The organism is Aeromonas enteropelogenes (assembly GCF_020097295.1).
Classification (GTDB): domain Bacteria; phylum Pseudomonadota; class Gammaproteobacteria; order Enterobacterales; family Aeromonadaceae; genus Aeromonas; species Aeromonas enteropelogenes.
Map to the genome: position 1 here is coordinate 1,835,001 of NZ_CP083625.1, position 57,523 is coordinate 1,892,523.

The 57,523-nt window shown below is 60.6% G+C and carries 44 protein-coding genes, 7 tRNA genes, 2 rRNA genes, 1 pseudogene and 1 riboswitch (2 of these 55 only partly in view); of the genes and pseudogenes, 29 read left to right on the forward strand and 25 right to left on the reverse strand.

All coding sequences use genetic code 11. The annotated features are described in order from the left end of the window. The 3 genes from LA321_RS08635 to LA321_RS08645 form a co-directional block, all read left to right on the forward strand. Window positions 1-937, forward strand: a 23S ribosomal RNA gene (locus LA321_RS08635); it begins 1,952 nt to the left of the window's first position. Between the two features lie 124 nt (window positions 938-1,061). Next, window positions 1,062-1,176, forward strand: a 5S ribosomal RNA gene (gene rrf / locus LA321_RS08640). Between the two features lie 98 nt (window positions 1,177-1,274). Continuing rightward, window positions 1,275-1,351, forward strand: a tRNA-Asp gene (locus tag LA321_RS08645). Between the two features lie 438 nt (window positions 1,352-1,789). Here LA321_RS08645 and LA321_RS08650 read toward each other — a convergent pair. Further along, window positions 1,790-1,877: transfer RNA gene (locus LA321_RS08650), tRNA-Ser, on the reverse strand. Window positions 1,878-2,073: 196 nt separating this feature from the next. Here LA321_RS08650 and LA321_RS08655 point away from each other — a divergent pair. Further along, window positions 2,074-2,823, forward strand: a complete 750-nt coding sequence (locus LA321_RS08655) for a DsbA family protein (protein WP_042070538.1) — start codon at window positions 2,074-2,076, stop codon at window positions 2,821-2,823. A 287-nt stretch (window positions 2,824-3,110) separates the two neighbouring features. Further along, entirely contained in the window at window positions 3,111-4,010 is a 900-nt protein-coding gene (locus tag LA321_RS08660) for a sulfite exporter TauE/SafE family protein (protein ID WP_042070536.1), read from the forward strand. On the opposite strand, the gene LA321_RS08665 is transcribed toward LA321_RS08660, so the two are convergent. Both LA321_RS08665 and hemL read right to left on the reverse strand, forming a co-directional pair. Continuing rightward, window positions 3,928-4,740 (reverse strand): hypothetical protein, encoded by an 813-nt coding sequence (locus LA321_RS08665; protein WP_042070535.1) that lies wholly within the window; start codon window positions 4,738-4,740, stop codon window positions 3,928-3,930. The two genes, LA321_RS08660 and LA321_RS08665, sit on opposite strands and share 83 nt — an antisense overlap. Before the next feature lie 181 nt (window positions 4,741-4,921). Next, a complete protein-coding gene (gene hemL / locus LA321_RS08670) occupies window positions 4,922-6,208 on the reverse strand; it encodes a glutamate-1-semialdehyde 2,1-aminomutase (RefSeq protein ID WP_042070533.1) in 1,287 nt (428 codons plus the stop codon). Between the two features lie 241 nt (window positions 6,209-6,449). Here hemL and clcA point away from each other — a divergent pair, with 241 nt between their 5' ends. The 3 genes from clcA to erpA all read left to right on the forward strand — a co-directional run bounded on the left by clcA (window position 6,450) and on the right by erpA (window position 9,065). Beyond that, a complete protein-coding gene (gene clcA / locus LA321_RS08675) occupies window positions 6,450-7,841 on the forward strand; it encodes a H(+)/Cl(-) exchange transporter ClcA (protein WP_042070532.1) in 1,392 nt (463 codons plus the stop codon). 87 nt (window positions 7,842-7,928) lie between these two features. After that, window positions 7,929-8,630, forward strand: a complete 702-nt coding sequence (locus LA321_RS08680; protein ID WP_026456437.1) for a DUF6776 family protein — start codon at window positions 7,929-7,931, stop codon at window positions 8,628-8,630. Window positions 8,631-8,714: 84 nt separating this feature from the next. Then, window positions 8,715-9,065 (forward strand): iron-sulfur cluster insertion protein ErpA, encoded by a 351-nt coding sequence (erpA, locus tag LA321_RS08685; RefSeq protein WP_026456436.1) that lies wholly within the window; start codon window positions 8,715-8,717, stop codon window positions 9,063-9,065. Window positions 9,066-9,180: 115 nt separating this feature from the next. Here the strand turns inward: erpA and nhaC are convergent, their stop codons facing one another. Beyond that, window positions 9,181-10,590, reverse strand: a complete 1,410-nt coding sequence (nhaC, locus tag LA321_RS08690; RefSeq protein ID WP_026456435.1) for a Na+/H+ antiporter NhaC — start codon at window positions 10,588-10,590, stop codon at window positions 9,181-9,183. A 300-nt stretch (window positions 10,591-10,890) separates the two neighbouring features. Here nhaC and LA321_RS08695 point away from each other — a divergent pair, with 300 nt between their 5' ends. Next, entirely contained in the window at window positions 10,891-11,100 is a 210-nt protein-coding gene (locus LA321_RS08695) for a hypothetical protein (protein ID WP_042070531.1), read from the forward strand. Here the strand turns inward: LA321_RS08695 and LA321_RS08700 are convergent. The 9 genes from LA321_RS08700 to rsmC form a co-directional block, all read right to left on the reverse strand. After that, window positions 11,095-11,367 carry a late competence development ComFB family protein gene (locus tag LA321_RS08700; RefSeq protein ID WP_042070529.1) on the reverse strand — a complete coding sequence of 91 codons (273 nt, stop codon included), beginning with the start codon at window positions 11,365-11,367 and terminating at the stop codon, window positions 11,095-11,097. The genes LA321_RS08695 and LA321_RS08700 overlap by 6 nt on opposite strands. Before the next feature lie 109 nt (window positions 11,368-11,476). Continuing rightward, window positions 11,477-11,562: transfer RNA gene (locus LA321_RS08705), tRNA-Leu, on the reverse strand. A 71-nt stretch (window positions 11,563-11,633) separates the two neighbouring features. Further along, window positions 11,634-11,719, reverse strand: a tRNA-Leu gene (locus LA321_RS08710). Window positions 11,720-11,764: 45 nt separating this feature from the next. After that, window positions 11,765-11,850: transfer RNA gene (locus LA321_RS08715), tRNA-Leu, on the reverse strand. A gap of 45 nt (window positions 11,851-11,895) precedes the next feature. Beyond that, window positions 11,896-11,981: transfer RNA gene (locus LA321_RS08720), tRNA-Leu, on the reverse strand. Between the two features lie 55 nt (window positions 11,982-12,036). Beyond that, window positions 12,037-12,122, reverse strand: a tRNA-Leu gene (locus tag LA321_RS08725). Window positions 12,123-12,250: 128 nt separating this feature from the next. Further along, entirely contained in the window at window positions 12,251-13,711 is a 1,461-nt protein-coding gene (glgA, locus tag LA321_RS08730) for a glycogen synthase GlgA (protein ID WP_042070527.1), read from the reverse strand. Next, the gene (gene glgC / locus LA321_RS08735; protein ID WP_026457173.1) at window positions 13,701-14,918 is read right to left on the reverse strand and encodes a glucose-1-phosphate adenylyltransferase; all 1,218 of its coding nucleotides are present in this window, start codon (window positions 14,916-14,918) and stop codon (window positions 13,701-13,703) included. The genes glgA and glgC overlap by 11 nt, the downstream gene beginning before the upstream one ends. A gap of 151 nt (window positions 14,919-15,069) precedes the next feature. After that, window positions 15,070-16,098 carry a 16S rRNA (guanine(1207)-N(2))-methyltransferase RsmC gene (gene rsmC, locus LA321_RS08740; protein WP_407929453.1) on the reverse strand — a complete coding sequence of 343 codons (1,029 nt, stop codon included), beginning with the start codon at window positions 16,096-16,098 and terminating at the stop codon, window positions 15,070-15,072. Between the two features lie 301 nt (window positions 16,099-16,399). Here rsmC and dapA point away from each other — a divergent pair, with 301 nt between their 5' ends. Beyond that, a complete protein-coding gene (dapA, locus tag LA321_RS08745) occupies window positions 16,400-17,272 on the forward strand; it encodes a 4-hydroxy-tetrahydrodipicolinate synthase (protein WP_042026733.1) in 873 nt (290 codons plus the stop codon). A gap of 74 nt (window positions 17,273-17,346) precedes the next feature. Here dapA and LA321_RS08750 read toward each other — a convergent pair whose 3' ends face one another. Beyond that, window positions 17,347-18,312, reverse strand: coding sequence for a CYTH domain-containing protein (locus tag LA321_RS08750; protein ID WP_042070524.1), 966 nt, complete (start codon window positions 18,310-18,312; stop codon window positions 17,347-17,349). A gap of 169 nt (window positions 18,313-18,481) precedes the next feature. Here LA321_RS08750 and LA321_RS08755 point away from each other — a divergent pair, with 169 nt between their 5' ends. Next, window positions 18,482-19,162: a TIGR00153 family protein gene (locus LA321_RS08755; protein WP_026458279.1), complete on the forward strand. Its 681-nt coding sequence runs from the start codon at window positions 18,482-18,484 to the stop codon at window positions 19,160-19,162. Between the two features lie 25 nt (window positions 19,163-19,187). After that, a complete protein-coding gene (locus tag LA321_RS08760; RefSeq protein WP_042026730.1) occupies window positions 19,188-20,453 on the forward strand; it encodes an inorganic phosphate transporter in 1,266 nt (421 codons plus the stop codon). A 79-nt stretch (window positions 20,454-20,532) separates the two neighbouring features. On the opposite strand, the gene LA321_RS08765 is transcribed toward LA321_RS08760, so the two are convergent. Both LA321_RS08765 and metB read right to left on the reverse strand, forming a co-directional pair. Next, entirely contained in the window at window positions 20,533-23,001 is a 2,469-nt protein-coding gene (locus tag LA321_RS08765) for a bifunctional aspartate kinase/homoserine dehydrogenase II (protein WP_042070522.1), read from the reverse strand. After that, a complete protein-coding gene (metB, locus tag LA321_RS08770) occupies window positions 23,001-24,164 on the reverse strand; it encodes a cystathionine gamma-synthase (protein ID WP_042070521.1) in 1,164 nt (387 codons plus the stop codon). Before metB ends, LA321_RS08765 begins: the two co-directional genes overlap by 1 nt. Before the next feature lie 205 nt (window positions 24,165-24,369). On the opposite strand from metB, the gene metJ reads away from it, so the two are divergent. Then, window positions 24,370-24,693, forward strand: a complete 324-nt coding sequence (gene metJ, locus LA321_RS08775; protein WP_026457225.1) for a met regulon transcriptional regulator MetJ — start codon at window positions 24,370-24,372, stop codon at window positions 24,691-24,693. A 243-nt stretch (window positions 24,694-24,936) separates the two neighbouring features. After that, window positions 24,937-25,275 carry a tRNA-binding protein gene (locus LA321_RS08780; protein WP_042070520.1) on the forward strand — a complete coding sequence of 113 codons (339 nt, stop codon included), beginning with the start codon at window positions 24,937-24,939 and terminating at the stop codon, window positions 25,273-25,275. A gap of 62 nt (window positions 25,276-25,337) precedes the next feature. Here LA321_RS08780 and LA321_RS08785 read toward each other — a convergent pair whose 3' ends face one another. The 3 genes from LA321_RS08785 to nudE all read right to left on the reverse strand — a co-directional run bounded on the left by LA321_RS08785 (window position 25,338) and on the right by nudE (window position 28,483). After that, window positions 25,338-26,609 carry an aromatic amino acid transport family protein gene (locus LA321_RS08785; RefSeq protein WP_042070518.1) on the reverse strand — a complete coding sequence of 424 codons (1,272 nt, stop codon included), beginning with the start codon at window positions 26,607-26,609 and terminating at the stop codon, window positions 25,338-25,340. A gap of 402 nt (window positions 26,610-27,011) precedes the next feature. Further along, a complete protein-coding gene (gene cysQ, locus LA321_RS08790) occupies window positions 27,012-27,833 on the reverse strand; it encodes a 3'(2'),5'-bisphosphate nucleotidase CysQ (RefSeq protein WP_042070517.1) in 822 nt (273 codons plus the stop codon). 41 nt (window positions 27,834-27,874) lie between these two features. Beyond that, entirely contained in the window at window positions 27,875-28,483 is a 609-nt protein-coding gene (nudE, locus tag LA321_RS08795) for an ADP compounds hydrolase NudE (RefSeq protein WP_026457221.1), read from the reverse strand. 146 nt (window positions 28,484-28,629) lie between these two features. On the opposite strand from nudE, the gene yrfG reads away from it, so the two are divergent. Continuing rightward, complete coding sequence (gene yrfG, locus LA321_RS08800; protein WP_042070515.1) at window positions 28,630-29,298, forward strand: GMP/IMP nucleotidase; 669 nt, start codon at window positions 28,630-28,632, stop codon at window positions 29,296-29,298. 82 nt (window positions 29,299-29,380) lie between these two features. Here yrfG and LA321_RS08805 read toward each other — a convergent pair whose 3' ends face one another. The 4 genes from LA321_RS08805 to LA321_RS08820 form a co-directional block, all read right to left on the reverse strand. Further along, complete coding sequence (locus tag LA321_RS08805; RefSeq protein ID WP_026458093.1) at window positions 29,381-29,593, reverse strand: hypothetical protein; 213 nt, start codon at window positions 29,591-29,593, stop codon at window positions 29,381-29,383. Window positions 29,594-29,715: 122 nt separating this feature from the next. After that, a complete protein-coding gene (locus tag LA321_RS08810; RefSeq protein WP_026458094.1) occupies window positions 29,716-30,051 on the reverse strand; it encodes a DUF1294 domain-containing protein in 336 nt (111 codons plus the stop codon). Then, on the reverse strand, window positions 30,048-30,638 hold the full coding sequence (locus tag LA321_RS08815; protein ID WP_042070513.1) for a sugar O-acetyltransferase: 591 nt from the start codon (window positions 30,636-30,638) through the stop codon (window positions 30,048-30,050). Before LA321_RS08815 ends, LA321_RS08810 begins: the two co-directional genes overlap by 4 nt. Window positions 30,639-30,715: 77 nt before the next feature. After that, the gene (locus tag LA321_RS08820; RefSeq protein WP_042070512.1) at window positions 30,716-31,978 is read right to left on the reverse strand and encodes an MgtC/SapB family protein; all 1,263 of its coding nucleotides are present in this window, start codon (window positions 31,976-31,978) and stop codon (window positions 30,716-30,718) included. A 208-nt stretch (window positions 31,979-32,186) separates the two neighbouring features. Here LA321_RS08820 and LA321_RS08825 point away from each other — a divergent pair, with 208 nt between their 5' ends. The 6 genes from LA321_RS08825 (at window position 32,187) to cbl (ending at window position 37,929) form a co-directional block, all read left to right on the forward strand. Then, complete coding sequence (locus tag LA321_RS08825) at window positions 32,187-33,185, forward strand: sulfate ABC transporter substrate-binding protein (protein ID WP_042070510.1); 999 nt, start codon at window positions 32,187-32,189, stop codon at window positions 33,183-33,185. Between the two features lie 55 nt (window positions 33,186-33,240). After that, the gene (locus LA321_RS08830; RefSeq protein WP_042070509.1) at window positions 33,241-33,816 is read left to right on the forward strand and encodes an RBBP9/YdeN family alpha/beta hydrolase; all 576 of its coding nucleotides are present in this window, start codon (window positions 33,241-33,243) and stop codon (window positions 33,814-33,816) included. A gap of 261 nt (window positions 33,817-34,077) precedes the next feature. After that, window positions 34,078-34,917 carry a sulfate ABC transporter permease subunit CysT gene (gene cysT / locus LA321_RS08835; RefSeq protein WP_042070508.1) on the forward strand — a complete coding sequence of 280 codons (840 nt, stop codon included), beginning with the start codon at window positions 34,078-34,080 and terminating at the stop codon, window positions 34,915-34,917. Then, window positions 34,914-35,804, forward strand: coding sequence for a sulfate ABC transporter permease subunit CysW (cysW, locus tag LA321_RS08840; protein ID WP_042070506.1), 891 nt, complete (start codon window positions 34,914-34,916; stop codon window positions 35,802-35,804). The genes cysT and cysW overlap by 4 nt, the downstream gene beginning before the upstream one ends. Before the next feature lie 22 nt (window positions 35,805-35,826). Next, window positions 35,827-36,885, forward strand: a complete 1,059-nt coding sequence (locus LA321_RS08845) for a sulfate/molybdate ABC transporter ATP-binding protein (protein WP_042070505.1) — start codon at window positions 35,827-35,829, stop codon at window positions 36,883-36,885. A 96-nt stretch (window positions 36,886-36,981) separates the two neighbouring features. After that, window positions 36,982-37,929, forward strand: coding sequence for an HTH-type transcriptional regulator Cbl (cbl, locus tag LA321_RS08850; protein WP_042070503.1), 948 nt, complete (start codon window positions 36,982-36,984; stop codon window positions 37,927-37,929). A 61-nt stretch (window positions 37,930-37,990) separates the two neighbouring features. Here the strand turns inward: cbl and gbpA are convergent, their stop codons facing one another. Further along, a complete protein-coding gene (gbpA, locus tag LA321_RS08855) occupies window positions 37,991-39,415 on the reverse strand; it encodes an N-acetylglucosamine-binding protein GbpA (RefSeq protein WP_042070502.1) in 1,425 nt (474 codons plus the stop codon). Between the two features lie 64 nt (window positions 39,416-39,479). After that, window positions 39,480-39,564: riboswitch (cyclic di-GMP riboswitch) on the reverse strand. A 265-nt stretch (window positions 39,565-39,829) separates the two neighbouring features. After that, the gene (locus tag LA321_RS08860; RefSeq protein ID WP_042070501.1) at window positions 39,830-41,518 is read right to left on the reverse strand and encodes a methyl-accepting chemotaxis protein; all 1,689 of its coding nucleotides are present in this window, start codon (window positions 41,516-41,518) and stop codon (window positions 39,830-39,832) included. Window positions 41,519-41,799: 281 nt separating this feature from the next. Between LA321_RS08860 and LA321_RS08865 the strand changes: the two genes are divergently transcribed. From LA321_RS08865 to pgaC, 8 genes and pseudogenes are all read left to right on the forward strand, one after another. Beyond that, a complete protein-coding gene (locus tag LA321_RS08865; RefSeq protein WP_042070499.1) occupies window positions 41,800-43,650 on the forward strand; it encodes a M3 family metallopeptidase in 1,851 nt (616 codons plus the stop codon). A 658-nt stretch (window positions 43,651-44,308) separates the two neighbouring features. After that, window positions 44,309-45,376, forward strand: a pseudogene (gene wecB, locus LA321_RS08870) (non-hydrolyzing UDP-N-acetylglucosamine 2-epimerase). Between the two features lie 5 nt (window positions 45,377-45,381). Beyond that, complete coding sequence (nfrB, locus tag LA321_RS08875; RefSeq protein WP_042070498.1) at window positions 45,382-47,625, forward strand: cyclic di-3',5'-guanylate-activated glycosyltransferase NfrB; 2,244 nt, start codon at window positions 45,382-45,384, stop codon at window positions 47,623-47,625. Beyond that, on the forward strand, window positions 47,625-50,564 hold the full coding sequence (locus LA321_RS08880) for an NfrA family protein (protein ID WP_042070497.1): 2,940 nt from the start codon (window positions 47,625-47,627) through the stop codon (window positions 50,562-50,564). The genes nfrB and LA321_RS08880 overlap by 1 nt, the downstream gene beginning before the upstream one ends. After that, a complete protein-coding gene (locus LA321_RS08885; protein ID WP_052445722.1) occupies window positions 50,564-51,469 on the forward strand; it encodes a DUF4434 domain-containing protein in 906 nt (301 codons plus the stop codon). Before LA321_RS08880 ends, LA321_RS08885 begins: the two co-directional genes overlap by 1 nt. A gap of 764 nt (window positions 51,470-52,233) precedes the next feature. Next, complete coding sequence (gene pgaA, locus LA321_RS08890) at window positions 52,234-54,618, forward strand: poly-beta-1,6 N-acetyl-D-glucosamine export porin PgaA (RefSeq protein WP_224212253.1); 2,385 nt, start codon at window positions 52,234-52,236, stop codon at window positions 54,616-54,618. Beyond that, window positions 54,618-56,576, forward strand: a complete 1,959-nt coding sequence (gene pgaB / locus LA321_RS08895) for a poly-beta-1,6-N-acetyl-D-glucosamine N-deacetylase PgaB (protein ID WP_052445721.1) — start codon at window positions 54,618-54,620, stop codon at window positions 56,574-56,576. Before pgaA ends, pgaB begins: the two co-directional genes overlap by 1 nt. After that, on the forward strand, window positions 56,573-57,523 hold the 5' portion of the coding sequence (gene pgaC / locus LA321_RS08900; RefSeq protein ID WP_082037520.1) for a poly-beta-1,6-N-acetyl-D-glucosamine synthase. The gene runs 300 nt beyond the window's last position; the window shows 951 of its 1,251 coding nt (coding positions 1-951); the start codon lies at window positions 56,573-56,575; its stop codon lies beyond the right edge, outside the window. The genes pgaB and pgaC overlap by 4 nt, the downstream gene beginning before the upstream one ends.

Here is a 57,523-nt window from a genome sequence, read left to right on the forward strand (position 1 = left end):
AATGGTGTAACCATGGCCATGCTGTCTCCACCCGAGACTCAGTGAAATCGAATTCGCCGTGAAGATGCGGTGTACCCGCGGCTAGACGGAAAGACCCCGTGAACCTTTACTACAGCTTGGCACTGAACATTGAACCTACATGTGTAGGATAGGTGGGAGGCTTTGAAGGCGTGACGCCAGTTGCGCTGGAGCCGTCCTTGAAATACCACCCTTGTATGTTTGATGTTCTAACGCAGGCCCCTGAATCGGGGTCGCGGACAGTGCCTGGTGGGTAGTTTGACTGGGGCGGTCTCCTCCCAAAGAGTAACGGAGGAGCACGAAGGTTGGCTAATCCTGGTCGGACATCAGGAGGTTAGTGCAATGGCATAAGCCAGCTTAACTGCGAGACGGACAGGTCGAGCAGGTACGAAAGTAGGTCATAGTGATCCGGTGGTTCTGAATGGAAGGGCCATCGCTCAACGGATAAAAGGTACTCCGGGGATAACAGGCTGATACCGCCCAAGAGTTCATATCGACGGCGGTGTTTGGCACCTCGATGTCGGCTCATCACATCCTGGGGCTGAAGTCGGTCCCAAGGGTATGGCTGTTCGCCATTTAAAGTGGTACGCGAGCTGGGTTCAGAACGTCGTGAGACAGTTCGGTCCCTATCTGCCGTGGGCGTTGGATGATTGAAGGGAGTTGCTCCTAGTACGAGAGGACCGGAGTGAACGAACCTCTGGTGTTCGGGTTGTCACGCCAGTGGCACTGCCCGGTAGCTAAGTTCGGAATCGATAACCGCTGAAAGCATCTAAGCGGGAAGCGAGCCCTGAGATGAGTCATCCCTGACCCCTTGAGGGTCCTGAAGGGCCGTTGGAGACCACAACGTTGATAGGCGGGGTGTGTAAGTGCAGCGATGCATTGAGCTAACCCGTACTAATTACCCGTGAGGCTTAACCATACAACACCCAAGAAGTGTTTCTGGCCTTGTAGCAAGTGCATGAACTACTTATAAATTCAGTGATAATGACAAAGCAAACTAGCTAGGTCGTTATTCACGTCAGCTTTCTGGATTGAAGAATTTGCCTGGCGGCCATAGCGTCGTGGAACCACCTGATCCCATGCCGAACTCAGAAGTGAAACGCGGTAGCGCCGATGGTAGTGTGGCATTCGCCATGCGAGAGTAGGACACTGCCAGGCACCCAATTAAACAGTGATGTGCAAAATCACGTTACTGGCTGCGAGGATGACACCTCATCAAGAAGCAGCAAAAGATTTAGCGAAAGCTAACCGAATGCGGAGCGGTAGTTCAGTCGGTTAGAATACCGGCCTGTCACGCCGGGGGTCGCGGGTTCGAGTCCCGTCCGCTCCGCCACTAACAAGAAGCCCAGTCGACAGACTGGGCTTTTTTTCGTTTTTAAGGCCTTCCCAAATGGGGGGAGGCCTTTTTCTTTTCTGGCTCTTAGGGTCATATTCAGCATTGCCTTTGGCAGTTTTTCTCCTATCAATTTATCTTCTCCCGTTGCGGATCTATTTCTCCAGTCTGGAACCGTCACGCTCGTGAGTGGTCTTTTCTCTTGCTGGGTGAGGTGAACAAAGCTTCTTCTCAGTGCTTTATCTACGTCAATGTCGCAGTGTATCTGGGCAACGGTAATGGATTATTCGGAAGAGGATATGTGGTGGGCATCAATGATGGGATATGCAGCCTGCTGCGTTTGGTGTTGCTGAGGCAAGGGGAAATAGATGAGAGAGGGAGCGTATCAGCATATACAAAAAAGCCCACACAACCAAAGTTGCATGGGCTTCGAATTGATGGCGGAGGAGGTGGGATTTGAACCCACGGATGGTCGCCCATCGCCGGTTTTCAAGACCGGTGCATTCAGCCGCTCTGCCACCCCTCCGCAGCAGTGCGGCGAATATTACCATGCTGTTTCTGCTTGTAAATCCCTGGCTTGCCTGATCGCTGGTTAATTGCACGAAATCACGACAAAAGGGATGAAAAGGGTAGGGTTATCGCATTTTTAGCCAGATAACTTGACTTGAATACAGACTCAACCACTATAGTGGCCACCATCATATCCTCTGCAAGATAATGTTATGACTATTAAAAATGCCCTGTTTTGCGCCCTGGCGGGCGTAACCCTGCTGGCGGCTCCGGCCCAGGCAAGCGAGTTGACCAAGACCGATGTCGAGCAAATCGTGCGTGACTATCTGGTCAAGAATCCGGAAATACTGGTTGAGATGTCCAATGCCCTGCGCGCCAAGCAGGAGCAGCAGCAAGCCGAAAGTGACAAGGCGCTTATCAAGGCTCATGCCAAGCAGCTCTATGGTAACAATGACCCCGAGATGGGTAATCCGAAAGGCTCGCTGACAGTGGTCGAGTTCTTCGACTATAACTGTGGCTACTGCAAGCGCGCCCACCCGCTGGTCAAACAGCTGATGGCGGAAGACAAGGATATCCGTTACATCTACAAGCAGTTCCCGATCCTGAGCGAAACCTCCTATTTTGCCGCACGCGCTGCACTGGCAGTCCAGTTGGGACAGCCAGACAAGTACCAGGCCTTCCATGAGAAGCTCTATGCGCACAAGGGTCCATTGACCGATGAGTCACAGGTCAAACAGGTGGCTGAGGCGGCAGGCGTGAACTGGAGCAAGGTTGAGGCCAAGCTCAAGGATGGCAGCATCGATCAGAATCTGGGTACCAACCGGGCACTGGCGGAAGCGCTTGCCATTTCGGGCACCCCTGCCTTTATTATCGGTGATCAGATCCTGCGTGGCGCACCACGGGATCTCGCGAGTCTGAAAGGCTTCATCAAAGATGTGCGTGAAGGCAAGAGCATTCAGTAAGCTCTGTTTGCACCTTCAGCCGTGATAGAAATAGAAAAAGAGGGCCGGTATTGCTACCGGTCCTCTTTTTATTATGCCCATCGGAACAGGTGGTCGTCGCGAAAGGACCATAACAGCGTCCGACGGGATGGGCCTCTCGCCCCAGTAACAAGTATTAGCAGAGTCGTTCGACGTCTATCCGGGAATATTTGCTCCCACTGCCGCGTATTTGGGGGATTGCTTAATTCCAGTCAAGATTTTTCCTGCTGCCTGCCTTAGAATCGCCGCCCGTGGCAGGAGAAACCCATATGTTAGTTGAAATTTTACGGTTAATTTTTATAGTCGGCGGTCTCGCATACGTCGTCATGTTGGCGCAGGCATGTTGGCAAATGAAGCGTAACGGGACGATTGAGCCTACCCCTTTCTGGCCTGTGGCGGCGATCGGGGGGATTGCCAACTTCCTCGATACTTTGGGAATTGGCAGCTTCGCGGTGAAGACGGCTTGCTACAAGCAGTTCAAGCTGATCGACGATCGTCTGTTGCCCGGCACCCTCAACAGTCAGTGTGTATTGCCTGCGGTGACCCAATCACTCATCTTCATCGGTGCAGTGGCCGTCGATCCCCTTACCTTGCTCAGCATGATGGTCGCCGCTGCGGCAGGCGCCGCCTGGGGCGCACGGCGGGTTGCCTCGTTTGATCGGCAAACCGTGCGGCTGGTGATGGCTATCTCTCTTCTGGTGGTCGCCGGATTCATCTTCGCCGGTCTGCTGGGCCTTTTCCCCGTGGGGGGAGAGGCGATGGGGTTGAGCGGCTACAAGCTGGTGATCGCTCTGCTCGGCAATTTCCTCTTCGGAGTACTGATGAATGTCGGTATCGGTCTGTTTGCACCCTGCATGACTCTCGTCTACCTGCTTGGCATGAATCCGCTGGCAGCGTTTCCCATCATGATGGGCTCTACCGCCGTACTGAGCGTCTTCTCGGCGGGTACCTTTATCCGCAAGGGGGCCTTTGATGCCAAGGCCGTGCTGGCGGTTGCCATCTTTGGCCCCATCGGGGTGGTGCTGGCGGCCATGCTGGTCAAGTCGATGGATGTGGAGATGCTGAAGTGGCTGGTCGCCTTCATCGTCATCTATACCTCCTGGACCATGTACGCCTCCTGGCGGGCGGGTCGTCAACCTTCCCCACAACTGGTTGCGGACGCAAGCTAGCCTGCACCAGGGCGGCCTCGGCTCTGGCCCCGAGAAAAACATAAAGCCCGAGTGCCAGCAGCAGACCTACGGCACATCCCATCACGCCGACCGCAGGCCAGAGCAGCTCGCTCTGGCCCAGCGAGCCCTTGAACAGCAGCAGTAGTCCCTCGATGGAGACCGCGATCAGGATGGCGGCGATGAAGCGGGTAATGGTGCGGCGAATGGCGCTGTGGCGAAAGATGTCCTTATGCAGCAGCACCTCCTCTTCCAGTATGGTTTTGCCGAGATCGAACACCGCCAGCGCCAGGGTCAGGAAGATGATGGCGCTGAAGGCGCCAAGCCGATTCTGCCGGGTGCCGCACAACAGCAGATAAAGCTGCTCCAATCCGTGCCAGATGAGGGTGGCGACGATCAGGAACAGGGCCGCACTCAATACCACGTAGACACCCTTGAACCAGGGAATGGCGCGCCGCCGCCCACCATCGCCCATCAACCAGGCGATAAGCTGGTGCAGGCAGACGGTGACTGCCCGTCCCTGACCACGGATGACCAGATGCAGCCGGTCCGATTCGGCAGGCGTGGGGGGCAAGATCCCGGCAGCCCCCTGCCACTGTTCGATGCTGACGATGAAGGAGTAGCGTTTGAGCGAGGCGAGCGGGGCTTCGAGCAATCCCTGCAACAGAGGATGCAGTTCGTCGCCAAACTCCTGATAGCGTCGCAACACGTCGATGGGGCTCATCTCTGCCATGAGAACCTCGTTTGCATGGGGCCTGAGCTGGATGTGCAAATTGTGGGCCTGCTTTATGACAGGGATAGGAGAGGGAATTGCACCAGAAGGCGGCAGGAGAGGGGCGGGTCAGGAAGGATTGCACCGCCAAGGTGAAGAATAAAAAAGGGCCCTCGTGGGCCCTTTTTGTATCGGCAGGGGATTAACCGGCCAGCTTGGCGAAGCAGCGATCGGCGGCTGCCAGGGTGTGTGCTATCTCCTTGTCGCCATGAGCCAGGGAGAGGAAACCAGCCTCGTAAGCGCTCGGCGCCAGATAGACGCCTTCTTCAAGCATGAGATGGTAGAAGCGCTTGAAGCGCTCCATGTCGCAGCGGGTTACCTGCTCGTAGCGGGTGATCTCGGGCTCGTCGGTGAAGAAGAAGCCGAACATGCCGCCGACATAGTTGATGGCGAGCGGGATGCCGTGTTTGGCAGCTGCGGCTTTGAGCCCCTCGGCCACCTGGGCGGTTTTGGCGCTCAGCTGATCATACAGACCCGGCTCCAGCAGCAGATCCAGCATGGCCAGGCCGGCGGCCATGGCCACCGGGTTGCCGGAGAGGGTGCCCGCCTGATAGACGGGGCCGGTCGGGGCGATGTGCTGCATCACCTTCTTCTTGCCGCCGAAGGCCCCCACCGGCATGCCGGCACCGATGATCTTGCCGAGGGTGGTCAGATCCGGATCAATGTTGTAGTGCCCCTGGGCGCCGCGCAGGGAGACGCGAAAACCGGTCATCACCTCGTCCAGGATCAGCAGGGCGCCGAATTCGTCACAGATGGCGCGCAGCCCTTCCAGGAAGCCGGGGACCGGCGGAATGCAGTTCATGTTGCCGGCCACCGGCTCGACGATGATGCAGGCGATCTCGCTGCCGTACTGGGTGAAGGCCTCGCGCACCGAGTCCAGATCGTTATAGACACAGGTGAGAGTGTGCTTGGCGAAGTCGGCCGGCACTCCCGGGCTGTTGGGCTGGCCCAGGGTCAGGGCGCCGGAGCCGGCCTTGACCAGCAGGGAGTCGGCGTGGCCGTGGTAGCAGCCTTCGAATTTGACGATCTTGTCGCGGCCGGTGTAGCCGCGGGCGAGGCGAATGGCGCTCATGGTGGCCTCGGTGCCGGAGTTGACCATCCGCACCTGCTCCATGGAGGGGACGATCCGGCGTACCTTCTCGGCCATCAGCACTTCGATCTCGGTGGGGGCACCGTAACTCAGACCCTTTTCCACCGCCTTGATGACGGCAGCCTTGATGACCGGATGATTGTGACCGAGCAGCATGGGGCCCCAGGAGCCGATATAGTCTACATAGGCCTGACCGTCGACGTCATAGAGGTAGGCGCCATCGGCGTGATCGATGAAGCGGGGTGTGCCGCCGACCCCATTGAAGGCGCGGACCGGTGAGTTGACGCCGCCCGGAATGGTCTGGCGGGCCTGTTCAAACAGCTGATCTGATTTTGACATGGATCATCCTTAATGGGATTTTGGTCGTCACACAGGGGAAAGCAGCCAATTGAGACTCGGCAGGTTGTGGCATGAGGAGTATGCTTTGCGCTCTCGCCACCCGGACTCTCGGTCTGCACCCGTGACAAAATTAACGGGCCGACTATAGCAGAAAGCCCCAGCCCTGGGCAGCCGAGCAATGCGCCGGGTGATCCTGATCTCAGCTCGCTGACGATGTCGTTTTTCAAGTTGGTGTAACAAGATGGCGCAACAAGCTCTCTCCTCTTCTGAACCGGATGCAGCTCCTCGGGGAGCCGTCTCTCGAATCATCCGGCAAGACAAGATCCCCTTGCTGGTATTGCTGCTTGCAGCCTTGGTCGGCACCTTGGCGGGACTGGTATGCGGCCTTTTTGAATCTGGGGTGCATTGGCTGGTCGGGCAACGCCTGGATCTGCTGGCCGATCGCCCATGGTGGCAGCTGGGGCTGCTTGGATTCGGGTTCAGCGCCCTGCTGGGTCTGGTCGGTTACTTTCTTACCCATGCCTTTGCTCCCGAGGCGGGCGGCTCCGGCATTCCCGAAATCGAAGGGGCGATGGACGATCTGCGCCCGGTGCGCTGGTGGCGGGTGTTGCCGGTCAAGTTCTTCGGCGGCATCTGTACCCTGAGCTCCGGTATGGTGCTGGGACGTGAGGGGCCGTCGGTCCAGATTGGCGGCAACCTCGGCAAGATGGTGGCGGATATCTTTCGGCTGCCCAAGGAGCATGGCCATGCTCTGCTGGCCGCCGGGGCGGCTGGCGGCCTTGCCGCCGCCTTCAATGCGCCGCTGGCTGGGATCCTGTTCGTGATGGAGGAGATGCGGCCGCAGTTTCGCTACTCCTTCCTGGCCATCAAGGCGGTGGGGATCTCTGCCATCATGGCCACCCTGATGCTGCAGAACATGAAGGGGCAAGCTCCCGTCATCAGTCTACCGCACTATGATGCCCCGGCACTGAAGGCACTCTGGCTGTTCCTCTTCATGGGGGGCATGTTCGGGGTGCTCGGCTTTGTCTTCAATAAGCTGGTGCTGGCCTGTCAGGATGGTTATCTGGCGCTGCACCAGAACAAACGTCACCGCTTTGTCGCCATCGGCATGCTGGTGGCTGGCACCTTTGGCGTCTTGTCGCTGTTTGCGCCGTCTGTCACGGGGGGCGGTACCGAACTGATCCCCCACCTGATGGGAGGGGAATATGCGATGGCTACCCTGTTCCTCATCTTCTCGGTGCGACTGGTGGCGACCCTGATCTGCTTCTGCTCCGGCGCTCCTGGTGGGGTATTTGCCCCTACCCTGGCCCTCGGCACTCTGTTTGGCGTGGTGTTCGGCCATCTTTTTCACTCCGCGTTTCCGGATCTGGGCATCGAGCCCGGCGCTTTCGCCATCGCGGGCATGGGGGCGTTGTTTGCCGCCACAGTGCGTGCACCCATCACCGGCATAGTGCTGGTGACGGAGATGACCGACAACTATCAGCTGATCCTGCCCATGATGATCACGACCGTCGGCGCGACCCTGGTGGCGCAGGGATTGGGTGGTCGCCCCATCTATTCCCAGATCCTGGAGCGAACTTTACGGCTCGCCGCGCGTCAAAAGCGGGGAGAGAGCGGCGCCACCACCAGTTAACTCCTTGTATATCATCGCGGTTCAGCTTGGGTCGCGTATAGTGAAGGGAAGGTGGCTGCCGTATGGCGTGGTAACAGAAGAGGCCCTATGTCCCAGATATTGAAGTTGTTGGCGGTGCTGATCGTGGGGGCGCTCATCGGATACTTTGTCGGTAACCGACAAGAGTTGGCACAGAGCAGTCTGCTGGTGGTGCAGCAGGAGACGCTGGATCGCCAAGGCAAGGCCATCGGTCAGCTCAAGACCGAGCTAGGCGTGAAGGATACCCAGCTGGCGACCCAGAAGGCAGCCTTCGAGCAGTTGCAGACCACCCTGAAGAGCCAGGAGGCTCAAGTACAGGAGCTCAAGCGCCAGTTGGCGTTCTTCGAGCGGATCATGCGCCCCACCGGTGAACAGGTCGGGGTGGTGATCGATAACCTCACCCTGCAGGAGACCAGCATTCCCGGTCGTTATCACTATCGTCTGGCCCTGACGCAGCCTGCCAAGAAGCGCGAGCTGTTTCGCGGTCAGGTGCAGATCCGGGTCGAAGGCAGCCAGGGTGACAAGCCCAGAGTGCTGACCGGACGGGATCTGGGGATGAAGGTGAGCGAATGGCGCTATGCCCTGCGTTATTTCCAGCTGCTTGAGGGGAATTGGCAGTTGCCCGAAGGGTTCGTGCCGGACCGGATCCGGGTCACCATCAACAAGGATGGCCGGCAGCCGGCACAGGAGTTGCTGGTGGAGTGGGGCGAGGTGATCAAGCCGCTGGTCGCGGCGCCACCGGCTCCCGTGCCCGCCACCGGACAAGAGTAGTGGTGAATACTTGAACTGAATGGTCGGGTATTGGATAATTTCGCGGTTTCCATGTTTGTGGATCTAATGGTTGTGAGGTCAGTGATGAGTGCAGTAGCAGAAGCCCCGTTGCCAATCCAGATGACGGATGCGGCAGCCAACAAGGTGAAGACCCTGATCACCGAAGAAGAAAATCCGGAGCTCAAGCTGCGGGTATACATCACGGGTGGGGGCTGCTCTGGTTTCCAGTATGGTTTTACCTTTGATGAGAAGATCAACGATGGCGACACCGTGGTCGAGAAGAACGGCGTTACCATGGTGATCGATCCCATGAGCCTGCAATATCTGGTGGGCGGCAGTGTGGATTACACCGAGGGTCTGGAAGGTTCGCGTTTCACCGTGACCAACCCCAACGCCACGACGACCTGTGGCTGTGGTTCCAGCTTCTCCATCTGACCACGAATCCGGTTCGATGCAACGGCTCTCGGCAACGAGGGCCGTTTTTGTTGGTTGAGTGGTAATAACGATAAAGGCGCCGCAAGGGCGCCTTTATCCTGTTCAAAGTGCTGGGTTAGCGGGAGCTGGCCGCCTCGACCAGCGGTACCCGATTCACAGCCTTGCCCAGATAGGCGAGGGTGATAGTCACTATGATGCAGGTGAAGCTGAGCCACATGTAGGGCAGGTAATCGAGGGTAGCCACCCCCAGTACCCCGGCCATGAAGATGCCGTTGTCGCTCCAGGGCACCATGCCGCAGGTGAGGGTGCCGCCAAACTCGGCGTTGCGGGAGAGGTTCTTGCGCGCCAGTCCCAGCCGGTCGTAGTTCTTGGCCATGATCTTGGGGGTCAGGATCAGCGACACATACATGGCGGAGCCGAACACGTTGGCCAGGAAGGCGGTGCCTATGGTGTGGGTAGTCAGGCTGCCGGCACCGTTGATGCGCTTCTCGAAGGCGCTGGCGATCACTTCCAGAATGCCGACCTTCTCCAGCAGGCCACCGAAACCCAGACCGAAGATGATGACGGCCACCGAGCCCAGCATGGATTCCATACCGCCACGGCCCAGGATGTTGTCGATGAAGTCGACACCGGAGGTGATGGCAAACGGGCTGTAGGCGGAGTGCATCGCCTTGACCGGATCCATGTCCTGGAAAACGATGGCCCACACCAGGCCCAACAGGGCGCCGAAGCTGATCACCGGGAAGGCGGGCTTGCGGTTGGCCAGGAGGCCCAGCACCAGCACCACCGGAATGATGGCCAGCGGGGTGATGTTGAACTGCTTGTCGAGCGCTTCCATCACCAGGTTGACCTGCTCCAGGCTCACATTGCCCGAGTACTGCATGCCGACCACGGTAAACAAGGCGGCGGTGATGATGTAGGAGAAGAGGCTGATGGGCAGCATCCCCTTGATGTGTTCCATCACGTCGACGTTGGACATGGTGGAGGCCAGTACCACGGAGTCGGAGAGCGGGGAGAGCTTGTCACCGAAGTAGACGCCGGAGAGCACGGCACCGGCCACCAGAGGTGCCGGAACACCCAGGCTGTGGCCTATGCCCATCATGGCAATACCGGCGGTGGCGGCGGAGCCCCAGGATGTGCCGGTGGCCAGCGAGGTGAGGGAGCAGATGATCAGGGTCGCCAGCAGGAAGATGGAGGGGTGTATCACCTTGAGGCCGAAGTAGATGATGCTGGGCACTATGCCACCTGCGATCCAGGTGCCGACCAGGGCACCGACGGAAACCAGGATTAGAATGGCCCCCATCCCCTTGGAGACGCCGTCGACGGCAGCCTGTTCCAGGGATTTGTAATCATGGCCGAGCTTGATGCCCAGCCCCATGATGACGAACCAGGCGATGAACAGGGCCAGCTGGATCGGCAGGTCGAGCACGCTGGTAAAGGAGAAGGCCAGGGCCAGGAAAATGGCCAGGCAGGCAAATACTTGCAGCATGCTCGGCAGTCGGATTTGGTTGTGTTGGTTTTGCATAGATACTTCCTAAACTCTTGCTCGCCAAGGTCGGTCCCTCTCGTCCTGTGGATATTTGTATCCCGAGGGGCCAACCCAAAAAGAGGCCGCAATCTATCACAATCCGGGGGGAGAAAATCCCAACTGAATTGGCAAAAACACAAGATTGATTGAAAAAATCACAATTTAGTTGATCTCATAACCCATTTTTGAGCGCCCTGTTGGCATGGTGAGTGACATTCGAAGCTCGTTTGAAATGGCTTGCGCCATCAATAGATGAAGGTGATAATTATTATCAATTATGGGGCAAGGAGAGAAGAGATGCGCTGGGGGTTGAGAGGGGTCCTGTTACTGGCCGCGTTGGCTGTGCTTTATTGGGGGTACGGGAAGGAGTATGGCTTCTGGAGTCTTGGTTTTGTGCTGGCGGCCTGGGTGATGCTCGAACCCAGGTTGAAGCCTGCGTTGATCTTGCTGCCAGTGGCCGGGGCGGTGGGGGCCGTCACCCTGCTCTGGCAGCAGCCATGGCTATGATTGCTTGGTGGGGGCCTGCTTGATGGTCTGCTGGGCCAGCTTGAGGGACTCGATGACCTGTTTCTCCATCTCGGCCCGCTTGGCGTCAGTCAGGAAGTAGATCATATCGACATCGTGGCGAATGTAGTGGGCAGGCAGCTGGTTGAGGGTGAGGCAGCAGAGATCGGCCATCTGATCGTTGCTCAGGGTCTGTTGCAGTCCCTGCTTCTCAATCTCCTTGAGCATCAGGTGTTCGTAGAAATTGTGAATATCGGTATCCAGTATCATAACGGTTCCTTGGCATGGCGATAGGCGGGGAATCGTCAAAAGCATAGTCATAACAAGGAGTAAAAACAAAAGGCCCGTCACTTTCGTGATGGGCCTTTTGCGTAATGAATGGTGCGAAGAGAGGGACTCGAACCCTCACATCCGTGGGACACTAACACCTGAAGCTAGCGCGTCTACCAATTCCGCCACCTTCGCACACTGATTTTTTCCAGCTGTTTTTTACATGCGGATGGAGCGCATCGTTCTGTTTTTACATGTCAGAGTCATGGTGCGAAGAGAGGGACTCGAACCCTCACACCCGGGGGGCACTAACACCTGAAGCTAGCGCGTCTACCAATTCCGCCACCTTCGCACATCGGGTTATCAGTCTGGATTTACATGCTGTCTGATAAAAGCATGGTGCGAAGAGAGGGACTCGAACCCTCACACCCGGGGGGCACTAACACCTGAAGCTAGCGCGTCTACCAATTCCGCCACCTTCGCACGTCGGGTTATCAGTCTGGATTTACATGCTGTCTGATAAAAGCATGGTGCGAAGAGAGGGACTCGAACCCTCACACCCGGGGGGCACTAACACCTGAAGCTAGCGCGTCTACCAATTCCGCCACCTTCGCACATCGGGTTATCAGTCTGAATTTACATGCCGTCTGATAAGAGCATGTTGCAGTATGGTGCGAAGAGAGGGACTCGAACCCTCACATCCGTGGGACACTAACACCTGAAGCTAGCGCGTCTACCAATTCCGCCACCTTCGCATCACTGCGGAGGGGGATTCTATAGAGTTTTGGGGGAGCGTCAACAGCCAGAGGGGACTTTTTTCACTGTTGACGCTCAAAGCCATGCCAAAGGGACAAAACTTCAGCAATTCGCCGACGCCGATGGCTCAGTGGCGTCCAAGGGCACTCTGGTACATCTGTTCATACTGGGTCACCGAGTCGGCCCAGTTGAAGCGGGTGCTCATGGCATTGCGCTGCACTTTGGCGAAACGTGCCTTGTCCTGCAGGAAGTAGAGCAGGCTGCGGCGCATGGTATCGAGCAGGATGGCCGCCGTAGGATCGTTGAAGCAAAAGCCGGTGGCATGCTCGGGATTGCCATCCCAGTCCACCACAGTATCTTTCAGGCCACCCACGGCACGTACCAGCGGCAGGGTGCCATAGGCCAGGCTGTACATCTGGTTGAGGCCGCAGGGTTCGAACAGGGAGGGCATCAGGAAGAAGTCGGCACCCGCTTCCACCAGATGGGCCAGCCTGTCGTCATAGGCGTTGATGAAGGCCAGCTTGTCCGCATGCTGTTGGGCCATGGTTTGCAACTGGGCCGCGAGCACGGGATCGCCGGAGCCCACGATCACCACCTGTACCTGATGGTGGAGGAACTTCTCCAGCGCCGGGATCAGCAGTGGCACACCCTTTTGTTCGGTCAGGCGACACACCATGCCATAGATGGGCAAGTCCGAGACGGGCAGGCCCACCTCCTGTTGCAGGCGCTGCTTGCAGATCCCTTTGCCGGCGAGATTGTCGATGCTGTATGTAGCAGGCAACAGCTCGTCGAATTCGGGATCCCAATCCTTGTAATCACAGCCGTTGAGGATGCCGCACAGATCGGCTGCTCGTTGCTGGAAGATGTGGGCCATGCCGTGGGCCCCCAGATGGGTGAGCAGCTCCTGGGCATAGTTGGGGCTGACCGCATTGATCTTGTCGGCGTAGAGCACCCCGCATTTGAGCAGGTTGACGTGGCCATAGTCGTAGTTGATGCGGCGTTCGTAATCGGCAATCTCGGGGATAGCCCAGAACTGCTCGCGACCGAAACCTCCCTGAAACGCCGCATTGTGAATGCTGATCACGCTGCGGGTATGCTGGAAGAAGGGGTTGTGGGCATGCCGGGTCTTCAGCAGCAGCGGCAGCAAACCTGTGTGCCAGTCGTTACAGTGCGCGATATCGGGGGCAAAACCTATTTGTTCACAGGCATGCAGGGCGGCCGCAGACAAAAAAGCAAAACGTTCGCCATTGTCGCCATAGGCCTGATTGTTTTCGGCGTAGAGCTGGGGGCGATCGAAGTACTGCGGGCAGTCGAGCAGATAGACACAGACACCGTCCAGATCCATCTGGTAGATGCGATAGCCGATATCCGGCAGACCCGGATGGGTTGGCAGCCAGCGGGATGCCAGCAGTCTGGCCTCATCCCGCCGTTTTATGGTCTTGTAGAAGGGCAGCATGATCCGGACATCGTGCCCCTTCTGGGCCAGGTACATGGGCAGGGCTCTGGCGACATCGGCCAGGCCCCCGGTCTTGACCAGCCCCTCAACTTCCGAGGCAACAAACAGGATTTTCAGCGGGTTAATAGCCAACTCTTGCTCCCTTAGGTACCACGACGATACCGCCTTCGGATACGGTGAATCGCTCTCTGTCGTGGTCGAGATTTTCACCGATAACGGTGCCGGGTGCAATTTCAACGTTTTTGTCGATGATGGCGCGCCGGATGGAGCAACCTTCCCCTATCTTCACATCCCCCAGCAGGACGGATTCACTGATATGGCTGCAGGGGCCTATGTTGCAACGAAATCCCAGGATGGAGCGCTGGATCTGGCTGCCCTGAATGAAGCAACCAGCGGAGATCAGTGAGTTGGCGATCTTGACCTTGCACTCTTCGCTGTCGATGAAGGTGGCGGGCGGCAGGGCCGGATAGTGGGTATGCAGCGGCCACTTGCGGTTATAGAGGGAGAAGGGGGGATTGTCAGCCACCAAGTCCATGTGTGCTTGCCAGTAGGAGTCGAGAGTTCCCACGTCACGCCAGTAGACATCCGGCTTCTCGCCCGGGATGAGATTGGTGCTGTAGTCGTAGACATAGACTGGGGCGCGCGGGTAAAGACTGGGGATCACATCCTTGCCAAAATCATGGCTGGAGTTCTCTTCAGTGGCATCCCGTTTGAGCTCGCGGCAGAGGGTCTCGGTCTCGAAGATATAGTTGCCCATGGAGACCAGCGCCTGGGTGGGGTCGCCAGGAATGGGTTTGGGATGCTTGGGCTTTTCCTGAAAACCTATCATGCGTCCCTCGGTATCCACCTCGATCACCCCGAAGGCGCTGGCCTCCTCAATGGGCATACGCAGGGCGGCGACCGTCATGGCGGCGGCTTTTTGCTTGTGGAAAGCCACCATCTGGCTCACATCCATCTTGTAGATGTGATCGGATCCGAAGATGCAGACGTGGTCCGGTTCGGCGCGCTCGATAAACCCCAGGTTCTGGTAGATGGCATCGGCGGTACCGTCGTACCAGCGTTTGCCCATGCGCATCTGGGCTGGAATGGGGTCGATGAAACGGTCGGTGATACCGACGATGTTCCAGCCTTTCTTCATGTGCAAGTAGAGGGATTGGGACTTGAACTGGGTCAGGACGTAGATGCGCAGGAAATCGGCATTGACGAAGTTGTTGAGGACAAAGTCGATTAGCCGGTAACTCCCGCCAAACGGGACTGCGGGCTTGCTGCGGGTGGTGGTGAGGGGCTGCAGGCGGGTTCCTTCGCCTCCAGCCAGGATCATGGTCAAAATGCCGGCCATCGTATGTCTCTCCCTGAATAAACAAGATGAAAAGGTTTTCAATTCGTTTCAAAAAAACACCCCTTAAGGGGTGTTTTTTGTTTCCATTCAAGTACCTTATCAGATCCCGTGCGACGCTCTCTAGCGCTTTCGGGACAAGACTTACACTTATTTACACTTTGCTCAGATAGACCTTGAATTTGGCATCACTACGCACTGTTTCGGTCTGCTTGAAGTGCGTATCCAGTATAGGCTGGTATCGCAGGAAGGCGTTGGCCACTATGGTCAGGCTGCCATGAGGGCGCAGATATTCTGGCGCCTTGGCGAGAAACGTCTCTGTAGCGGCGTAGAAGGTCTTGAGCCCGGCATGAAACGGGGGGTTTGAGACGATCCGGTCAAACTTGCCGCTGATGTCGGAGTAGACATCGGAAGCATGCACCTTGCCCTGCAGGCCGTTGATGGCCAGGGTACGGCGGCTCGATTCCAGTGCCAAGGCATTGATGTCAACCATGGTGACCTCAAGGCCGGGATTGCGCTTGGCCAGCACCGAGCCTATCACCCCGGCACCGCAGCCAAAATCGAGCAGCTCGCCGCCCATGGGGGGCAGGGCCGCCAGCAGCATCTGGCTGCCCAGATCCAGTCCGTCCGCACTGAATACCCCAGGCAGCGCCATCACAGTCAATTCGGTGTCACCCGCCTTGCACTCATAGCGGCTGAACCAGGCATCCAGTTCGAACGGGGCAACCGGCTTGCTGAGCTCTCCGTGATAGAGGGAACAGCGACGGGCCGAATCGCGCTTGATCGGCTTCTCGCCATAGGGAGCCAGCAGTTTGTCGGCACCATTGATGCCGCCGCGGTTCTCGCCGGCGAGAAACAGGTCGGCACCGGCCTCCAGCAGCGGTGTCATCATGGCTAGCAGATACTGGGCCTCGGCCTTGGCCTTGGGCATCAGCAGCAGCAGGGCATCGAAGCGGGGAGCGCCGCCCAGCTGGTGGTCGAACAGGATGGCATCCTTGAGCGCGCTTTGCTGGTTGCGGTAGTAGTAGTAATCCGTGGTGAAGACGGTCAGGGAGTCGGCCAGAGTGGCCAGCTGGCGGGGATAGTCATCCTCCAGGGCGCCGCACACCAGCAGCCGCTTGCCGACAAAGAGGGCTTGGTTTCGTTCCAGCATCTGGCTGACGGCACTATTTTTATGGCTGATGGCTCCAGCAGGGCTGCTCATCGGGTCTCTCCACGCAATTTTGGGCGGCCATTATACATAGCCGGTTTCGCCTTGACATTTTTGCCGTGTTCCCGAAATATGCCCAGACACCATTTTTTGACCAGAGATGATGAAATGCGGTTCAACGAGTTGAAACGAAAGCATAAAAAAAGCCTGAAATCCGGGCCTGCCGACGTTCGCGCGTAACCTCTCATCCCTGAGAACATTCAAACCCCGGTTGCGCACATCGTACCGGGGTTTTTTATTGCCATATGCGTGCCATTTAGGAGAAGGAGATCCCATGTTTCAAGGTTCAATCGTTGCCCTGATTACCCCGTTTCGACAGGGCAAGCTGGATGAAGAGGCGCTGCTGCGTCTGGTGGAGTGGCATGTCGAGCAGGGTACCCATGGCATAGTGCCGGTCGGGACCACAGGCGAGAGTCCGACCCTGACTCACGACGAACACTGCCGGGTAGTGGAGCTGGTGGTCAAGCAGGTGGCGGGGCGCATTCCGGTGATCGCCGGGGCCGGCTCCAACAACCCGGTCGAAGCGATCGAATACACCCTCCATGCTGAGCGGGTTGGGGCCGATGCCACCCTGCATGTGGCCGGTTATTACAACCGTCCCAATCAGGAAGGACTCTACCATCACTTCAAGGCAGTACATGATGCCACCGCCAAGCCCATCATCGTCTATAACATTCCGCCCCGCGCCATCGTCGATGTGCAACCGGCGACTCTGGCTCGCCTGGCCGAACTGCCGCGCATCGCCGGGGTGAAGGATGCCACCGGCGATCTGGCCCGCCCATGGGTCGAGCGTCAGCTGATCAAAAAGCCCTTTGCCTGGCTCTCCGGTGAAGATGCTACCGCGGTAGCCTACAACATAGGTGGCGGTCAGGGCTGTATCTCGGTAACTGCCAACGTGGCGCCCAAGCTGGTGGCCGAGGTGCAGAATCTGGCGCTGGCCGGCAAGTGGCAGGAGGCGCGCGAGCTGCAGGACAGGCTGATCCCGCTTCATCAGGCCATGTTTGCCGAGCCTAGCCCAGCCGGTGCCAAGTACGCCGCTTCCCTGCTCGGTTTTTGCAGCGAAGAGTGCCGCTTGCCGGTGATGCCGCTCTCTGAGGCCACTCGTGAGCGCATTCGCAGTGCCATGCAGCAGCTGAACCTGCTGTAAGTTATCGCAAACAGTCAGAACAAAACGGGTGAGCCTTGGCTCACCCGTTTTGTTTACAGGGCCTCAAGAGAAAGTCAGCGGGCTGTTTGATGCAACCAGGCCGCAATGGCCAGTTGCAGCGCCACATAATCCGGATGAAGGAAGAGGGCTGACAAGTCGGCGGGCCAGTGGTCGTTTTGCCGCTCATTTCTAGCAAGGTGTGCCTGAAGGCTTATGAGTTGGGGTTGCCATGGTGCCGTCACGCCGGTGGTGCGGCGCTCAATAAAGGCCACGCCTTCACACAAGGCGGTGAAGGCTTGCTGCTGCACCTCGTCATTTCCCCGGCTTTCCAGCCAGAGTTGCTCGTGATGTTGCCAGTGGCGCAGCCCTTCGCCGATGGCGGCAGAGTCACTCATGGCTTTGTCGTCTGTCAGAGCTTGCCGTGCCAGCGGCTTGCCAAGCCCCGCCAGCTGATAGCCACGCTGCGCCTTGGACTGGGCGCCGAGGCGTACGCCGCCGAGCTTGGCAAGACGCCCGGCCAGAGCAAACAGCGCGGCCGTGTCGCCGGATTTCAATTCCAGTTCCAGCTCGTCGATGCGGCTGCTACCCAGGCTGCCGGCGATTTCCCCCTGATCCCAGGCCAGCTCGATCTCGGCCCCGTCGAAGGCGATCAGCCAGTGGCGGCGCAGGAAATCGGTACGGAATTGGGCGAGCAACTGCTGCTGGATACGGTCACGCTCGGCCAGGGTGGGCCAGATGTCGTCGGGAAAGGCGTTGAGGGTGGGCAGATCGCCGTCGATGGGAGCGTTGTATTCGGGTCTGGCGTGCAGTCCGCCCACGACCTGGCCGCGGCACTTGATGGTTTGTTCGGCAAATTCATCGCAGCGGCGGATCCGCAATCCCATCTCGAGGCGGCGCAGGGCCAGATCTGGGGTATCGAAATAGACGTTGCCAAGGCGCTGCTGCGATGCCTCTTTAATATCCAATGAATTCATAAGGTTGGATAAGGCGGGCGCGACGTCATTGGCGACGAAAAACTTTATCTCGATCTCAGTTTGCATAGTCATTCCAGGCTGGGAGGCAACTTTGGGGGGCAGGAATCGGGTCGCGAGGATATAATGCCCGCGAGACAACTAGATTAATTCGCGGTTTTATTGAGGGCGCAGTTCGGTTAACATGCGCGCCTCATAAAATCGTATCGAGTGTTTTTTCACCGACACAGGTTTGGCCATGCCAGTAAATACTATTTTGGGGCTTTTTGCCAAGTCCCCCATCAAGCCGCTGCAGAAGCATATCGTCAAGGTTCACGTGTGCTGCGAGCAGCTCATTCCCTTCTTTGACGCCGTAGCCGAAGACCGTTGGGAAGATGCCGAGAAGATCCGGCAGCAGATCTCCCAGCTGGAAAAAGAGGCGGATATCCTCAAGCGTGAAATCCGTCTGAAACTGCCGCGCGGCCTGTTCCTGCCGGTTGCACGTACCGACCTGCTGGAACTGTTGACTCAGCAAGACAAGATTGCCAACCGTGCCAAGGACATCTCCGGCCGCATGCTTGGTCGTCGCATGGAATTCCCGGCCGAAATGCGGACGGATTTCATGGCCTATCTCAAACGTTGTATTGATGCGACCGCTCAGGCCGAGAAAGCGATCGGGGAGCTCGACGAGCTGCTCGAGACCGGCTTCAAGGGACGGGAAGTTGAAATGGTTGCCGAGATGATCCATCAGCTGGATCTGATCGAGGACGATACAGACACCATGCAGATCGGTCTGCGCCAACAGCTGCAAGCAGTTGAGCAGAACTACAATCCGATCGATGTGATGTTCCTTTACAAGATCCTCGAATGGGTAGGTGACCTGGCAGATCAGGCCGAGCGTGTAGGCGCCCGTCTGGAATTGATGCTGGCTCGTTCGTAATCCACTGACTGAGTAAACACAACTAATGGACATTATCGCGAATTACGGCACCACTCTGGTGCTCGTGGCGGCCTTGTTCGGCTTCTTGATGGCCTGGGGCATTGGTGCGAACGACGTGGCCAATGCCATGGGGACATCGGTTGGTACCAAATCCCTGACCATTCGTCAGGCGATCATCATCGCCATGATCTTCGAATTTGCCGGTGCCTATCTGGCCGGTGGTGAAGTGACCGCCACCATCCGCAACGGCATCATCGACAGCAATGCCTTTGCCGATAGCCCGGATCTGCTGGTGCTTGGCATGATCGCCTCCCTGCTGGCGGCGGGCGCCTGGCTGATCCTGGCCTCCTACTTCGGCTGGCCCGTCTCCACCACCCACTCCATCATCGGTGCCATCGTCGGCTTCGCCGTGGTGAGCATTGGCCCGGAGGCGGTACAGTGGAGCAAGTTTGGTGGCATTGTCGGCTCCTGGGTCGTAACCCCGGCCCTCTCCGGCGTCATCGCCTACTTCATGTTCATCAGCGTGCAGAAGCTTATCTTCAACACCGATGATCCCCTGAACAACGCCAAGCGCTATGTGCCGTTTTACATGTTCCTGACCTCCCTGGTGATCTGCCTGGTGACCATCAAGAAGGGCTTGACCCACGTCGGTCTGCACCTGACCAATGGGGAAGGGGTGCTGCTTTCAGTGGTCATCTCCATTGCGGTAGCGATCGCGGGCTGGGTCTACATTCGCGGCCAGAAATACAACCCGCAGGATGACAGCAAGATGCACTTCGCCAACGTGGAGAAGGTATTCGGCATCCTGATGGTGATCACCGCCTGTGCCATGGCCTTTGCCCACGGCTCCAACGACGTGGCCAACGCCATCGGCCCCTTGTCTGCGGTGGCGTCCATCGTGGCTTCCGGTGGCGAAATCGCCAGCCAGGCCTCCATCGCCTGGTGGATCCTGCCGCTCGGCGGCATCGGTATCGTGATCGGTCTGGCGACCATGGGCGAGAAGGTGATGGCGACTGTCGGTACCGGCATCACTCACCTGACCCCGAGCCGTGGTTTCGCCGCCCAGCTGGCGACCGCCGCGACCGTGGTGATCGCCTCCGGTACCGGTCTGCCCATCTCCACCACCCAGACTCTGGTGGGTGCCGTCATGGGTGTGGGTCTGGCGCGCGGTATCGCGGCGCTGAACCTGGGCGTACTGCGCAACATCGTGGTCTCCTGGGTCATCACCCTGCCGGCAGGTGCCATCCTGGCCATCGCCATCTTCTACGTGCTGCAAGCCTTCTTCTCTTAAGGAGCAGACTGCCAGCAAAAAGCCCGAGTCATCGACTCGGGCTTTTTTATTGCGCCATGGCTGGCTTGCATCTAGCGGTTCAGAGCGCCGCGCAGATCTGCCACAGATCGTACTGGATGGCGGCGGCCGTCACCTCGCGCCCCGCCCCCGGCCCCTGGATCACCAGCGGGTTGGTGCGGTAACTGTCGCTCTCGATGGCGAACACGTTGTCGCAGGGCAACAGGTTGGCGAACGGATGATGGGGTTCGAGGCTCTCGAGGCCAACTCGTGCCTTGCCGTCATGCTCGAAGCGGGCCACGTAACGCAGCACCTTGCCAAGGCGCCTGGCACCCTCGAAGGCGCTCTGGATCGGGCTGTCCAGCTCTTTCAGCCTGTCCATGAACTGATCCGTGCTCACCTTGCGCAGGGAGACGGGCACCAGGTTCTCCAGCTCGATGTCGGCGGAGTCGAGCTCGAAACCCGCCTCCCGCGCCAGAATAAGCAACTTGCGGCGCACATCCTGGCCGGAGAGATCCTCGCGGGGATCCGGCTCGGTCAGGCCGTGCTGCCATGCCTCGTCCACCAGCTCGGAGAAGGGGCGACTGCCGTCATACTGCTGGAACAGCCAGGAGAGGGTGCCGGAGAAGATGCCGGAGACCCCCTGGATGCGGTCGCCGCTCTGGCGCAGCATCTGGATGCTGGACTGGATCGGCAGCCCGGCGCCGACGGTGGCGTTGTAGCGCCACTGCACCTGATGATCGCGGCAGGTCTGCTTGATGCGCTGGTAGAACTCGCTGTCGGCGGCGCCGGCAAACTTGTTGGCGGCGATGATGTGAATGCCGAGCTGGGCAAAGTCCGGGTAGTAGCGGCTCACCGTCTCGCTGGCGGTCATGTCCAGCGCGATCAGGGTATCGAAGCCGTGCTGCTCCAGCTGGGCCAGCAGCTCGGGCCAGATCAGCGGCTTGGGATTGAAGTTGTCCTGCACCTTGAGGGGATCCAGCCCCTCTTCATCCAGCAGGCCCCCTTCCGAGCTGAACACCCCGTAGAGGGTGAGCGCCAGGTTCAGTTCATGCTCGAGCCGCGCCTTCTCGCGGGCATAGAGGTTGAGCCAGTGACCGCCGATGTTGCCCTTGCCGAACACCACCAGGCCGACCCGGTTCGGGCGGCTGAACAGGGCGCTGTGCAGGGCGATCAGCAGTGGCTCCAGCACCACCTGGCGCAGCACGGCCACCAGGCTCAGGCCATCTTTGGCCACCTGCACGAACTCCAGCGGCTGATCCGCCAGCAGCTGGTAGAAGCGGTGGCACTGTTCGGCGTTATCGGTGACGCCAGCCCCCACCAGCGCCACCAGGCTGTAGCCTTCGCGCTGGATGAGACCGGTGAAGCTGCCCTGCAGCTGGAAGTCGCGCAGCAGCTCGAACGCCCCCTGCGCCACCTCGAGGGTGTAGGCGAGGCGCAGGATCCGGCGATCCGGCTGGCGCTGCAGGGTGAGCGGGTTGAGGCGATGGCGGGCCAGATAAGCCTCGATGGTTGCCACTGTCTGCTCAAAATCAGTCTGCGGCAGCACCTTCAGCTCAATGAGAGCGATCTGATCCACCGAGGAGACGATGCGGGCGCCGCCGGAGCGCGGCGCCCGGCGCAGGATGTGGGTGCAGCCCTCGTCCGGGTTGTAGCTGCAGCGCAGAGTGAGCCGCTGGCGGCTGTCGGCCACCGGCTGCAGGGTGCGCGAATGCAGCACCGAGGAGCCGAGGCGGGCCAGCTCGTTGGCTTCGGCGAGGCTCAGGCGCTCCAGCAGGCGCGCCTCCTTGACCCGGCGCGGGTCGGCGCTGTAGACCCCGGCCACGTCGCTCCAGATGGTGGTGGATTCGCCGTCCGCCAGCAGGGCCAGCAGGCTGGCGCTGTAGTCGGAGCCGTTGCGACCGAGCAGCAGGGAACGTCCCTCCATGTCGGCGGCGATAAAGCCGGTCACCACGATGCGCCCGGCGTGTTCCGCCAGCCGCGCCTTGAGCAGTTCGCTGGACAGCGCGGTATCCACCTTGACCAGGGCACCATCCTCGGCGCGCAGGAAACTGCGGGCATCGAGCCAGATGGCCTTGTCGCCGCGACTGGTGAGCAGGGCCGCCAGCAGGCGCGCCGACCACACCTCGCCAAAGGCGAGCAGGCCGTTGCGCTCGAAGCGGTCAAACTGCCCCTCCAGGGTCTTGGCGATGAGCTGCATGTCGTCGGCCAGCTGCTGGCTCAGCTCGAGGTGCAATTCCCCCTCCAGCAGGCCGTCGATCAGGCTCTGCTGGTAGGCCTGCAGGGCCGAGATGGCCTCGCCGGCCGCTTCATCCCCGGCTTCGGCCAGCTCCACCAGCTGGATCAGCCGGTTGGTGGTCTTGCCGGCGGCGGAGACCACCACCAGCTCTCGCCCGCCCCCCTGCTGCTCGGCTTGTTGTTCGAGAATGCTGGCGACCCGGCGGTAACAGACCGGATCCGCCAGGCTGCTGCCACCGAATTTGTGGACGTGACGTCGCTTCAAGCCTGCTTCTGTTGCCACCGCGATCTCTCCTTGTTGCTGCTGTTCCATTACTTCGCCACCTGCTGTGCTTGTGCAAACGCCTGGGCCAGATCGGCCACCAGATCCTCACCGTGTTCGATACCGACCGACAGGCGCAGCAGCTGGCTGCTGATGCCTGCCGCCTGCTGGGCGGCCGGGGTCATGGCCCTGTGGGTCATGCTGGCCGGATGGGCCACCAGACTCTCCACCCCGCCGAGGGATTCGGCCACCGAGAAGAGGGTGAGGGCCGCCAGAAAGGCGCGAATGCCCGCCTCGCCGCAATCGAGCTCAAAACTTAGCATGGCGCCGAAACCGGACTGTTGACGGCGCGCAATATCGTGGCCCGGATGGCTCGGCAGGCTGGGGTGATAGATGCGTTTGACCAGCGGTTGCTGCTGCAGAAAGGCGAGGATGCGGTCGGTGTTCTCCTGATGGGCGCGCAACCTGGGGGCCAGGGTGCGCAGGCCGCGCAGGGTGAGGTAGGAGTCGAACGCCCCGGAGGTGAGCCCCAGACAGTTGGCCCACCACACCAGCGACTCGGCCAGCTCGGGCTCCTTGGCGATCGCCACCCCGCCCACCACGTCGGAGTGGCCGTTGATGTACTTGGTGGTGGAGTGCACCACCAGATCGGCCCCCAGCGCCAGCGGCTGTTGCAGCAGCGGCGAGAGGAAGGTGTTGTCCACCGCCACCTTGGCGCCCGCCGCGTGGGACGCCTCGGCGATGGCGGCGATGTCCACCACCCGCAGCAGCGGGTTGGAGGGAGTCTCCACCCATACCAGCGCAGGTTTTTGCGAGAGCGCCTCGGTCAGCGCCGTCTCGTCCCCCTGGTCGACGAACAGCACCTTGTAGTGACCCTTGGCCGCCAGGTACTCGAACAGGCGCCAGGTACCGCCGTAACAGTCGTGGGGGGCGATCAGCAGATCTCCTGCCTTGAGCAGGGCTGTGGTGACCAGGTGGACGGCACCCATGCCGGTGCCGGTGACCACGGCGCCGGCGCCCCCTTCCAGCGCCGCCAGCGCATCCGCCAGATTGGTGCGGGTCGGGTTGCCGGAGCGGGCATAATCGTATTGACGAGGCTCGCCGAAGTCGGCAAAGGTGTAGTTGCTGGAGAGGTAGATGGGTGGCACCACGGCACCGTGCTGCTGGTCTGTCTCAATCCCGGTGCGTACCGCCAGGGTGGCCTTGTGGGTCATATCACTCTCCTTGATGTCTCTTCGAACGCAGGCATCTTGCTGTTACGCGTTATCCCGCCATTGCTGGCCTATGGTGATTCACACTACGCGAGCAAGAAAAAGCCGTCAATAGCTCTAGACGTCTAAATGGCTTTGCTGTTGGATTGCCATTGATTTCCTTAAGGGTTAAAATCCGCCCTCACGGCCAAATGAGAACAGGTGAGTCATGGGAACAGAGTGGAACGGCGACTACGTCAGCCCCTACGCGGAACACGGTAAGAAGAGCGAACAGGTCAAGAAGATTACCGTCTCGATCCCGCTCAAGGTGCTGAAAGTACTGACCGATGAGCGCACCCGCCGTCAGGTGAACAACCTGCGTCATGCGACCAACAGCGAGCTGCTCTGTGAAGCTTTCCTGCATGCCTTCACCGGTCAGCCGCTGCCCTGCGACGACGATCTTCGCAAGGATCATCCGGACAGCGTGCCTGCCGAAGCGCGTGCCATCATGGAGGCGCTGGGCAAGGAAATCGAAGATTTCGACAAGGAATAACTCCTTTCAATGACGCGGCTGATGGCCGCGTCATTGCTATCTGCCATCCCCCATTGCCGCCTTCGCCGTTACCCGCGCACATTGGCTCTCGCCGCCACTCTTGTTGTCGCCTGACCGGCGCTCTCCTCTCTTGTGTTGCCCGGTGACCGACAGCCGTCACGAAGCGGCCGTTCGCCGAAGACAAGGGCTGGTGTTTCGGGGCATGCTGAGTCTCATGAGACATTGGCGGGACGAGGAGCCGGAATGCAGACCATAAGCTGGCAGGATTTCGAGATAGTGGAGTTGCGGGTGGGCACCCTGGTGCGGGTCGAACCCTTTCCCGAGGCGCGCAAGCCCGCCTACAAGGTGTGGGCGGATTTTGGTCCCGAGCTCGGCGTGCGCAAGAGCAGTGCCCAGATAACGGATCTCTACCAGCCAAAGGAACTGGTTGGCCGTCAGATCATCGCCGTGGTGAACTTCCCGACCAAACAGATTGGCCCCTTCCAGTCCGAATTTCTGCTGACCGGTTTCTACCGGGCGGATGGCGCCGTGGTGATGGCCATCCCGGAGCAGGCGGTGGAGAACGATGCCAGGCTGGGGTAAACCGGTGCGACACAGAGACAAAAGAGGCGACCCCGGGGTCGCCTCTTTCTCTTTGCATCCTGTTACTTCAGCAGGCTGAAGAGCAGTGCAGAAACCGCCAGGGAGCCGGTCAGCAGGATGAAGCCGTTGGTCCAAGGGTGACGGAAGCGTGCCAGCGACTTCACCTTGTAGATGGCCACTACCGGCATGATGAACAGGATCATGGCGATGACGGGGCCGGAGAGGGTCTCCATCAGGCCGAGGATACCCGGGTTGACCACGGCCGCACCCCAGATGGAGAAGAACATCAGGGCGATGCCCAGCTTGTCGGCCTTGGCCAGCGACAGGCCGGTGGGCTTGGCGATCAGGGTCTTGAGGCTCTCTCGCGCTCCCAGGAAGTGGCCGAGGAAGGAGGAGCTGATGGCGATGAAGGCGATGAGCGGCCCCAGGGTCACGATCACCGGGTTGTCGGTGATGTTGGCGAGATAGGAGAGCACGGAGACATTCTGGGCCTTGGCCTGCGCCAGCTGGGCCGGGGTGAGGCTCAGCACGCAGGAGAAGACGAAGAAGAGTACGAAGCTCACCAGCATGACGGTGGTGTTGCGCAGGATCTGGCCGCTCTTGGCCTCGGCCTGCTCGCCATATTCCCGGCGCTGCACGTTGGCAAAGCCCGAGATGGCGGCGGCATGACTGAAGGCGAATACGGTCACTGGCAGCGCCAGCCAGACGGTGTTGAGGAAGCTGCCGCCCTCAAACGCACTCATCTGTGGCCACTGCCACTGGGGGATCAGGTAGCAGGAGAGGGCTGCCAGTATGGCTGCCAGCGGGTAGACCATGAAGGCGAAGGCTCGCAGCATTGCCTTCTCCCCCGCCAGCATCACGGCGATCATGGCAAACACCAGCATGCCGGAGAGCATCACCCGATCCGGGGAGGCCATGCCGAGCTGGTTGACCATAAAGCTCTCCACCGTGTTGGTCAGTCCCACGCCGTAAATGAGCAGGATCGGGAAGATGGAGAGGAAGTAGAGCGTCGAGATGAGGCGGCCGGCCATCTTGCCGAAGTGCTCCTCGGCCACATCGGTGAAATCGGCGTGGGGGCGGGAAGAGGACAGCACGAAGCGCGCCAGCCCGCGGTGGGCCAGGAAGGTCATGGGGCCGGCCAGCACGGCGACTATGATCAGGGGCCAGATACCGCCCAGACCCAGGTTGATGGGCAGGAACAGGATGCCGGCACCGACGGCGGTACCAAACAGGCTGATGACCCAGTGGGTGTCGTGGCGGCGCCAGCTGCCGACGGTGACAGGAGTTGAGTGGGAACCGGAGAGCTCCCGGGATACCTCTGCAGATAAACTCATTGATAATTCACTTTTTGTTAGTGTTTTAATCTGAGCTTATTGTGGTTTATCGGGATTTAATTCTCAAAGAGCAGGGGTGAAACATATCACTACCATAATGGGCGAAAGCCAGTGAAATTGGGAATAGAATCGGGTTCGCGAAATTGAGTAAAACTGGAAATGTAAAAAATATCGGTATATAAACCCGATTTTTCATTCATAATTAATTTTTTGTCTCGGCTAACTGAGTGTTTTCAGAATTACATGAAAATCATGCCGATACTCCGGATTCGGTTGTGATGATTCACTATCATTCTCACCATTTACCAGAGGATATCCCTACCCATTGTCGATATAGTCAGCGGATCACACCAAGCAAAGAGGCGGCCTGGTAGCCGCCTTTTTGCGCTGTCCGATGACATATCAACCAGGCTGCTGAACCAGGATCTTGTTCCAGGCGAGATCCGGATCCCCCATCACGATGAAGTCAGGGTTCTCCAGCGACTCCGTCTCGTTGTAACTGAGCGGTTGCAGCGTCAGGCTGAGGATGCGGCCACCGGCCGCCTCGACGATGCACTGGGCAGCAGCAGTATCCCACTCGCCGGTGGGACCGAGCCGCACGTAGCAATCGGCCGCCCCCTCCGCCACCAGGCAGGATTTGAGGGAGCTGGAGCCGAGCGGGATCAACTCGTAGTTGATGGCCGGGTTGAGGCGACGGGTCAGGTTTTCCAGTCTCTGGCGACGGCTGATGGCCACCACCAGCGAGTCGGGCTGATTGTGCTCGTGGTGCATGGCGCTGATGGGATGTACTTCGCCATTAACCTCCTTGAAGGCGCCATGGCCGCGTATCGCCCAGTAGAGCACGTCGGACTCGGGGGCATAGATGACGCCGAGCACGGGCACATTATCCCGTACCAGGGCGATCAAGGTGGCGAAGTCGCCGCTACCGGCGATGAACTCGCCGGTGCCGTCGAGGGGATCCACCAGCCAGTATTGCCGCCAGTTGGATCTCAGGCTGAAGGGGATGTCGGCGGCCTCCTCGGTCAGCACAGGCACATGGGGAGTGAGCGCCGACAGCGCCTGTTTGAGGTAGGCATCGGCAGCAAGGTCGGCACTGGTGACCGGGGTCGCATCCTCCTTCAGCTGACGCTCGAACTGACCGCCGTGATAGATTTCGTGAAGGATCCGCCCCGCTTCGCGGGCGATCTCCTTGACCCCTGGCACCCAGGCCAACAACTCCTGCATTTCGTTATCCTCTGTCTTTATTGCCGATGCCCGCGAGCGGGCTAGTTTTCCTGCTCCGCCAGCCACTTGCGGGCCAGCAGCAGGGCGCAGATGCTGCGCGACTCGGTAAAGTCGGGGCGCGCCAGCAAATCGTCGATCCGGTTCAGCGGCCAGGGGATCACCTCGAGAGGCTCGGGCTCATCGCCGATCCTCTGCTCGGGGAAGAGATCCCGGGCCAGCAGTATCTCCATCCGGCTGGAGAAGTAGCCCGGTGCCAGCGACACCTGTTTGAGGGGGATCAGGGTGCGGGCACCAAAGCCAGCCTCCTCCATCAATTCGCGGTTGCCCGCCTCCAGGGCGTCTTCGCCGGGGTCGATCAACCCCTTGGGAAAGCCGAGCTCGTAAGAGTGAGTGCCCGCCGCGTATTCGCGCACCAGCAGCAGGGTGTGGGCATCGAACAAGGGCACCACCATGACGGCACCCCGGTTGCCGCCGCGCATCCGCTCGTAGATCCGTTCTTCGCCATTGGTGAATTTCAGGTGCAGGGACTCCACCTTGAACAGGCGACTCTCGGCCACCAGCTCGGCCTTGAGGATCTCCGGCTTGGGTTTGTCGTGGTCCAGGATCTCGACACGGATGTGTTCGGGTTTGTTCTTGTGGTGGTTGCTCATCGACCGCGGGCTGCTCGTTAAAAAATCGTGCTTCAAGAGTAAACGACTCCCACCCCGAACACCACGGGACAAGGGCGCGAAAGGGGATGGAAAAATCGTTATACTGCCCCCCGGTTTTTTTCATGACGCTTGCTTCAGGAGACCCCATGCCGACCCGACTGCCCTGGCACCAGATAGATACCGTTCTGCTCGATATGGATGGCACCCTGATCGATCTGCATTTCGACAACCACCTGTGGCAGCAGCTGGTCCCCGAGCGCTACGCCGAGCAGCACGGCTTGCCGCTGGCCGAGGCCAGGGCGCGGATAGACGCGCACTACCACGCCGTCAACGGCACTCTCAATTGGTACTGTGTCGATTACTGGAGCCAGACCCTGGGGCTGGATATTCGCGCCCTCAAGCAGGAGATCCTGGAGAAGATCCAGTGGCGGCCCCACGCCATCCCCTTTCTGGCCGAGCTGCGGGCGGCGGGCAAAAAGCTGGTGCTGTTTACCAACGCCCATCCGGCCAGCCTGTCGGTCAAGGATGCGCGGCTCGGATTGGGGGAACATCTGGATCAGCTGGTGAGCACCCATGAGCTGGGCTGGTCGAAGGAGAGTCAGCACTGCTGGCAGGCGCTGGCGCAGCGGCTGGCGTTCGATCCGGCCCGCACTCTGTTTGTCGATGACAGCGAGCGGATCCTGCGCGCCGCCGCCGACTACGGTATCGGTTTTCAGCTCGCCATCCAGAATCCGGACAGCCGCCAGCCCGAACAGCAGATCACCGCTTTCCCGGCGATCCGGGATTACGCCGAGCTGTTGCCTCTGGCAGTCTGAGCGGACTAAACCGCTGGCTTAAAACGACAGAGGGCTGCATGGTGCAGCCCTCTGTGTTTGGGAGACGGATGGGGAGAGTGTTTCACAGCTCCTTGAACGGGCGGCGCTTCTCCTCTTCGATGACGATGGCCTCCAGGTTGGCCACCCGCTCCTGCAGCTCCCTGATGACCTGATCCTGCTTGCCGAGGCGATCCGTGATGCGGGCATCCCCCATCTGGTAGCGGGCCCGCTTGCCGAGATAGCCAAACAGCACGCTGATAAACACGATCAGGACTATGCCTGTCCACATGGTCATGTCACGACTCCTTGTCGTCATTAACGGCGATCACTGAATGGGATCACTCCGTTTTCTCACAGTCACCGGTCCGTCGCAACGGGGCGCAGAGTTCCTTTGTGATGGCGGTTGCAATAGATGCGTTATTGCCAAAGTGGCCTGCCGATCCATAGCCCCCACAGGGTGATGTGCAGCAGCACGATAAACCAGAACACCAGCCGGTAGCTGCGCTTTTGGGTCTTGTGACGCAGCCACTGGCGGGCCACCAGGGCACCGGGCCAGCCACCGCACAGCTCCAGCAGATGGAGGCGGGATTCGGGAATGCGCCACTCGCCGCGCACCGCCTGGCGCTTGTCCCAGGCGTAAGCGGCCACGGTCAGCATACTCATTACCAGCAGCACCGCCAGCGGCCACCACTGTTGGCCGTCGAGACCGAGCCACAGGGCCGAGCCGAGCGGCAGCAGGGCCAGCGCCATCATTGGGTCAGCTCCCGGTAGCGATCTTCGTCCTGCTCGAGGGAGCGGATCACCCGGGCCGGGTTGCCCACGGCCACCGAGTCGGCCGGAATGTCGCGGGTCACCACGGCGCCGGCCCCTATGATGGAGCGGGGTCCTATGGTGACGCCGGGGCAGATGATGGCACCGCCACCGATCCAGCAGTCATCGCCAATGTGTACCGGCTTGTTGTAGGCGGTCCAGTTGCGCCGCTCCAGGTAGTTCATGGTGTGGGTGGCGGTGTAGATCTGCACGTTGGGGGCCAGCAGCACATGGCTGCCGATATGCACTTCACCCACGTCGAGTATGGTGACGTTGAAATTGAAGAAGGTCTTTTCGCCGATGTGGATATTGCGGCCGAATTCACAGGTGAAGGGAGTGCTGATCCAGCAGGAGTCGGGGCAGTGACCGAACAGCTCGCGGCACAATCGCTGTCGCAGGGCCTCGTCGCCGGCCGAAGAGGCGTTGAGCTCGGCCAGCAGCGCCTGACCACGGATCCGGTCGTTCGCTATCTCCTGGCTCTGGCTGTCGAGGGCGCCCCCCGCCAGAACCTTGTCCCAGTCGCTTGCCATGTTTACCTCCACAATATGCAAGAGAGGCCAGTATACGTGACCGGCGCTGGGGCGTCAGGCTGTCACTTGCTGCAAGATCAGGTGCCGGGCCAGATGAGCGGCAGGACCAGCAGGGCCGAAATGAAGTAGGGGAGCAGCACCCGCAGTCCCAGCCTGCGACCGCCGATGCCAAGTGCCAGCAGCCCCTTTACCAGCGAGTTGACCAGCCCGGCGAGCAGGATGCCGCGGGCTGCCACCTCCAGCGCCAGCTCCTTGTGGGAGAGCTGGGAGAGGGAGAGGGTGATGGCGTCCACGTCGGTGATCCCCGAGACCAGTGCCAACAGATAGACCCCGGAGTTGCCCACCTTGCTCTGCAGGAAAGTAGCCATGAAGCCGATGAGCGCCAGCAGCAGGCCGAACTTGATGGCGGTGGCGAGATCCAGCGGGTTGCTGGTCTGGGGCTGCACCGGGCCGTCGGTCAGCTCTTCGCGCTGGCGCCAGAACCAGAACGCAAAGCCGTAGACGGTGACCGCCAGCAGCAGCAAGGGGGCGGCGAGGCGCATCGCCAGCTCGTTGTGGATCAGCAGCACCAGCACCAGCAACCGCAGCCACATGGTGGCCCCCGCCAGCAAAATGCCGGTAGCCAGCAGCCGCTCCAGCCCGCCCTGCTCCTTGTTGAGGCGGGCAAACTGCAGGGTGAGGGCGGTGGAGGAGGCGAGCCCTGCCAGCATGCTGGTGAGCACCAGCCCGGCGCGGGTACCGAGCAGGCGCACCGCGAAGTGGCCGCAAAACGAGATGCCCGCGATGATCACCACCATCAGCCAGATCTTGAAGGGGTTGAATGCATCGAGCGGCCCTATCTCCTCGTTGGGCAGCACCGGCAGCAGTACCAGGGTGATGAGCAAAAAGCGCAGGGTGGCGTGAAATTCGGTCTCGCTCAAAAACAGCATGCCCTGCTGGATCTTGCCCTTGAGCCCCATCAGCAGGGCCGCCAGTACGGCGCAGGCCACCGCCTCGCTCGGGCTCAGCAGCACCGACATCAGCCCCAGCAGATAGGTGAGCAGCATGGCTGCCGAGCTGGTGAGGCCGAACTCTCCCTGCCAGCGCTGGGCCAGCCAGACCGAGAGGCCGCAGCCAATCACCACCGCCAGCAGGCCAAGCAGCGGCAGCCAGGGGCCAAGGGTCGGCAGCAGCAGGGCACAGACCCCGCCGAGCAGGCCGATGAGGCCGTAGGTCCGCATCCCGGCGATGCGCTGGTTGTCCCCCAGCTGGCGCACCTGCCAGCCGCGCTCCAGCCCGATGATAAGACCGATGGCCAGCGACACCAGGGCGCCATTGACCGGTTCTGCATTGATCCACATAACGACCTCCTTTTCGCCCTGTGTCTGCCTTGCTCCCATGATGGCACAGCCGGCTGACGGGCAGAGGGGTCTGGCTCACAGAGTGTACGAATGACGCCCTTTGGGGGATTTATATGAGTAAAAGAGATAAGCAAAGCGTTATTTCTTTCTTCTTGGCATAACTGCTTCGCGGCATGCTGCCCTTAACCCAACGATAAGGAGCATCACCATGACACTGCGAACGACCGCCCTGACAATCTTCTCTCTGCTGGCCTTCCAGGCGGGGGCCGCCGAGATCCGCCTGCTCAACGTTTCCTACGATCCGACCCGCGAGCTGTTTCAGGAGTACAACGCCGCCTTCGCCAAAGAGTGGAAGGCGAAAACCGGTGACGACGTGGTGGTGAGTCAGTCCCACGGTGGTTCCGGCAAGCAGGCCCGCGCCGTGGTGGACGGACTGGAAGCGGACGTCGTCTCGCTGGCACTGGCCTATGACGTCGATGCCATTGCCAAGACGGGGCTGATCGCCACCGACTGGCAGAGCCGCCTGGCCAACAACGCCGCCCCCTACACCTCCACCATCGTCTTCCTGGTGCGCAAGGGCAATCCCAAGCAGATCAAGGATTGGGGGGATCTGGTGCGCAAGGATGTGGCCATCGTCACCCCCAATCCCAAGACTTCCGGCGGGGCGCGCTGGAACTATCTGGCCGCCTGGGGCTATGCCCTGAAGCAGAGCGGCAGTGAAGAGGGGGCCAGGCAGTTCGTCGGCGATCTCTTCAAAAATGTGAAAGTGCTGGACTCCGGCGCCCGTGGCGCTACCACCAGCTTTATCGAACGGGGTCTTGGCGACGTGCTGCTGGCGTGGGAGAACGAAGCCCTGCTGGTGCTCGGCCAGGCCGGCAACCGCGACAAGTTCGAGCTGGTGGTGCCGTCGGTCTCCATCCTGGCCGAGCCACCGGTGGCGGTGGTGGACAAGGTGGCCAAGAAGCACGGCACAGAGGCGGTGGCCAAGGGCTACCTGAAGTACCTCTACTCCGACGAGGGGCAGCGGATCATCGCCAAGTATCACTATCGCCCCAGCAATCCGGCGATCCTCAAGGAGACGGCTGCCCAGTTCCCGAAACTGACCCTGTTTACCGTCAAGGAGCTGGAAGGGGATTGGAACAAGGCCCAGCAGAAGCACTTCGCCCAGGGTGGCCTGTTCGACCAGATCTACCAGCCGGGCCGCTGAGCTGCGCGTCCCCCATCACTCACTGGCCAGCGCGCCAACGGATAGGAGTAACAAGATGGACAAGATCCTCCTGGTTCCCGGTTTGCACGATAGCGGGCCGGATCACTGGCAGAGCCGCTGGCACCTGCACTTTCCCCACTGGCAGCGCATGAGGGGGTTGCCGTGGGACAAGCCGAACCTGACGGTCTGGAGCGCCAAGCTGGCGAGCAAGCTCAAAAGCCGTCGCGGCCGGGTGCACCTGGTGGCCCACTCCTTCGGCGCCCTGACCGCCATTGCCGCCGCCCGGCTGCAACCCCACAAGATCGCCTCCATCCTGCTGGTGGCGCCGGCCGATCCGACCCGTTTCGGCATTGCAGACGAGCGACTGGCCGGCCCCCTGCTGGTGTCGGCCCAGATGGTGGCCAGCCGCAATGATCCCTGGATGAGTTTCGAACGGGCCGAACACTGGAGCCGGCAGTGGCAGGTGCCGCTGTTTGATGCCGGTGAGGCGGGTCATATCAACGCTCAGTCCGGTCACGGGGAGTGGCATCAGGGACTGCATCTGCTCGGCAACCTTCACCGTCGGGCCGAGATGGTGATCGAACCAGCTCCGGTGGCGTGGAAAGGGTGCCCGGTACTGGGGTTTCGCTGATGGTTGGATGACAACGGGGGAGGGATGCCGACTGAGATGATAACTGTCTGATTTTGTTCACTGGCTCAATTGTACAAGGCTCCGTTTTTCAGGTCTTTTGTTGATATGAAAGACCTTTTTTATCTGGGTTGCCCGCAACGCCCTGTTTTCACGCTGTTAGACAAAAAAGTGATTAGCAAAGGTGTTATTGGTGTTTGTGACGGGGAATGAGAGCCAGCAGAATCACTATGTCGAAATTAATTTATAACACATGGATTTGTTATGCGATTTGGTTCTTATTCTGTTCTGCCTGGCTTTGGCCAGACCCTCGGCTTCAGTCTGCTCTATCTGGGGTTGCTGGTACTGCTGCCCCTCTCGGCACTGGTGCTGTTTGCGCTGAATAACCTGACTGCTGCCGAGTTCTGGCAGGTGATAGGGTCGCCCCGGGTGCTGGCCTCCTTTCGCCTGAGTTTCGGGGCGGCGTTTGTCGCGGCGCTGCTCAACAGCCTGTTTGGCCTGATCCTGGCCTGGGTGCTGGTGCGCTACACCTTCCCCGGCCGCCGTCTGGTGGATGCGCTGATCGACCTGCCATTCGCCATGCCCACCGCCGTCTCCGGCATCGCCCTGTGTGCCATCTTCGCTCCCAATGGCTGGATCGGTCAGTGGGTTGCCCCGCTTGGCATCGAGCTTGCCTACAACCCGATTGGAGTGGTCATCGCTCTCACCTTTATCGGGCTGCCGTTCGTAGTGCGCACACTGCAACCCGTGCTGCGGGAGGCCGAAGCCGAACAGGAGGAGGCGGCCGCCAGCCTGGGGGCCGATCGCTGGCAGACCTTCCAGCGTGTGCTGTGGCCGACTCTGGTGCCGGCCCTGCTCACCGGCTTTGCGCTGGCGTTTGCCCGTGGCGTGGGGGAGTACGGCTCCGTCATCTTTATCGCCGGCAACCTGCCCATGGTCTCTGAAATCGCGCCCCTGATGATCATGAGCCACCTGGAAGAGTACGACTACGCCGGCGCCTCCGCCATCGCCGTGGTCATGCTGCTGATCTCTTTTGTTTTATTGCTGTTTATCAACAAGTTGCAGGCCTGGAGCTGGGCCCGTATCGGAGGGAGCCGGATATGAATGCATCGACCATCGCCATGGATGTCGTCCCCGTGGTGACAGAGACCCAGCGCAAGGCGCCGCCGGTGATCCGCGAGCCGCAGTGGGTCAAGTGGCTGCTCATCACCCTGGGGTTGGGCTGGTTTGCCGCCCTGTTGCTGCTGCCGCTGGTGACCGTTTTTATCCAGGCGCTGAGCCCTGGCCTGGCATTTTTCTGGCAGGCCATTAGCGAGCCGGATGCCCTGAGCGCCCTTGGGCTGACCGCCCTGGTGACCCTGTTCGCCGTGCCTCTCAACCTGTTGTTCGGCCTCGCGGCCGCCTGGGCCATAGCCCGTTTCCGCTTCCCGGGCCGGCAGTTGCTCGTCACCCTCATCGATCTGCCGTTTTCGGTCTCGCCGGTGATTGCGGGCCTGATGCTGGTGCTGCTGTTTGGCAGCCACGGCTGGTTTGGCGACTGGCTCAGTGTGCACGACATCAAGATCATCTTCGCCACCCCGGGCATCATTCTGGCCACCACCTTCATCACTGTGCCCTTCGTGGTGCGCGAGCTGCTGCCCCAGATGGAGGCGCGCGGCCCGGAAGAGGAGGAGGCCGCCATCATGCTGGGGGCGAACGGATTGCAAATGTTCTGGCGGGTCACCCTGCCCGGGATTCGCTGGAGCCTGATGTACGGTGTGCTGCTCTGTACTGCCCGGGCGGTGGGGGAGTTTGGTGCCGTCTCCGTGGTCTCCGGTCATATTCGCGGCCAGACCAACACCCTGCCGCTGCATATCGAGATCCTCTACAACGAGTACCAGACCGGCGCCGCCTTCGCGGTGGCAAGCCTGCTGGCGCTGTTCGGGATCTTCACCCTGCTGGGGGAAACTCTGCTGGCCAGGCTGCGTGGCCAATTCACCTACTCTCACTGATCACCGTTTCAAGGAGGCAGCCATGAGCATTCAGGTGCAAGGACTCAACAAGCATTTCAGCCAGTACGCGGCACTGGCCGACATCAACCTCGATTTTCACGACGGTGAGCTGGTGGCCCTGCTGGGCCCCTCCGGCTGCGGCAAAACCACCTTGCTGCGGATCATCGCCGGGCTGGAGCAGGCCGACGCTGGCCGGATCATTATCCGCGGCGAGGATGCCTCGGCGCTGCACGTGCGCGAGCGCAACGTCGGCTTCGTGTTCCAGCACTACGCCCTGTTCCGCCACATGACGGTGTTCGAGAACGTGGCATTCGGCCTGCGGGTCAGGCCGCGCAACGAACGCCCGGGCGAGGTGGCCATCCGTGCCCGGGTCAGGGAGCTGCTGGATCTGGTGCAGCTCAGTCACGTGGCCGAGCGCTACCCGACCCAGCTCTCCGGCGGCCAGCGTCAGCGGGTCGCCCTGGCCCGTGCCCTGGCGGTGCAGCCCAGGGTGCTGTTGCTGGATGAGCCCTTCGGCGCCCTTGATGCCCAGGTGCGCAAGGAGCTGCGCCGCTGGTTGCGGGAGTTGCACGACGAGTTGCACGTCACCAGCCTGTTCGTCACCCACGATCAGGAGGAGGCGCTGGAGGTGGCGGATCGGGTGGTGCTGATGAACGCCGGCCGGGTCGAGCAGATCGGCACCCCGGCCGAGGTCTATGACCATCCCGCCAGCGCCTTCGTACACAGTTTCCTCGGCAGCGTGAACCAGTTCCGCGGCCGGGTGGCCGAACAGGGGTTCGGCATCGGTGAGCAGTTGCTCGGCGGCCCCTCGACCGCCCATCTGGCCCCGGGCAGTGCCGCCATCGCCTATGTGCGTCCCCACGAGCTGGAGATTCTGCCAGTAGAGGCCAGCGGCGGTATCAGCGCCACCATCACCCGGCTGCTGCCCATGGGGCCGCGCATCCGGGTGGAGCTGCGTGGCGAGAGGGGCGTCCACTACGAGGTAGAACTTGGCAAGGAGGCGGCCAGCCATTTCACGCCGGGCCAGGAGGTACGGCTGGTAGCCAGACAGGCGCAGTTCTACCCCGATTACCAGATTTGAGGGGCTATCCAGGCAGGGTGCGAGTCATCGGCCTGCCCGCATTACCCACAACGCATGGCGGTGGACACCGCCGCGACTCGACGCAGGAGGCGATGAGTGAACTTTCAGCAGTTACGTATTATCCGTGAGGCGGCCCGGCGGGATTACAACCTGACCGAAGTGGCCAACGCCCTGTTTACCTCCCAGTCCGGAGTCAGCCGCCATATTCGCGAGCTGGAGGAGGAGCTGGGGGTGGAACTCTTTATCCGCTACGGCAAGCGGCTGCTCGGCATGACGGAGCCGGGCAAGGAGCTGCTGGTGATCGCCGAGCGCATCCTCGGGGATGCCGAGAACATCCGCAAACTGGCCAGTACCTTTGCCAATCGCGATTCCGGACGCCTGCTGGTGGCGACCACCCATACCCAGGCCCGTTACGCCCTGCCCCGGGTGGTTAAGGCGTTTCGCGAACAGTTTCCGCTGGTGCAGCTGGAGCTGCGCCAGGGCGGTCCGGAGGAGATAGTGCGGCTGGTGCAGACCGGCGAGGTGGACATCGGCATCAGCAGCGAGCAGCTCGACAGGAGCGAAGGGGTGGTGGCCTTTCCCTACTACCGCTGGCATCACAACATAGTGGTGCCGGAGCGCCATCCCCTCTCGCAAGAGTCCGAACTGACCCTGGCGGCGCTGGCCGATTGGCCCATCATCACCTATCAGGCGGGGCTGACCGGGCGGGTGCGAGTGGACGAAGCGTTCGCCGAGGCGGGGATAACGCCACAGATCCTGCTGACCGCCCAGGATTCGGATGTCATCAAAACCTATGTCGAGCTGGAGATGGGGGTCGGCATATTGGCGGACATGGCGTTCGATGCCCAGCGCGATCACTCCTTGGTGCAACTCGACGGCAGCCATCTGTTTGCACCGCACACCGCCTGGATTGGCCTCAAGCAGGGGCAGTTCCAGCACAATTTCGCCTGGCAATTCATCCAGCTCTGCAACCCCGAGCTGGTGCTGGCCGACATCCAGGCCCGTGCCATGGGCGGCGAACCCCAGATCGATTACCAGATCTGAGCCTCTCACCAGACCAAACGGGGAGCCACTGGCTCCCCGTTTTCATGTCGCGGTGAAACGATTAGTTCAACTCAATCCAGGCATCCTGCCAGTGGGAGCCGGTGCCCGGCTCATACTGGGTCGCGTTGGCAGCCCACTGGCTGCACCAGCCACTGTAGGGGAAGGGTTTGCACTGGTAGACCTTGCCGTTCTTGGGTTGCAGCACCCTGGTACCGTCGGTGTAGGACTTGAGCCCCTCCGGAAAGGTGAAGTCATGAGCGCCGCCGGCAGCGGGATCCTTGAACATCAGGTCCAGAGTCTGCTGGAGCGGGGTACCGCCATTTTTCGGGGTGCCCTTGATCACCAGCTGGTGATGACCGGCACTCAGCCCTTCCAGAGTCATGGTGAAGCCCTGGCTGCTGTCTTTGATGTCGGCGCTGGACTGGCCTTTGGCGACACCACCGTGGTCGTAGAGGGTGCTGGTGACGGCGAGATCCCCCTGGGCGGTGATGGTGAAATCGAGGATCGCCTTGCCGTTGTCGAGCTGGTATTCGCTCGCCAGACCGCTGACGCTGATGTCGTTGCCAACCGGCGGCTGCAACTGCTCAAGCTGGATCTCGACCCGCTCCAGAGCGCTGCCCGCCTTGAGGTAGACGGGGTTCTGGCCGTAGACGGGGTTGAACTGGCCATCTGTCCCCTGCTGGCCGGCACGGATCAGGCTCTGCTCAGAGTTGATCTTGCCGGCCAGGGCGTGGGCCCAATTGTTCTTCTGGCCTTGCTCCGCGCTGGCGATGGTCAGCTCGGTCTGCAGATCGGTGCGCTCGCCGTTGGCATCGAATACCCGGGTTCTGGCCTTGTCGCCGGCCGCCAGATCGATGGAGGGGTAGATGGTGCCGCCCTGGTTCCACGCCAGCGGTGGCTGGGTACCGCCCTTGAAGTTGGCATCGATCAGGTTGTAGAAGCTGTTGGCGGTATCACCCACTTCCCACACCCCGAGAATGATCTGGTAACCGGTGCGCTCCGGCAGGATGCACTGATGGGTGACCTGCTTGGGCGGTTGCACCATGTTGCCGTCGATGACGCAGAAGGGGGTGAGCTCGAAGGCGTCGCGGGTCAGCGGCTGGTTCGGGTTCCAATCCTGTTTGGTCAGATAGTAACGCCAGTTGCGGGTCACATGATTGGCGGTGAAGGTCCAGCTGATGGAAAAGGGGCCGGCCTGCACGTCGCGGCGGGTCCAGCGATCGCTGGTCTGGGCGTTGAGTTCGCCGAACTGGGGATGGCCGGCGGCAGCAATCTGCCCATCTGCCGGGCCGCCGTCCGGGAAGCCGGAGGAGGCCTCCAGGCTCTGGGGTTCCCACTGCACGGCGCCGCACTGGCTGTTGCCGCCGCTCTTGCACAGGGCGTTGCGCGATTCCGGTTGGCTGATGTAGCCGTGGGCCAGCACGCTGCCGCTGGCGAGCAGCGTCAGGGCGGCGGCGATGTGGTTGAATCGGATGGTTGCTGCCATACATTCCTCTGATCGATAGATGTGGGCAGTCACGTTGGCAGGGGAATCCCCGGGCACACCTGGGTGTGGCAACCCCGCTATCCTGGACGAACGTCTTTAGACCGGAAGTTTTGCGTCCTGACTTTTCAGCCAGTTTGCCAAATGACTACAGAAAGGGTCATGGTGTCGCGTTTGGCGACAAAATTATCATGACTAATTTTGATTAAATTATTAAGTGTAAATCTTTACAGCTTGACCTTTCTGGCGTTGGTTTTTCACTCAACTATATGTTTTTAAATGTATAAATAAGCAGCGTGATTTTCTGAATCTCGCCCATTCTGTCGATAAGATGCGAAAATTTGGCATTTTTTATCAATAAAAAAATCCCCTGCCACCTTCGTGGTCAGGGGATGGGGTGCGACAGAGCAAGACGGATCAGTGGTGAACCCGGGGGGATTCGCTCTGGCGCGGTGATGGCATCTGCATGGGCAACGGGCTCTGTTCGCTGGCGTGGCCGAGTTTGAACACGGCGAGCCGTTCGTCCAGGCTGCGGGAGAGACCGGCCAGCAGTTCGCTCTCCTGGGCCAGCTGGGAGGCAGATTGCGACATCTCCAGTGCCGAGTCGTTGATGCCGCTGACGTTGCGGTTCATGTCTTCGGCCACCATGCTCTGCTGTTCGGCGGCGGTGGCGATCTGGGTCGCCATGTCGCTCACGTGCTGGATGTGGTTGACGATGAGGGAGAGGTCCTGGCCTGCCTTCTCGGACTGGTTGACGCTGCTCTCCGCCAGCTTGCGGCTGGTGTCCATGGCGTCGGCCGCACTCACCGCCCGCTGTTGCAACTGGGCGATAGTGCCCTGGATCTCCTCGGTAGACTGGCGGGTGCGGCTCGCCAGCTGGCGCACCTCGTCGGCGACCACGGCAAACCCGCGCCCCTGTTCACCGGCCCGGGCAGCCTCGATGGCGGCGTTGAGGGCCAGCAGATTGGTCTGCTCCGAGATGGCGCTGATGACGGCGGTCACCTCGCTTATCTGCATCACCCCCTCCTTGAGCTGATTGACCTGCAGGGTGGCCTGCTCCACCTCGGTCGCCAGCGCCTGGATGCCGTGCACGCTGGCGTGTACGTCCTGATTGCCGAGGCCGGCTTCGCTGGTGGCATCCTGGGTATCGCGGGCGGTATTTTCGGCGTGACCCGCCACATCCGAGATGGTGGCGCTCATCTCGTTCATGGCGGTGGCAAGCTGGGCCAGCTGATCCCGCTGGCTGGTCACCGCCTGGTTGGTCTGCTCGGCGGAGGCCGCGATGCGCAGGGCGGCATCCGCCACGTTGCGGGCCCCCAGGCTTGCCTCGAGCAGGGCGTGGCGGATGGCATCCAGACCCTGGTTGGTACAGTGTGCCACCATCCCCAGCTCATCCTTGCCCTCAACCGGGATGCTGACCACCAGATCCCCCTTGGCGACCCGCTGCATGGCGTGATTGATCCGGGTGAGGGGATTGACGATGGAGCGGCTGATGGCAAATCCCAGCAGGCCCATCAGCAGGGTAGCCAGCAGGGTCGCGCCCCCCATCAACTCATACTGGGACCAGATGGTCGCTTCTATGTCTTGCAGCAGGATGCCGGAGCCCAGGATCCAGCCCCAGGGCTGGTAGCCGGCGACCAGCGACATCTTGCGGGCGGACTCGCCGGAAGGGGATGCCCAGAGATATTCCAGCCGACCCTGATGCCCCCCCTTGCCGAGATCCACCATGCGCTGCCAGTGGTCCTCCGTATGTGCTGCGCGCTGTTCCCCCATCTGCTGGCCGACCAGTTCCGGCTTGGCAGGGTGGACGATGATGTGGCGGGTCTCATCGATCACGAACAGGTAGTTGTCGCCATCGAAACGCATGCTGTTGAGCATGGACCTGGCCTCGGCCTGTGCCTGGTCGGCAGGCAGGCTGGTGGCGAGGGCCTGGATCCGGCTCATGGCGAGATCCAGCACCGCCTGCAGCCGTGCCTCCCGTTCACTCATCAGGTTGCGATGCAGGGCACTGACCGAGATCAGCAGCAGTGCGATAAAACCGGCCAGCGCCAGGGTGAGCAGCAGCATCAATTTGCGGCTCACGGCGATATCACCGAGCTTGAACATGGTATCTCCCTGATTTCCTTATGGGTCTGGCTGTGCTCAGCCACTCCCGTGCTCCAGATTATTTTGCAGTTAACATTTAATTAACTTTCAAAAGCTTGCCGCTAGCGAGAGCTAATTGAGTATTTCAACAACAGTATAGTCAGCAGACAGCTCTCCCCACTTTTTGGTAGCTTGTTTATGCGCATCCCGGCGCATTATTTGCCAACACATATGAATGAGATGGCATTTCACCAATAAGGAGTGGGCCCCGTGCGGGTGACCCCATTAAAAAGAGGGAATTTATGAGTTCCATTGCCAGGAATTACTTCAACCAGCTCAATGCCGACTACCTGCAGGTACACAGGCGCAAGGAGGATCTCTTCTGGTCCACCTACATGGGCACCAGCGACGATCAGGCCGGCTTCACCGCCGCCGAGCAGGCTTACAAGGGCTTTTGTGCTAATCCGGCACGGTTGCCCGAGCTGCGCGAGATGCTCGCACTGGCACAAGAAGAAGATCTCAAGCGGGGGCTCAAGGGCTGGCTCGCCTTCTTCGAGTGCAACGTCATCGAAGATCCTGCTGCCGCCGTCCTGATGGATGAGCTGGTGGCTGCCGAGGCAGCGCTGTTTGCCCACCGCAAGGGGTTGAAGCTGATCTTGCTGGACGAGCAGGGCCGCCAGGTGGCAGGCAGTCTGCCCGCCGCCAGCACGGCGCTGGCCGCCAGCGCCGATGAAGCGGTACGCCAGAGCGCGCTCGCCATGTTTCATACCCTTGAGCAGTGGGTGGTCGACAACGGCTATCTGGAGATAGTCGCGCTGCGCAACCGCTTTGCCCGCGCCATGGGCTATCGCGACTACTTCGACTACAAGGTGCACAAGAACGAGCAGATGAGCCCGGAGCAGCTGTTCGCCATCCTCGATGACTTTATCGCCCGCACCGAACAGCGGCTGCACCAGAGCCTGACCGAGCTGAAGGCAGCCAAGGGGGAAGAGGCCCTGCTGCCCCACAACCTGCGCTACAGCGTGAGCGGCGACGTGACCCGCCAGCTCGACCCCTATGTACCCTTCTCTCGGGCGCTGAAGGATTGGGTTGAGAGCTTCCGCCGCCTCGGCATCCAGTATCGCGGCGCGACCCTCACTCTGGATCTGCTGACCCGGGAGGGGAAATACGAGAATGGCTTCTGCCACGGCCCGGTGCCGAGCTTCTGGCAGGAGGAGGAGTGGGTGCCGGCGGTGGTCAACTTCACCAGCCTGGCCAACCCGGCTCAGGTGGGCAGCGGTTGGAGCGGCCTCAACACCCTGTTCCACGAGGGCGGCCACGCGGCGCACTTTGCCAACGTCATCGGCAACGCCCCCTGCTTCTCCCAGGAGTTTCCGCCCACCTCCATGGCCTATGCCGAGACCCAGTCCATGTTCTGCGACAGCCTGCTGGATGACGCGGACTGGCTCAAGCGTTACGCCAGAAATGCGGCGGGGGAGGCGATCCCCGATGCGCTCATCGAGGCCATGATCGCCGCGCGCCAGCCGTTTCGTGCCTTCAACGAGCGCCAGATCGCGCTGGTGGCCTACTTCGAACGGGATCTCTACGCCATGGCCGATGGCGATCGCACCCCGGCAGCTGTGCTGGCGCTGGCCCGCCAGTGGGAACGCAAGATCCTGGGAGTGGAGAGCCCGCGCCCGCTCTTGGCCATTCCGCACCTCCTGAATCAGGAATCAGCTTGCGCCTATCACGGCTACCTGCTGGCCCTGATGGCGGTGGAGCAGACCCGCGCCTACTTCCTGGGGCGCGACGGTTACCTCACCGACAACCCGCGCATCGGACCGGATCTGGCTGCCCACTACTGGGGGCCGGGCAACGGCAAGAGCCATGATGAGACGCTGCGTAGCCTCACCGGCGAGGGCTTTAGCGCCGCGCCGCTGGCCGAGGCGTGCAACCGGAGCGTGGCCGAGGCGTGGCAGCAGGCGCAGGAGTGTATGGATGTGGCACAGCAACGTCCGCCGGCGGGGGAAGGAATGCCGCTAGACGCTCACATCCGGGTGGTACACGGCGCCGAGCTCATCGCCGACAACAGCGAGTCAGAGGCCCGCATGCTGGCCGATTTCGAGGCCTGGATCCACCGTTTGGCAACCGGGCGTCAGCCATCGCTGGTGTAGCCGGTGTTGTCACCTGACATAACGAGTGCCACGAGCCCCGCAAGGGGCTCTTTTTATGAGCCTGGGTATGCAATCCGTCACCGGAAGGTGTGGTTGGGTGTCTGCTGTCAGCATATTCAGGAAGCCTCAAAAGGGGACAGCCAGGCAGATTGGGAAGCGTCTCATCAGGCCGTCATTGGGGAGCTGGTCGGGATTCGAATGAAATTTACACTTTTTATTGAATCGTTACATTTTAATTGTGGACGAGTTGGGCTAACAGGCAGATTATGAACGAGCCACCCTCGGTGTGAGCCGGGCTCGGAAAATCACAGATCTCCCTTGCGAGATGGCTGGATTGCCTGCGACGAGGGTCAGACATATCGCCTCCCATATCTGAGAATGTTCACCATCTGTTCATGATGGTGCGCATCTAATCCCGGGCCGCGCAAACACGGATGATGCAATCAGCATACGCATCAGGATGTGTCGTTGCCTCTGGATATTCGCCGGCGATGATCTGCAGGAGATGTTCTTTCTTCTGCTTTCTTATTCTCTCCAGTGATTTGTTATCTATTGCATTTTTCCTGCAGCATGCGTACGCCTCTTTATGTTGGCTCGTAAAACGTTTGCCAGGAGATCGATTCCCTGAATGGAGCATGTTGTGATGAAGAAGATCATGATGGTATCGGGTACCCGGCCGGAAATAATCAAACTGGCCCCTCTCTATCATGCCCTGCGGCATTCAGCCTGGGCGGATGTGAAGTGGGTGCATACCGGGCAGCATGACAGCATGGCGACCCAGTTGCTCGACTGTTTCAGTATCCGGCCAGACTGGTCTTTGGTACGTCAGGGAGCGAGCCTCTTTGAATTCAGCCAGGGCTGCCGGGCCCAGCTGGAAGGGCTGATGGATCAGGAGTCTTGGGACATGATGGTCGTGCAGGGTGATACCGAGAGTGCCTTCCTCGGTGCGCTGACCGGCTTCTATCATCAGGTGCCTGTTGCCCATGTGGAGGCGGGACTGCGAACCTATCGTCTCGATCGCCCTTTCCCGGAAGAGGGGCTGCGCCAGATGATTGGACGCATCGCCCAATTGCACCTGGCGCCGACGGCGCGTGCGCGTGACTGTCTGCTGGCCGAGCAGGTACCGGCAGAGCAAGTACATGTCACTGGCAATACCGTTATCGACGCCCAACTGTGGGTTGGAGAGCACCATGGCATCAAGCGCAGCGATGCGCAGCCGGGGCATCTGCTGGTGACGGTGCACAGGCGGGAAAACTGGGGTGATGAAGTCGCGGGGATCTGTCGTGCCATCGCGCGTCTTGCCACGGCCAATCCCGATATGCGAGTGCTTTTCCCGGTGCATCTCAACCCCGTCATCAAGCAGGCTGTCTACCCGCTGCTTGGGCACCTGCCCAATGTCACCCTGACCGAGCCCCTCGACTATCTGGCCATGTAGCAGGCCATCGCCGATGCCTGGCTGGTGATGACGGATTCGGGAGGTCTGCAGGAAGAGGCACCCACCTATGGTGTTCCCCTGCTGGTGCTGCGCGAGGAGACAGAACGGCCCGAGGCGGTGGAGTCCGGTTACGCCCAATTGATGGGGACGGATGAGGAACGCATCGTCCAACGGGTCAGCGAGTTGTGGCAAGCGGGTGATTTCGCCCCGCGGGTAATGGCCAATCCGTTCGGGGATGGTCAGGCCTGTGCCCGCATCGTCGCCATCATGGCTGATGCCTTGCTGAGGTAATCACGATGCCGGAATATTGGTTGGTGGATGGCTTTGCCACCTATCTCTATGGTCTGAAGCTGATCGCCATCGTGGTGGCGATCGCCATGCTGGTGAGCGGGATCGATGATCTCTTCATCGATATCGTCTACTGGCTGCGAAATGCCTGGCGGCGCCTGACCGTTTATCGCCAGCATGATCGCCTGAATTATCAGGCATTGTACGAGCGGGAAGAGCAGCCTCTTGCCATCATGGTGCCAGCCTGGCACGAAACGGGCGTCATCGGCCAGATGGCCGAGCTGGCGGCGACCCGTTTCGATTATGAGAACTATCAGATCTTCGTCGGCACCTATCCCAATGATCCCGATACCCAGAAGGATGTGGACGAGGTCTGTGCCCGCTTCCCCAATGTGCACAAGGTGGTGTGTGCCCGTCCCGGGCCGACCAGCAAGGCGGATTGCCTCAACAATGTGCTGGATGCCATCTTCCAGTTCGAGCGCAAGGCCAATCTCTCCTTTGTCGGTTTCATCCTGCATGATGCCGAAGATGTCATCTCGGACATGGAGCTGAGGCTGTTCAACTATCTGGTGGGTCGCAAGGATCTGATCCAGATCCCCGTCTATCCCTTCGAGCGCAGCTGGTACAACTTCACCAGCCTGCACTACCTGGACGAATTTGCCGAACTGCACAGCAAGGATGTTCCGGTGCGCGAGGCGGTGTCCGGCCAGGTGCCGAGCGCCGGAGTCGGCACCTGTTTCAGCCGTCGCGCCGTCATCGCGCTCCTGGAAGACGGGGACGGTATCGCTTTCGATGTGCAGAGTCTGACGGAAGACTACGACATAGGTTTCCGGCTCAAGGAGAAGGGAATGGAAGAGATCTTCGTCCGCTTCCCCGTCATCCGTGAAGCCAGAAGTACTCCGAATCAACGTTGGCGGTTTGGCATGTATGAGCGGGATACCAATGTCATCTGCGTGCGGGAGTATTTTCCCGATACCTTCCAGACGGCGGTTCGCCAAAAGTCGCGCTGGATCATCGGCATCGTCTATCAAGGCTTCAAGACACACAAATGGAGCAGCAACTGGAAGCTGAACTACTTCCTGTGGCGGGATCGCAAGGGGGCCCTGACCAACTTCCTCAGCTTCACCGCCAGCCTAATCCTGCTGCAACTGCTGGCACTCGTGCTCTATCAGTGGCTGGCTCCGGATCCCTATTACTTTCTCTCCATCTTCGAGGGGGATGCCTGGCTGGTCACCCTGCTCTGGATCAATTTGTTCCTGATGATTAACCGCATGTTGCAGCGGCTGATCTTCGTGACCCGCTACTACGGCATGGTGCAGGGGCTGATGTCCATTCCGCGCCTGTTCTGGGGCAACATCATCAACTTCATGGCCAACTGGCGGGCGCTCTCGCAGATCATTGCCCAGGGGGATCCGCGCCGGGTTGCCTGGGACAAGACGACCCATGATTTTCCCAGTCTGGGAGAAGAAAACCGGGCCCGGCGACCGCTTGGCCAGATATTGATAGATCAGGGGGTGTTGACCAGAGAGCAGCTGGATCAGGTGTTGCTGGACAGACAGCCCGGTCTGCGCCTGGGCAGCAACCTGGTACAGCAGGGGCTGATCACCAGGGAGCAGCTGGCTGCCGGCGTGGCCGAGCAGAGCGGGGTGAGCTGGGAGCATATCGATGCCTATGGCCTGGAGCGGGAGACGCTGCACAGAGTGCCGCCCAACGTCGCCATGCATTATGGCGTGCTGCCGCTGCGCATCGAAGACGGAGTGTTGGTGCTGGCATGTGAAACTTACCTTGACCCCGTTTCTCTTGGCGCCCTTTCTCGCAAACTCCGTTCGCCCGTCACCTATGTGATTGCCTGCAAGGGAGAGGTCTCAGTGGGGCTTCGCCACTGGTACGCCCGTGGCCAGGAGGGCGATCCCCGGGCATTGCTGCAACGCGCACTGACCGATGGCCAGATTGCTGAAGCGCAATCTACTTCTATCTGGAACAAATATCTGGCCAGCCAGGTGATGCTGCCCGAACTCCTGGTCACCCTTGGTCACATAGACGAAGCCGCCCTGCGTTCCCTGCTGTTGCGGCACGAGCGAAGTGAAAAGACGCTCGCCAGCTTTCTGGTTGAGCAGGAAGTGATCAGTGAACAGGTACTGGCCCAGGCTCTGGTGCTGCAAGGCACTTATCAATTGAATCTGCATGACTTGCTGCGGGAGGCCGGGGCGAATGAAACCTGGTTGGCACGGCAGCAGGAGGAGGCGATCTGATGCGTCCCGAATTATTGCTCCTGTCCGGTTTGCTATTCGGTCAGGGAATCATGGCGGCCCAGCACGACTATGAATTGGGGCCCGGAGTGAGCAGCTACCAACGCTTCGTGCTCTATCCCCATCTGCAGAAGGGATTTTCGGCCATGGAACGGGGGCATCGTGATCGTGCCATCGCCGAGTTCGAGCAGGCCCGCAAGCTGCAACCTGAAAACCCCGTCATCGCGCTCTATCTGGCGCGTGCCTATGAACATTTTGGTCAGGACAAGCAGGCTGCGGCGCTGGTCAACCAGCAGTTGGCCATCACGCCCGCTGATGTCGGGCTGCTTGCTTTCTCCGAGGGGCTGCAGCGCAAGGATCCGCTGGATCCAGCCTGCAACCTGCTTGAATGCAAGGTTGCCCGGGCCGAGCGTGATCTGCTGGATGTGGACCTGCAGGGGTTGGCCACCGCGCTGGACGATCCCGAGCTGGCGGCTACACCCCAGGGATTGAGCCTGCGTCATGACTTGCTGCAACGATCGCTGGGTGAACGTAACTGGACGCTGGCGGCCGGGCAGTTTGCCTGGTTCGATAAGGCTGGCAAATTGAGCCGGGGGGAGTTGAAGCAGTGGCTGAACATGTCGCTGGCACAAGGCGATGTGGCACAAGCGGTTGCGCTGCGCCGCCGTCTGCCGAGCCAGGATGGCGAGCTGGATCTGGCCATCGCACTGGCGCTGGGCAAGGAGCAAGGGGGAGCGGCGTTGAAGCGTTATCAGCAGGCGCATGCCCCGCATTTTGCCAAGGCAGCCCAAGAACGAGAGTGGCTGCAACTGGCAGCCAGTAACGGCACCCTGAAGGGCGACGAGGCACTGCAATTTGCCGAAAACCAGGGCTTCTATGCCGGCTTGATGGTGCCCGTGTTGCGCCGGGAGGGGCGCTGGGCGCAGCTGGATCGTCTGTTGGCCAGCACTCCCGCGTACAACAACGCCGAGCTGGCATTCGAATCTGCCCTGCATCAGCGTCAATGGGACAAGCTGGCCAGAGATGGTCGCCGGTTGATCCAAGGCTCCCGGCAGCCCATGGTGCAGCTGGAACTGGTCAGTTACCGGCTGCAACAGGCCGGCTTGCGAGCGGCGAGTCGTGATCTGCTCATCGATTACTGGCCCTATCAGGGGGCAAGCCTGGCGGGTCGCGAGACTCTGATCCGGCGTCTGACCCTGCTGCAAGGGGAAACCGGAGCAGGCGCCTTGCCCGAGCGCCTGTCCGAGCCGCTCCACGAATCTGGGCTGCGCAGTCTGCAGGCCAATCTGCTGGCACAGTCGGGGCAGTGTGAGGGAGTGATACGCGTGCTGGGGGATCTCTCGGCTCGTTATGATGCCGACAGCTGGCGGGCGCTTGGCAGCTGCTATCGTCAGCACAAGCCGGGTCTGGCCGAATATGCCTTCTCCCGCGCCGCCAGTTTCGGGCTGCCCGGCGATGTGCGCCAGTTTGCCTATCAGGCGTATGAGAACCGCCATTATGATGCGGCGCTCAAGGCCTGGCAGCAGGTCACGCTGGCCCCTGAGCAGCAAGAGCAGATGGCGGCGATACGCTCTGCCCTGGATGCAGGAGACCTGGTTCAGGCTCGGCGGTGGCTGGAGCAATACCTACAATCCGGGTTGCCTCAGGATGCTGAATATTGGCGTGCTCTGGCCAGAACCCAGCAGGATGGACCCGCCATTGCCAGCCTGGAGCGGGCCATTGCCCTGGCGCCGCAGGCAGCCGACTATGCACAGTTGGCGCAGCATCATCAGGCGCTCGGACAGACGGCACAGGCGAGCAAGGCCCTGTACAGAGCAAACCGCCTTGAGCCGGATAATCGGGAATACCAGCTCGCCTACGGTTATGCCCTGCTGAACAATGGCGAGAAGCAGGCGGCCAGCGACTGGCTGGAATCCATCTATCGGACAGGGGATACCGAGCTGGCCGAGCAGCTGGTTTATATCAATCAGTCTCTGGTACACAACCAGAAGGCGCGTGAGTACGCCACCAAGGCTATCGATGGTGAGCAACCGGCACAGTTGCGTTACGACCTGCGACGGTTACATGAAGATCTGGGGCGGCGCTGGACCTACAGTTTCGATGCCTGGACAGGGACGGGCCAGGGCACGGTGAGTGGCATCGGGGGCAACTCGGTTGCCCAGAGCTATGCCCAGGCCGAGGTGGAGTACCGTTTGGGAGAAGAGCCCATCCGCGATGGCAAGACCCTCTCCCTCTATGGCCGTCTCTATGGCAGCAGCCAGGGCAAGCGGATTTATCACCCCGATGAAGGATTGTCCGAAGACGGCACCTATGAAGTCGACAGCAATGGCAATCCTCTGGATTTTCGGGATCCCACCCTGGGGGTAGGGCTGCGCTGGAAACCATTCAGAAGCCAGACGATCTTCTTTGCAGCCGAAGAGCTGCTTCCACTCAACAGCAGTCAGGGCGGTGAGCACGATACCCTGATCCGGGCCAGCGCCTCCTTCCTGAACGATGGCAAGTACAGCGATGAGTGGCAGGTCGGCGAGAGTGGCTGGTGGGCCCAGAACCTCTATCTGGATGCGGCCCGTTACCTGCGTTCACAACAGACCAGCCTGGTCGCGGATTACCGGCTCAGCTACCACCACAAGATCCGGCGGGGCGACACGCTGGAGCCCTATGCCCATGTGCAGGGGCGTCAGTACTGGAACGACAAGAGTCCGGACCGTGATTACTACAACGATGAAGGCAATGTGGTGGGTTTCAACGCCGGCTCCGACGATTACAGCCTGCTGATGGGAGGAGTAGGGATACGCTGGAACCACTGGTTCGGCGAAACCCGCTACGACGCCTGGCCCCACAAACTGAGTCTGGGGGTCGAATATCAGCGCCTGTTGAAGATTGATCCCGACCGGGAAGGCGACAAGGGCACCCTGATGATGACCATGGGAGTGAGATGGTAATGAGACATTGGATCAAGGGGTTGGCCCTCATTCTGTTGGGGATTGTGCTGCCTGCCCATGGGGGTCAGGTGGGGCAGGTTAGTCAGGGGATCTTCTATCAGCCCCAGTTGCGGGATGCCGCCCTCGGCGAAGCGCGCTGGGACGAGATAGTGGCACAGGTGAAACGGGAGGGATTCGATACGCTCGTCGTGCAGTGGACCCGCTACGGTGATGTCTTTGCAAAACCGGAGGAGAGCGATTGGCTGGCGGCCCGGCTCCAGCGAGCCCGGGCGGCTGGCCTGAGGCTGGTTATGGGGCTCTACGCCGATCCTGCGTTTTTTCAACGTCAGGATCAAAGCGCCGGTTCTCTCGCTCGCTATCTCGACCAGCAGGAGCGTCATAACCTACGTCTGGCGAAAGAGTGGCGCAAGCGCCTGGGTGAGGGAAGTATTGCAGGCTGGTATCTGCCGGCCGAGCTGGACGATCTCAACTGGCGTGAACCGCAGCGGCAAGCGCTGCTGGCCAGCCATCTGGCCAGTTCGGTCAACTCCTTGCGCGAACTGGCCCCCGTCCCCGTCTATGCCAGTACCTTCTTCACCGGCAAGATGAGTCCGCAAGCCTATCAGGCGTTCCTGAGCCGTCTGGCAGGGGCGGGAGTGAGCCTCGTGGTACAGGACGGGAGTGGCACAGGTGTCTTGAGCCAGCCCGAACGGGAACTGTATCTGAGCGCCCTGGCCCCTTGTGCAGGTCGGGTGTCTGGCCTGATCCATGAACTGTTCGTGCAGCAAGCCGGCGGCACCACCTTCCGTGCCGAGCCCCTTGACGAGGCCCAACAAAGAGCCCTCTGGGCGGCACCTGTCCGGTGTGGCAGCCTGCGCTGGTTTTTCTCGCTACGCTATCTGCCCGGTCTGTCCGATATGCGTTGAGGCGAGAGCCGTTTTGACAGACAGAAGCCGTGTGGTTGACGCTGCCTCTGTCTGTCAAGTTGGGCTCTGATGGCCTGAGAGGAGCGGGCGCCGCCCGGCGGCACTGACACATGGAAAGATGAGCGATGGTCGGGAGAGGCTGTTTCATCTCTTGAACCAGGGGGCATGGCGACCATACGATGCTTGTGCCTGCGTTTCCTGTCCTGTTTGGCACCCAATATTGCTGGCGAAAATGGAGGGTTGGCCAGCGAGGCAAGGGATGATTATTACGCGCATTGTCAGTTGCGACAGGGTGTGTCGCAGTATTGATTTTGACCCGTTTTCTGCCATCGGGGCAAACGATCGATTTGGTGAGTGTGATGATAAAAGGGGAACTAGCCGCAAAACCCTTATAATTGGCACATCAATTGCCTCATCCAGTTCTATTTTCCCTCCTGAATTTTGTGGTTTTGCATGTCTCCACGACTCGTCGATGAGCATAAATTCGTTACACCCCCGGATTGACTAAATTCTCTACAGAATCAAAATTGTCGTCCTCGCCACTCCCGATGTGAATCGGGTTCGGAAAGTTACAGGTCTCCTCCCGGAGATGGCTGGGCCGCACATAGGAAAGGTGCCGGTCTTGCTGCCCACCTTTCACCCTCAAATCAGCACACAAGTCAGGAAGCCATCTTGCCCATCTGGCAGGAGCGGACGCGTGTGTATATCCGTGTGGGAGTTCAAGGACGATACGACCCGCGTTTGTTATGGGTGGTATGTTGCGAATGAATCGCATCTTTTGGTTACTGGTGCTGTTGCCGTCATTGGCATGGGCCGGTGGGGTGGACAATGCCCGCGAAGCCTGGGTCATCAAGGCTCGGGCGGGGGAGCTTGAGGCTGCCATAGCGGGGCTGGATGCCCTTTATCGACAGACAAATGATGGCAAGGTGCTCGACGATTTGATTGCGGTGCGACTTTGGCATGGCGATCGCAAGGGGGCGCTGGCTGCCTGCACACCTTGCGAGTTCAGTCCCATTTCGAACAGGACGCTGGAAGAGGTGGCTCGCGCCGCTCGGGACGAGAAGCGTTATCCGGAAGCAATCAGCTACTACCGTGTCTTGCAGGGGCGTGCCCCCGCCAACCCCAACGGTTGGCTCGGGCTGTTTCTCACCGCCAGCGATCAGGGCAACCAGACGTTGGCCCGTCAGGCGGCCAGCGAGTACGAACAGCGTTTCGGCCGTGATCGCGCCATCCTCAATGCCCGTCTCTACGCCGCCCGTCAGGCGGAAGATGCCATGGGCGAACTGCTGGTGCATCAGCAGTGGCTTGAACTCGAGCCGGATAATGCCGAGCAGGTGCTGGCGCTCTATCGGGTGGCGGTCGGGCTGGGGGCCGGGCCTGCGGCCGGCGAATTGATGGCCCGTTATCCCGCCCTGTTCAAGCCGGTGGACAGGCTCTGGCTCGATTACTATCAGGCCGTCAACCTGCTGCGGATGTCGTCCAAGATCGAGGATCCCGCCCAGGTTCGTACCTCTCTGACCCAGGTCCTGGTGCTGCAAGACAAGATCCTGGCGCGCGCTCCCCGCGATCATGTGCTCTACCTCAGCACCCGGCGGGATCGGGTGGTGACCCTGGTCGCCCTCGGCGAGTTTGCCCAAGCAGAAAAGGAGTCCGCCACTTTGCAGGCAGAAGGGCCATTGCCGGATTATCTGCTCGAAGCGCGGGCCGATGCCTTGGCCGGGCTGGGGCGGGCGACGGAGGCATCTGCGCTCTATGACCGGCTGGCCACTCCCGAACGGGCCAGAGACAAGACATTGCTGGAGAAGCGTTTCTACGCCTATTCGGATGCGGAACGTTACGAGGCCGCCCAGGCGCTGCTGGCGGGCTGGCAGGAACCGGCGACCCGCTGGGATTTTACCGGCAACCAGCGGATGGCCAACGATGACTACGAGAAGCTGCTGCAACTGCGAACCCTGCTGCAGGCCTGGCGGGGTCAGGCCGGGGAGGCGGAGGCAGAGCTGGAATCCTGGTTGAAAACCGCACCGGCCAACCCCTGGCTCTGGTTGCAACTGGGGGATATCCGGCGCTGGCGCAGTCATCCTGACGGGGCCGAACAGGCCTACAGGGAGGCGATGCGCTGGTTGCCCACCGGACGCACGGTGCAGGCCGAGCCGGGTCGCCTCAATGCCCGGCTCGATCGGGGGGAGTGGCAGCAGACGCCACAAGCGGTGCGAGCCCTTGGCAACCTGACCCGGGATCGTCAGGAGCTGCAACAACGGCTGGCTCTGGAGCAGGCCCCCATGCTCACGACCGAGCTGACCCATGGCCGCAATGAAGGAGGCTCGGTGCAGGCCAGCCGCGACTGGCGTTATGACAGCCGTCTCTATAGTGGCCGCAGTGATGGTGGTGATCGTATGTTTGTTCGTCGTCAGGGCAGTTTTGGCGACTATGAGGAGCAAGGGGAGAGAGCCGCCTACACCGGGGTCGGGGCCGAGATCTCCTTCTATCCGCTGCTGCTGACCCTGGAAGGGGGCACGGGCAGCGAGCTCAACCACAAGGGCTACCTGTGGAGCCGTCTCGACTGGCGGCTGGACGATCAGTGGCAACTGGGGGCCGCCGTCAATCTCAACAGTGCCGACACCCCGCTGCGAGCCTTGGCGCGGGGCCACTACGCCGATCAATACCTGCTGGATCTTGGCTGGCGCCAGGACGAAACCCGTGAGGGCGGCCTGCGTCTCGAACGGATGGACATCGACGATGGCAACCGGCGGCTCACTGCCTCCGGCTGGCTGCGTCAGGATCTCTGGCGCCGGGATCGCTGGTGGTTTGACAGTACCCTGCGGGCCGCCACCTCCCGCAACGAGGAGGTGGACGCGGACTACTTCAACCCCTTGAGCGATCGCAATCTGGAGCTGGAACTGGCGGCGCGCTACCGCTTGCCGCTGGATGGCCGTCGCTCCCTGCTGCAAAGCCTCACCATGAGCGGCAATCACTACTGGCAGGAGGGCTATGGCAGCGATCAGGGCTGGCAGCTCAGCTATCGCCATGATTGGGTGCTCAGTCCTGCGCTGAGCCTTGGCTATGGTCTGGGCCGTCGTCAGGCCGTCTACGACGGCAACCGCGAGTATGGGAATTTTGTCTTCGCCAATCTGCAATGGAGTTTCATGTGATGAGACGCTGGCTTGCTCCTTTTTTTCTGTTGTTGACCCTGCTGCCCGGTCTCACCCAAGCGGCCCGCAAACCGGATGATTACGTGGTGCTCTGCTATCACGACATCGTCGATCTCAAGCTGACCCCCAACCTCAAGCTCTATCCCCAGACGATCCGGCGCGACACCCTGATCCGCCACTTCAACTGGATCAAGCAGCAGGGCTACCATCCGGTCAGCTTCCAGCAGGTGCTGGACGCCAGGGCGGGCAAGGCGCCGCTGCCGGACAAGGCGATCCTGCTCAGCTTCGACGATGGCTATGAGAGCTTCTACCGTCTGGTTTACCCCCTGCTCAAGCTTTACAACTATCCGGCCGTTTTTGCGCTGGTGGGCAGCTGGCTGGAGGTGGCGGATGACCAGATGGTCTCTTATGGCAACGACAAACTGCCCCGCAGCTATTTCGTCAACTGGCCGCAGATCCGCGAGATGCAGGCCTCCGGGCTGGTGGAGATCGCCTCCCACACCTTCGCTTCCCATTACGGGCTGCTGGCCAACCCGCAAGGCAACGTGCAACCGGCGGTGACCACGGCGGGTTGGAGCCAGGCCGGTTACGAGTCCATGGCCGCTTACCGGGCGCGGGTGAAGGCCGACTTCGACGCATCGGCTCGCCAGTTGAAGCAGCAGACGGGGCAGGCGCCGCGCATCATGGTCTGGCCCTATGGCGCCTTCAACGAGACGGCGCTGGATCTGGCCCGGGAGGCGGGCATGCCCTACACCTTCACCCTGGCCGAAGGACTCAACAAGGTGAACGACACGGGCAGCACCGTGCGTCGCTATCTGCTGGATGAGGACACCAGCCTCGAGACCCTGGACGAGATCATGGGAGGCAACACCTGGGAGCGGCAGGTGGAGCGGCTGGTACACGTGGATCTCGATTATGTCTATGACCCGGATCCCCGCCAGATGAACAAGAACATCGACATGCTGCTGGACAGGATCAAGGGCTACGGCATCACTACCGTCTACCTGCAGGCCTATGCCGATGACAACGGTGATGGGGTGGCGGAGGCACTCTACTTCCCCAACCGCCATATGCCGGTCAAGGCGGATCTGTTCAACCGGGTGGCCTGGCAGCTCAAGACCCGGGCCGGGGTCAAGGTGTATGCCTGGATGCCGGTGATGGCCTACGACATGGGGCCGAACCATGCCTATGTGACCGACAGCCGCACCGGTAAACCCGCCAAAGGGCAGTATCTGCGCCTCTCACCCTGGGATCCGGCCAGCCGCCGGATCCTGCTGGATATCTACGAGGATCTCGGCTTCTACACCAAGTTCGACGGCCTGTTGTTCCACGATGACGCCTTCCTCAGCGACTACGAAGGCCCCTTCCCCCTGGAGCGTACGCCGGCGGCCTTGCAGGCGCAGGGAGAGCGCAAGACCGACCTGCTGATCGACTTCACCATGGAGTTGCGTGATGCCGCCGCCCGTTACCGCCAGGGGGGGGCGGATGGCCTCAAGACCGCCCGCAACATCTACGCGACCCTGGTGACCGAGCCCGAGTCCCAGCAGTGGTTTGCCCAGAGCATGGCCGCGTTTGCCAAGGCTTACGACTACACCGCCGTGATGGCCATGCCCTACATGGAGCAGGCGAAAAATCCGGACGAGTGGCTGGCCAGACTGGCGGAGGATTCACTGGCCCAGGTGCCGGCCGATCGCCTGGTGTTCGAGCTGCAGAGCCGCAACTGGCGCACCGAGCAACCCATACCCGACGCCGAACTGGCGCGCTGGATGCAGATAATCCGGAGCAAGGGGGTGAACAACTTCGGTTACTACCCGGATGATTTTCACAACAATCAACCGGATCCCGCCGTGCTGAGGCCCGTCTTTTCGGTACAGACACAACCACAACCTGAATTGCAGGGAGGGGCACAAGGCGGCTCAATCCGCCAGGGGGCAGCGACCACGGAGGTGACGCGGTGAGTGATCTGCTGACGGGCATCGCCATGTTCACCCTGGCCTATCCGAGCGTGATGGCGCTGGTGTGGATCTGTGGCGGCCTCTACTACTACTTTCAGTGGGAGCGGCGGGATATCGCCCTGGCCAGAAAGGGGCTCGAGTTGCCCCGCTATCCCAAGGTGACCCTGATGGTGCCCTGCTACAACGAAGGGGCCAATGTGGAGGAGACCATAGGTCACCTGCTGCGCCAGCGTTATCCCGACTTCGAGGTGCTGGCCATCAATGACGGCAGCAAGGATGACACCGGCGAACGGCTGGATCGGCTGGCCAGGCAAGATGAGCGCCTCACAGTGCTGCATCAGCCCAACCAGGGCAAGGCCATGGCCCTTAACAACGGATTGGCGCTGGCCAAAGGGGAAATACTGATCGGCATCGATGGCGATGCGGTGCTCGACCATGAAGCCGCTCGCTGGATGGTGAAGCATTTTCTCGACAGTCCCAAGGTCGGCGCCGTCACCGGCAACCCCAGGGTGCGTACCCGCTCCACCATCATCGGCAAGATCCAGACCGGGGAGTTCAGCTCCATCATAGGCCTCATCAAGCGGGCCCAGCGCATCTATGGCACCGTCTTCACCGTCTCCGGCGTGGTGGTGGCGTTTCGCAAGTCGGCGGTGGAGGCGGTCGGCGGCTGGAGCACCGACATGGTGACCGAGGATATCGACATCAGCTGGAAGCTGCAGCTCGCGGGCTGGCTCATCCACTATCAGCCCCAGGCGCTGTGCTGGGTGCTGATGCCCGAAACGGTGCGGGGTCTCTACAAGCAGCGGTTGCGCTGGGCCCAGGGCGGGGCCGAGGTCTTCCTGCGCTATGGCTTGCAGGCGCTGCGTTGGCGCAATCGCCGTTTCTGGCTGCTGTTGCTGGAGTATCTCTCCAGCGTCGCCTGGTGTTACAGCATGCTGATGCTGGCGGTG

What these genes read in the sequence shown, in the direction of transcription:
- LA321_RS08655 (WP_042070538.1), top strand. Translation starts at nt 2,074, where the DNA reads ATGACTATTAAAAATGCCCTGTTTTGCGCCCTGGCGGGCGTAACCCTG.
- LA321_RS08660 (WP_042070536.1), top strand. Translation starts at nt 3,111, where the DNA reads ATGTTAGTTGAAATTTTACGGTTAATTTTTATAGTCGGCGGTCTCGCA.
- LA321_RS08665 (WP_042070535.1), bottom strand. Translation starts at nt 4,740, where the DNA reads ATGGCAGAGATGAGCCCCATCGACGTGTTGCGACGCTATCAGGAGTTT.
- hemL (WP_042070533.1), bottom strand. Translation starts at nt 6,208, where the DNA reads ATGTCAAAATCAGATCAGCTGTTTGAACAGGCCCGCCAGACCATTCCG.
- clcA (WP_042070532.1), top strand. Translation starts at nt 6,450, where the DNA reads ATGGCGCAACAAGCTCTCTCCTCTTCTGAACCGGATGCAGCTCCTCGG.
- LA321_RS08680 (WP_026456437.1), top strand. Translation starts at nt 7,929, where the DNA reads ATGTCCCAGATATTGAAGTTGTTGGCGGTGCTGATCGTGGGGGCGCTC.
- erpA (WP_026456436.1), top strand. Translation starts at nt 8,715, where the DNA reads ATGAGTGCAGTAGCAGAAGCCCCGTTGCCAATCCAGATGACGGATGCG.
- nhaC (WP_026456435.1), bottom strand. Translation starts at nt 10,590, where the DNA reads ATGCAAAACCAACACAACCAAATCCGACTGCCGAGCATGCTGCAAGTA.
- LA321_RS08695 (WP_042070531.1), top strand. Translation starts at nt 10,891, where the DNA reads ATGCGCTGGGGGTTGAGAGGGGTCCTGTTACTGGCCGCGTTGGCTGTG.
- LA321_RS08700 (WP_042070529.1), bottom strand. Translation starts at nt 11,367, where the DNA reads ATGATACTGGATACCGATATTCACAATTTCTACGAACACCTGATGCTC.
- glgC (WP_026457173.1), bottom strand. Translation starts at nt 14,918, where the DNA reads ATGGCCGGCATTTTGACCATGATCCTGGCTGGAGGCGAAGGAACCCGC.
- dapA (WP_042026733.1), top strand. Translation starts at nt 16,400, where the DNA reads ATGTTTCAAGGTTCAATCGTTGCCCTGATTACCCCGTTTCGACAGGGC.
- LA321_RS08750 (WP_042070524.1), bottom strand. Translation starts at nt 18,312, where the DNA reads ATGCAAACTGAGATCGAGATAAAGTTTTTCGTCGCCAATGACGTCGCG.
- LA321_RS08755 (WP_026458279.1), top strand. Translation starts at nt 18,482, where the DNA reads ATGCCAGTAAATACTATTTTGGGGCTTTTTGCCAAGTCCCCCATCAAG.
- LA321_RS08760 (WP_042026730.1), top strand. Translation starts at nt 19,188, where the DNA reads ATGGACATTATCGCGAATTACGGCACCACTCTGGTGCTCGTGGCGGCC.
- LA321_RS08765 (WP_042070522.1), bottom strand. Translation starts at nt 23,001, where the DNA reads ATGGAACAGCAGCAACAAGGAGAGATCGCGGTGGCAACAGAAGCAGGC.
- metB (WP_042070521.1), bottom strand. Translation starts at nt 24,164, where the DNA reads ATGACCCACAAGGCCACCCTGGCGGTACGCACCGGGATTGAGACAGAC.
- metJ (WP_026457225.1), top strand. Translation starts at nt 24,370, where the DNA reads ATGGGAACAGAGTGGAACGGCGACTACGTCAGCCCCTACGCGGAACAC.
- LA321_RS08780 (WP_042070520.1), top strand. Translation starts at nt 24,937, where the DNA reads ATGCAGACCATAAGCTGGCAGGATTTCGAGATAGTGGAGTTGCGGGTG.
- LA321_RS08785 (WP_042070518.1), bottom strand. Translation starts at nt 26,609, where the DNA reads ATGAGTTTATCTGCAGAGGTATCCCGGGAGCTCTCCGGTTCCCACTCA.
- cysQ (WP_042070517.1), bottom strand. Translation starts at nt 27,833, where the DNA reads ATGCAGGAGTTGTTGGCCTGGGTGCCAGGGGTCAAGGAGATCGCCCGC.
- nudE (WP_026457221.1), bottom strand. Translation starts at nt 28,483, where the DNA reads ATGAGCAACCACCACAAGAACAAACCCGAACACATCCGTGTCGAGATC.
- yrfG (WP_042070515.1), top strand. Translation starts at nt 28,630, where the DNA reads ATGCCGACCCGACTGCCCTGGCACCAGATAGATACCGTTCTGCTCGAT.
- LA321_RS08805 (WP_026458093.1), bottom strand. Translation starts at nt 29,593, where the DNA reads ATGACCATGTGGACAGGCATAGTCCTGATCGTGTTTATCAGCGTGCTG.
- LA321_RS08810 (WP_026458094.1), bottom strand. Translation starts at nt 30,051, where the DNA reads ATGATGGCGCTGGCCCTGCTGCCGCTCGGCTCGGCCCTGTGGCTCGGT.
- LA321_RS08815 (WP_042070513.1), bottom strand. Translation starts at nt 30,638, where the DNA reads ATGGCAAGCGACTGGGACAAGGTTCTGGCGGGGGGCGCCCTCGACAGC.
- LA321_RS08820 (WP_042070512.1), bottom strand. Translation starts at nt 31,978, where the DNA reads ATGTGGATCAATGCAGAACCGGTCAATGGCGCCCTGGTGTCGCTGGCC.
- LA321_RS08825 (WP_042070510.1), top strand. Translation starts at nt 32,187, where the DNA reads ATGACACTGCGAACGACCGCCCTGACAATCTTCTCTCTGCTGGCCTTC.
- LA321_RS08830 (WP_042070509.1), top strand. Translation starts at nt 33,241, where the DNA reads ATGGACAAGATCCTCCTGGTTCCCGGTTTGCACGATAGCGGGCCGGAT.
- cysT (WP_042070508.1), top strand. Translation starts at nt 34,078, where the DNA reads ATGCGATTTGGTTCTTATTCTGTTCTGCCTGGCTTTGGCCAGACCCTC.
- cysW (WP_042070506.1), top strand. Translation starts at nt 34,914, where the DNA reads ATGAATGCATCGACCATCGCCATGGATGTCGTCCCCGTGGTGACAGAG.
- LA321_RS08845 (WP_042070505.1), top strand. Translation starts at nt 35,827, where the DNA reads ATGAGCATTCAGGTGCAAGGACTCAACAAGCATTTCAGCCAGTACGCG.
- gbpA (WP_042070502.1), bottom strand. Translation starts at nt 39,415, where the DNA reads ATGGCAGCAACCATCCGATTCAACCACATCGCCGCCGCCCTGACGCTG.
- LA321_RS08860 (WP_042070501.1), bottom strand. Translation starts at nt 41,518, where the DNA reads ATGTTCAAGCTCGGTGATATCGCCGTGAGCCGCAAATTGATGCTGCTG.
- LA321_RS08865 (WP_042070499.1), top strand. Translation starts at nt 41,800, where the DNA reads ATGAGTTCCATTGCCAGGAATTACTTCAACCAGCTCAATGCCGACTAC.
- nfrB (WP_042070498.1), top strand. Translation starts at nt 45,382, where the DNA reads ATGCCGGAATATTGGTTGGTGGATGGCTTTGCCACCTATCTCTATGGT.
- LA321_RS08880 (WP_042070497.1), top strand. Translation starts at nt 47,625, where the DNA reads ATGCGTCCCGAATTATTGCTCCTGTCCGGTTTGCTATTCGGTCAGGGA.
- LA321_RS08885 (WP_052445722.1), top strand. Translation starts at nt 50,564, where the DNA reads ATGAGACATTGGATCAAGGGGTTGGCCCTCATTCTGTTGGGGATTGTG.
- pgaA (WP_224212253.1), top strand. Translation starts at nt 52,234, where the DNA reads ATGAATCGCATCTTTTGGTTACTGGTGCTGTTGCCGTCATTGGCATGG.
- pgaB (WP_052445721.1), top strand. Translation starts at nt 54,618, where the DNA reads ATGAGACGCTGGCTTGCTCCTTTTTTTCTGTTGTTGACCCTGCTGCCC.